48 protein-coding genes (1 of these 48 only partly in view) are annotated in these 57,255 nt (G+C 70.5%); 19 read left to right on the plus strand and 29 right to left on the minus strand.

The features are described 5' to 3' along the window. Positions 1-146: 146 nt before the first annotated feature. Together IEW13_RS10655 and IEW13_RS10660 are read right to left on the minus strand one after the other, a co-directional pair. On the minus strand, positions 147-1,559 hold the full coding sequence (locus IEW13_RS10655) for an NAD(P)H-quinone dehydrogenase (protein ID WP_229745087.1): 1,413 nt from the start codon (positions 1,557-1,559) through the stop codon (positions 147-149). Positions 1,560-1,898: 339 nt separating this feature from the next. Then, positions 1,899-2,477: a gamma carbonic anhydrase family protein gene (locus IEW13_RS10660; protein ID WP_188550905.1), complete on the minus strand. Its 579-nt coding sequence runs from the start codon at positions 2,475-2,477 to the stop codon at positions 1,899-1,901. A gap of 260 nt (positions 2,478-2,737) precedes the next feature. Here IEW13_RS10660 and IEW13_RS10665 point away from each other — a divergent pair, with 260 nt between their 5' ends. Next, positions 2,738-2,986: a WhiB family transcriptional regulator gene (locus IEW13_RS10665; protein WP_188550906.1), complete on the plus strand. Its 249-nt coding sequence runs from the start codon at positions 2,738-2,740 to the stop codon at positions 2,984-2,986. A gap of 242 nt (positions 2,987-3,228) precedes the next feature. Here IEW13_RS10665 and IEW13_RS10670 read toward each other — a convergent pair whose 3' ends face one another. Beyond that, positions 3,229-4,713, minus strand: a complete 1,485-nt coding sequence (locus IEW13_RS10670) for a sensor histidine kinase (RefSeq protein WP_188550907.1) — start codon at positions 4,711-4,713, stop codon at positions 3,229-3,231. Further along, positions 4,710-9,605, minus strand: coding sequence for an NAD-glutamate dehydrogenase (locus IEW13_RS10675; RefSeq protein WP_229745088.1), 4,896 nt, complete (start codon positions 9,603-9,605; stop codon positions 4,710-4,712). The genes IEW13_RS10670 and IEW13_RS10675 overlap by 4 nt, the downstream gene beginning before the upstream one ends. 145 nt (positions 9,606-9,750) lie before the next feature. Between IEW13_RS10675 and IEW13_RS10680 the strand changes: the two genes are divergently transcribed. Further along, the gene (locus IEW13_RS10680) at positions 9,751-10,236 is read left to right on the plus strand and encodes a DUF2505 domain-containing protein (protein WP_188550908.1); all 486 of its coding nucleotides are present in this window, start codon (positions 9,751-9,753) and stop codon (positions 10,234-10,236) included. A 16-nt stretch (positions 10,237-10,252) separates the two neighbouring features. Here IEW13_RS10680 and IEW13_RS10685 read toward each other — a convergent pair whose 3' ends face one another. From IEW13_RS10685 to IEW13_RS10695, 3 genes are all read right to left on the minus strand, one after another. Further along, a complete protein-coding gene (locus tag IEW13_RS10685; protein WP_188550909.1) occupies positions 10,253-10,819 on the minus strand; it encodes a DUF6912 family protein in 567 nt (188 codons plus the stop codon). Positions 10,820-10,920: 101 nt separating this feature from the next. Further along, positions 10,921-12,153, minus strand: coding sequence for a CpaE/TadZ family protein (locus IEW13_RS10690; RefSeq protein ID WP_188550910.1), 1,233 nt, complete (start codon positions 12,151-12,153; stop codon positions 10,921-10,923). 3 nt (positions 12,154-12,156) lie between these two features. Beyond that, positions 12,157-12,849 (minus strand): CpaB family protein, encoded by a 693-nt coding sequence (locus IEW13_RS10695; protein ID WP_188550911.1) that lies wholly within the window; start codon positions 12,847-12,849, stop codon positions 12,157-12,159. Positions 12,850-13,042: 193 nt separating this feature from the next. On the opposite strand from IEW13_RS10695, the gene IEW13_RS10700 reads away from it, so the two are divergent. Beyond that, complete coding sequence (locus IEW13_RS10700; protein WP_188551032.1) at positions 13,043-13,249, plus strand: helix-turn-helix domain-containing protein; 207 nt, start codon at positions 13,043-13,045, stop codon at positions 13,247-13,249. Between the two features lie 16 nt (positions 13,250-13,265). On the opposite strand, the gene IEW13_RS10705 is transcribed toward IEW13_RS10700, so the two are convergent. After that, complete coding sequence (locus IEW13_RS10705; protein WP_188550912.1) at positions 13,266-13,814, minus strand: hypothetical protein; 549 nt, start codon at positions 13,812-13,814, stop codon at positions 13,266-13,268. Positions 13,815-13,972: 158 nt separating this feature from the next. On the opposite strand from IEW13_RS10705, the gene IEW13_RS10710 reads away from it, so the two are divergent. Together IEW13_RS10710 and IEW13_RS17825 are read left to right on the plus strand one after the other, a co-directional pair. Then, positions 13,973-14,845 carry a LysM peptidoglycan-binding domain-containing protein gene (locus tag IEW13_RS10710; RefSeq protein WP_188550913.1) on the plus strand — a complete coding sequence of 291 codons (873 nt, stop codon included), beginning with the start codon at positions 13,973-13,975 and terminating at the stop codon, positions 14,843-14,845. A gap of 296 nt (positions 14,846-15,141) precedes the next feature. Further along, positions 15,142-15,453 (plus strand): Rv3235 family protein, encoded by a 312-nt coding sequence (locus IEW13_RS17825; RefSeq protein ID WP_188550914.1) that lies wholly within the window; start codon positions 15,142-15,144, stop codon positions 15,451-15,453. 34 nt (positions 15,454-15,487) lie between these two features. Here IEW13_RS17825 and secA read toward each other — a convergent pair whose 3' ends face one another. From secA to mtrA, 7 genes are all read right to left on the minus strand, one after another. Then, positions 15,488-18,229: a preprotein translocase subunit SecA gene (secA, locus tag IEW13_RS10720; RefSeq protein ID WP_188550915.1), complete on the minus strand. Its 2,742-nt coding sequence runs from the start codon at positions 18,227-18,229 to the stop codon at positions 15,488-15,490. A 105-nt stretch (positions 18,230-18,334) separates the two neighbouring features. After that, the gene (locus tag IEW13_RS10725) at positions 18,335-19,615 is read right to left on the minus strand and encodes a winged helix-turn-helix domain-containing protein (protein WP_188550916.1); all 1,281 of its coding nucleotides are present in this window, start codon (positions 19,613-19,615) and stop codon (positions 18,335-18,337) included. Positions 19,616-19,713: 98 nt separating this feature from the next. Then, entirely contained in the window at positions 19,714-20,493 is a 780-nt protein-coding gene (gene hpf, locus IEW13_RS10730; protein WP_188550917.1) for a ribosome hibernation-promoting factor, HPF/YfiA family, read from the minus strand. A 219-nt stretch (positions 20,494-20,712) separates the two neighbouring features. Then, positions 20,713-21,510: a ComF family protein gene (locus IEW13_RS10735; protein ID WP_188550918.1), complete on the minus strand. Its 798-nt coding sequence runs from the start codon at positions 21,508-21,510 to the stop codon at positions 20,713-20,715. 99 nt (positions 21,511-21,609) lie between these two features. After that, positions 21,610-23,316, minus strand: a complete 1,707-nt coding sequence (locus tag IEW13_RS10740) for an LpqB family beta-propeller domain-containing protein (RefSeq protein WP_188550919.1) — start codon at positions 23,314-23,316, stop codon at positions 21,610-21,612. Position 23,317: 1 nt separating this feature from the next. Then, positions 23,318-25,237: an MtrAB system histidine kinase MtrB gene (gene mtrB, locus IEW13_RS10745; protein WP_229745089.1), complete on the minus strand. Its 1,920-nt coding sequence runs from the start codon at positions 25,235-25,237 to the stop codon at positions 23,318-23,320. Continuing rightward, positions 25,234-25,914 carry an MtrAB system response regulator MtrA gene (gene mtrA, locus IEW13_RS10750; RefSeq protein WP_188550920.1) on the minus strand — a complete coding sequence of 227 codons (681 nt, stop codon included), beginning with the start codon at positions 25,912-25,914 and terminating at the stop codon, positions 25,234-25,236. Before mtrA ends, mtrB begins: the two co-directional genes overlap by 4 nt. Positions 25,915-26,321: 407 nt before the next feature. Here mtrA and IEW13_RS10755 point away from each other — a divergent pair, with 407 nt between their 5' ends. The 5 genes from IEW13_RS10755 to IEW13_RS10775 all read left to right on the plus strand — a co-directional run bounded on the left by IEW13_RS10755 (position 26,322) and on the right by IEW13_RS10775 (position 31,948). Further along, entirely contained in the window at positions 26,322-27,440 is a 1,119-nt protein-coding gene (locus IEW13_RS10755; protein WP_188550921.1) for a hypothetical protein, read from the plus strand. Continuing rightward, on the plus strand, positions 27,437-28,096 hold the full coding sequence (locus IEW13_RS10760) for a DUF4129 domain-containing protein (RefSeq protein WP_188550922.1): 660 nt from the start codon (positions 27,437-27,439) through the stop codon (positions 28,094-28,096). The genes IEW13_RS10755 and IEW13_RS10760 overlap by 4 nt, the downstream gene beginning before the upstream one ends. Further along, positions 28,093-29,397, plus strand: a complete 1,305-nt coding sequence (locus IEW13_RS10765; protein ID WP_188550923.1) for a DUF4350 domain-containing protein — start codon at positions 28,093-28,095, stop codon at positions 29,395-29,397. Before IEW13_RS10760 ends, IEW13_RS10765 begins: the two co-directional genes overlap by 4 nt. A 200-nt stretch (positions 29,398-29,597) precedes the next feature. Then, the gene (locus IEW13_RS10770) at positions 29,598-30,656 is read left to right on the plus strand and encodes an AAA family ATPase (protein WP_188551034.1); all 1,059 of its coding nucleotides are present in this window, start codon (positions 29,598-29,600) and stop codon (positions 30,654-30,656) included. Then, complete coding sequence (locus IEW13_RS10775; RefSeq protein WP_188550924.1) at positions 30,656-31,948, plus strand: DUF58 domain-containing protein; 1,293 nt, start codon at positions 30,656-30,658, stop codon at positions 31,946-31,948. Before IEW13_RS10770 ends, IEW13_RS10775 begins: the two co-directional genes overlap by 1 nt. Before the next feature lie 137 nt (positions 31,949-32,085). On the opposite strand, the gene IEW13_RS10780 is transcribed toward IEW13_RS10775, so the two are convergent. Further along, positions 32,086-33,084, minus strand: a complete 999-nt coding sequence (locus IEW13_RS10780) for a stage II sporulation protein M (RefSeq protein WP_188550925.1) — start codon at positions 33,082-33,084, stop codon at positions 32,086-32,088. A 526-nt stretch (positions 33,085-33,610) separates the two neighbouring features. On the opposite strand from IEW13_RS10780, the gene IEW13_RS10785 reads away from it, so the two are divergent. Together IEW13_RS10785 and IEW13_RS10790 are read left to right on the plus strand one after the other, a co-directional pair. Continuing rightward, entirely contained in the window at positions 33,611-33,883 is a 273-nt protein-coding gene (locus IEW13_RS10785; protein WP_229745091.1) for a hypothetical protein, read from the plus strand. A 142-nt stretch (positions 33,884-34,025) separates the two neighbouring features. Beyond that, positions 34,026-34,835 carry an RDD family protein gene (locus IEW13_RS10790; protein WP_188550926.1) on the plus strand — a complete coding sequence of 270 codons (810 nt, stop codon included), beginning with the start codon at positions 34,026-34,028 and terminating at the stop codon, positions 34,833-34,835. A gap of 139 nt (positions 34,836-34,974) precedes the next feature. Here the strand turns inward: IEW13_RS10790 and ahcY are convergent, their stop codons facing one another. From ahcY to IEW13_RS10805, 3 genes are all read right to left on the minus strand, one after another. After that, complete coding sequence (gene ahcY / locus IEW13_RS10795) at positions 34,975-36,441, minus strand: adenosylhomocysteinase (protein WP_188550927.1); 1,467 nt, start codon at positions 36,439-36,441, stop codon at positions 34,975-34,977. 143 nt (positions 36,442-36,584) lie between these two features. Continuing rightward, positions 36,585-37,994, minus strand: a complete 1,410-nt coding sequence (locus IEW13_RS10800; protein WP_188550928.1) for a phosphohexomutase domain-containing protein — start codon at positions 37,992-37,994, stop codon at positions 36,585-36,587. Continuing rightward, positions 37,991-38,356 carry a DUF3499 domain-containing protein gene (locus tag IEW13_RS10805; protein WP_188550929.1) on the minus strand — a complete coding sequence of 122 codons (366 nt, stop codon included), beginning with the start codon at positions 38,354-38,356 and terminating at the stop codon, positions 37,991-37,993. Before IEW13_RS10805 ends, IEW13_RS10800 begins: the two co-directional genes overlap by 4 nt. Before the next feature lie 107 nt (positions 38,357-38,463). On the opposite strand from IEW13_RS10805, the gene IEW13_RS10810 reads away from it, so the two are divergent. Further along, on the plus strand, positions 38,464-38,850 hold the full coding sequence (locus IEW13_RS10810) for a metallopeptidase family protein (RefSeq protein WP_188550930.1): 387 nt from the start codon (positions 38,464-38,466) through the stop codon (positions 38,848-38,850). A 41-nt stretch (positions 38,851-38,891) separates the two neighbouring features. Here the strand turns inward: IEW13_RS10810 and IEW13_RS10815 are convergent, their stop codons facing one another. The 7 genes from IEW13_RS10815 to IEW13_RS10845 all read right to left on the minus strand — a co-directional run bounded on the left by IEW13_RS10815 (position 38,892) and on the right by IEW13_RS10845 (position 46,465). Beyond that, positions 38,892-39,659 carry an ATP-binding cassette domain-containing protein gene (locus tag IEW13_RS10815; RefSeq protein WP_229745092.1) on the minus strand — a complete coding sequence of 256 codons (768 nt, stop codon included), beginning with the start codon at positions 39,657-39,659 and terminating at the stop codon, positions 38,892-38,894. Next, complete coding sequence (locus IEW13_RS10820) at positions 39,656-40,678, minus strand: ABC transporter permease (protein ID WP_188550931.1); 1,023 nt, start codon at positions 40,676-40,678, stop codon at positions 39,656-39,658. The genes IEW13_RS10815 and IEW13_RS10820 overlap by 4 nt, the downstream gene beginning before the upstream one ends. An 84-nt stretch (positions 40,679-40,762) precedes the next feature. Continuing rightward, positions 40,763-41,806 carry a substrate-binding domain-containing protein gene (locus IEW13_RS10825; protein WP_188550932.1) on the minus strand — a complete coding sequence of 348 codons (1,044 nt, stop codon included), beginning with the start codon at positions 41,804-41,806 and terminating at the stop codon, positions 40,763-40,765. A gap of 52 nt (positions 41,807-41,858) precedes the next feature. After that, the gene (locus tag IEW13_RS10830; RefSeq protein ID WP_188550933.1) at positions 41,859-42,881 is read right to left on the minus strand and encodes a zinc-dependent alcohol dehydrogenase family protein; all 1,023 of its coding nucleotides are present in this window, start codon (positions 42,879-42,881) and stop codon (positions 41,859-41,861) included. A gap of 25 nt (positions 42,882-42,906) precedes the next feature. Further along, the gene (locus IEW13_RS10835; RefSeq protein ID WP_188550934.1) at positions 42,907-43,917 is read right to left on the minus strand and encodes a Gfo/Idh/MocA family protein; all 1,011 of its coding nucleotides are present in this window, start codon (positions 43,915-43,917) and stop codon (positions 42,907-42,909) included. A 182-nt stretch (positions 43,918-44,099) separates the two neighbouring features. Then, entirely contained in the window at positions 44,100-45,023 is a 924-nt protein-coding gene (locus IEW13_RS10840; RefSeq protein ID WP_188550935.1) for an ROK family protein, read from the minus strand. A gap of 14 nt (positions 45,024-45,037) precedes the next feature. Further along, positions 45,038-46,465 (minus strand): aminotransferase-like domain-containing protein, encoded by a 1,428-nt coding sequence (locus tag IEW13_RS10845; RefSeq protein WP_188550936.1) that lies wholly within the window; start codon positions 46,463-46,465, stop codon positions 45,038-45,040. 84 nt (positions 46,466-46,549) lie between these two features. On the opposite strand from IEW13_RS10845, the gene IEW13_RS10850 reads away from it, so the two are divergent. The 5 genes from IEW13_RS10850 to IEW13_RS10870 are packed head-to-tail and all read left to right on the plus strand — an operon-like array spanning position 46,550 to position 50,645. Continuing rightward, complete coding sequence (locus IEW13_RS10850) at positions 46,550-47,488, plus strand: NADP-dependent phosphogluconate dehydrogenase (RefSeq protein ID WP_268235199.1); 939 nt, start codon at positions 46,550-46,552, stop codon at positions 47,486-47,488. Then, positions 47,485-48,045, plus strand: coding sequence for a 6-phospho-3-hexuloisomerase (gene hxlB / locus IEW13_RS10855; RefSeq protein WP_188550938.1), 561 nt, complete (start codon positions 47,485-47,487; stop codon positions 48,043-48,045). Before IEW13_RS10850 ends, hxlB begins: the two co-directional genes overlap by 4 nt. Then, positions 48,042-48,881: a phosphoenolpyruvate hydrolase family protein gene (locus IEW13_RS10860; protein ID WP_188550939.1), complete on the plus strand. Its 840-nt coding sequence runs from the start codon at positions 48,042-48,044 to the stop codon at positions 48,879-48,881. Before hxlB ends, IEW13_RS10860 begins: the two co-directional genes overlap by 4 nt. Further along, positions 48,865-49,848, plus strand: coding sequence for a hypothetical protein (locus tag IEW13_RS10865; RefSeq protein WP_188550940.1), 984 nt, complete (start codon positions 48,865-48,867; stop codon positions 49,846-49,848). Before IEW13_RS10860 ends, IEW13_RS10865 begins: the two co-directional genes overlap by 17 nt. Next, positions 49,845-50,645 carry an inositol monophosphatase family protein gene (locus IEW13_RS10870; protein ID WP_237143150.1) on the plus strand — a complete coding sequence of 267 codons (801 nt, stop codon included), beginning with the start codon at positions 49,845-49,847 and terminating at the stop codon, positions 50,643-50,645. The genes IEW13_RS10865 and IEW13_RS10870 overlap by 4 nt, the downstream gene beginning before the upstream one ends. Positions 50,646-50,683: 38 nt before the next feature. Here the strand turns inward: IEW13_RS10870 and IEW13_RS10875 are convergent, their stop codons facing one another. The 3 genes from IEW13_RS10875 to IEW13_RS17785 are packed head-to-tail and all read right to left on the minus strand — an operon-like array spanning position 50,684 to position 55,856. Continuing rightward, complete coding sequence (locus tag IEW13_RS10875; RefSeq protein WP_188550942.1) at positions 50,684-52,237, minus strand: DUF5719 family protein; 1,554 nt, start codon at positions 52,235-52,237, stop codon at positions 50,684-50,686. Then, complete coding sequence (locus IEW13_RS10880) at positions 52,234-55,428, minus strand: glycosyltransferase family 2 protein (protein ID WP_188550943.1); 3,195 nt, start codon at positions 55,426-55,428, stop codon at positions 52,234-52,236. Before IEW13_RS10880 ends, IEW13_RS10875 begins: the two co-directional genes overlap by 4 nt. Then, positions 55,425-55,856, minus strand: coding sequence for a WhiB family transcriptional regulator (locus IEW13_RS17785; protein ID WP_308420815.1), 432 nt, complete (start codon positions 55,854-55,856; stop codon positions 55,425-55,427). Before IEW13_RS17785 ends, IEW13_RS10880 begins: the two co-directional genes overlap by 4 nt. Positions 55,857-56,150: 294 nt before the next feature. On the opposite strand from IEW13_RS17785, the gene cofE reads away from it, so the two are divergent. Next, positions 56,151-57,255 carry the 5' portion of a coenzyme F420-0:L-glutamate ligase gene (gene cofE / locus IEW13_RS10890; RefSeq protein WP_188550944.1) on the plus strand. 71 nt of this gene lie beyond the right edge of the window, so the window shows 1,105 of its 1,176 coding nt (coding positions 1-1,105); it begins with the start codon at positions 56,151-56,153; its stop codon lies off the right edge, out of view.

Here is a 57,255-nt window from a genome sequence, read left to right on the forward strand (position 1 = left end):
TACCGATCATCGAGGACCTCGACCCCTACCCACCCTCAGCTACGCCGCGAGTCCCGCTCCCCACCAGAAGTCCGAAGAGCCACGAAAGCGCCACCTCGCTCTACGGCCCGGAACGATGCCGGCCGGACGAGGCCTGCGCAGTGGGCTCAGGCGCGGCGGTGGAGCTTGCGCGCGGCCTCGGAGAGCGAACCGCTGAGCGAGGGGTACACCGCGAAGGTGTTGGCCAGCTGGTCCACCGTCAGCCGGTTCTCCAGCGCCACGGCGATCGGGAAGATGAGCTCGCTCGCCTTCGGCGCCACCACGACCCCGCCCAGCACCGAACCGGAAGCCGGCCGGCAGAACAGCTTGACGAAACCGTCCTCGATGCCCTGCATCTTGGCGCGGGCGTTCGTGCTCAGCGGGACCCGCACGACTTCGGCGTCGATGACGCCGTCGTCGAGGGACTTCTGGGAGACGCCCACGGTGGCGATCTCCGGAGCGGTGAAGACGTTCGAGGCCACGTGGCGCAGTTTCAGCGGCGAGACCGCGTCGCCCAGCGCGTGCCACATGGCGATCCTGCCCGCCATCGCCGCAACGGAGGCCAGCGGCAGCACGGAGGTGCAGTCCCCGGCGGCGTACACGCCCGACACCGAGGTGCGGGAGACCCGGTCCACCACGATGTGACCGGACTCGGATACCTGCACGCCGGCGTTCTCCAGGCCCAGGCCCTCCGTGTTGGGGATGGAGCCGACGGCCATCAGACAGTGGGAACCACGCACCTTGCGGCCATCGGCCAGCGTCACCAGGACGCCGTCCCCCTCGCGCACGACCTCGGCGGCACGAGAACGCGAGAGCACGTTCATGCCGCGAGAGCGGAAGGCGCGTTCGAGCACCTCAGCGGCGTCCTGGTCCTCGCCGGGCAGCACGCGCTCACGGCTGGACACGAGCGTGACCTCCGAGCCGAGCGCGTGATAGGCGGAGGCGAATTCCGCACCGGTGACGCCGGAGCCGACGACGATGAGGTGCTCGGGAAGCTCGGGAAGCTCGTAGAGCTGCGTCCAGGTGAGAATGCGCTCACCGTCGGGCTTGGCCGAGTCGAGTTCGCGCGGGTGCGCGCCCACGCTGATCAGGATCGTCGTCGCGTCCAGCTGGTACTCGTTGCCGCTGTGCTCGACCACGCTGACGGTCCTGTTGTCCACCAGAGTGGCGGTACCGTCGATCAGCTTCACGCCGGAGGACACCAGAGCCAGGCGGATATCGTCCGACTGGGCCGAGGCCAGGCGCTTGATCCGCGCGTTGATCCCGGCCAGCTCCGCACGGGCGGCGGCCGGGGCGCCGTCCTCCGCCCGCACATCGATGCCCAGGGACTCCGCCTCGCGGAACTGGCCCATCAGCTCCGCCGTGGCGATGAGCGTCTTGGACGGGACCACGTCCGTGAGCACCGCGGCACCGCCGACGTGGCCGCGCTCGACGAGCATCACATCGGCACCCAGCTGGGCGGCGACGAGAGCCGCCTCATAGCCGGCCGGCCCGCCGCCGACGACGATCACACGGTTCTGCGAAGGATCAAGTGCATTCACGGAATGCCATTATCCACGACGGCGATGCGCCCTGTCAGGTCCGCGCCCGCCCGCCGTCGCCGGGGCACGGCCGGCTGCGGACTGCCACGCCGCGCCAGCCACGCCGGACCGGCACACGTGCCCCGGCGGGTATGACGGCGGCGAGCTCCGCCCGGACCGGCGTCAGCCGCCCGGACGCTGCCCGGACCGGCGCGGCGAGGCGCCAGGCATACCGACTCAAGACGGCCGGACACGGCCCTGAGCGGCCCCGGGCGCCAGGCGTTCCAGGTGCCCGGCCAGTTCAGATCGTTCAGGTCAGTCCATCGTCGGTCAGCCCGGATCAGTGCCGGCCAGCCCGGCTCAGTGCAGGATCGTGGACGCCCGGTGCAGTTCGGTGATCTCCTCATAGGTCCGTGCGTTCTGCAGCACCCGCTCGCGATCGTCGTCCGTCAGCTCACGGCGCACCTTTCCCGGCACGCCCGCCACCAGCGACCCCTCCGGCACTTCGGTGCCCTCCAGGACCACGGCACCGGCGGCGATCAGGCTACCGGCGCCGATCCGGGCGCCGTTGAGCAGGGTCGAGCTCATCCCGACCAGGACGTCGTCGCCGACGGTGCATCCGTGCACCAGCGCACGGTGCCCCACCGACACCCGCTCCCCGATGCGCAGGGGAAGCCCCGGATCGGCGTGCATGACGGTGTTGTCCTGCACATTGGTGCCGGCCCCGACCTCGATCAGCTCACGGTCCGCGCGCAGCACGCAGCCGTAATAGATGGACGCGCCCGCGCCGATGCGCACCCGTCCGATCAACGTCGCACCCGGAGCCACCCAGGCCTCCGGGTGGATCTCAGGGCGGTGCCCGTCCACCTCCACGATTCGCACTCCTGCCGGCCAGGAGTCCCCGCCGTCGCCGTTGGGCAGCGCTGCTTCATCGGTCATGGCGTCCACGTCCTCACATGCGAAAAGATTGTCACTGACGTCACAAATTCTAGGTCTTGTGCCACCCCGTCGGTGTGTGTGACGCTTGGATGAGTCGTCTTCACGCGCCTGTGTCGTCATCCAAGACCGTAAGGTCACACGCAGGTGCCCTCATGCCGGACCGGGAATGCCCTGAGGGGCTCAGTGCGTTCTTCTCGCACGAGACCGCTCCTGTCTGACATCAAGACGGCTCGACGATACGAAAGGACTGATCGGCCACTATGGACTGGCGCCATCGCGCAGCTTGCCTCGATGAGGATCCGGAACTCTTCTTCCCCATCGGGAACACGGGGCCTGCGCTGCTGCAGATCGAGGAGGCCAAGAGCGTCTGCCGACGCTGCGAGGTCACCGAGACCTGCCTGCAGTGGGCGCTGGAGACCGGCCAGGACGCCGGTGTCTGGGGCGGGATGAGCGAGGACGAGCGCCGCGCGCTCAAGCGCCGCGCTGCCCGCGCCCGCCGAGCCAGCTGACCCCGCGCTCACACGCGCACAAGAGGCCGGATCCCCCGCGGGATCCGGCCTCTTACGCTGTCTGCGGGAAACTGCTCAGGGGAACGCCGAAAGCACCGTCGTGTCTGCCAGAACACGCCCATAGTGCCAGAACCACACCGTAGACGGTGTGGTTCTGGCACTCACGCTGTGTGTTCTTGGACAGGACGGTCATCCCGGTGGGGCTGCGCGCGGCAGGTGCGGGCCCGGCCGGGCCCGCACGCTCACAGCCGGTCGGGACGCAGCGGCACGTCCAGGACCACCTCGGTGCCGCCGCCCTCGCGGGCGTGCCAGTCGATGGTGCCGGCCAGATCCGACGTCACGAGCGTCTTGATGATCTGGGTGCCCAGCCCGGTACCGGGGCCGCTCGCCTCATCGAAGCCGACCCCGTCGTCGGCGACCGTGACCTGCAGACGGTCCCCGCAGCGCTTCGGCCGCACCCAGATCCTGCCCTCGACGTCCCCGCCGTCGCCGCGCTGCGGGAACCCGTGCTCGACCGCGTTCGTGATCAGTTCGGTCAGCGCCAGGGCGAGCGAGGTCGCGTCCACGGCGGAGATCTTCCCGAAGCCACCCTCCCGCACCACGGTGATGTTCACCTGCGGTGAGGCGAGTTCCGGGGTCAGCCGCATGCCCTTGTCCACGATCTCGTCGAAATCGACCTCCGGACCGGTGCCCTGGGACAGCGTGTCGTGCACCACCGCGATGATCGCCACCCGGCGCATCGCCTCGTCCAGCGCCTCCTTGGCCTCCGCTGAGGACATCCGGCGGGACTGCAGCCGCAGCAGCGCCGCCACGGTCTGCAGGTTGTTCTTCACCCGGTGATGCATCTCGCGGATCATCGCGTCCCGGCTGAGCAGATCCCGTTCCCGGCGGCGCAGATCGGAGATGTCCCGGCTGAGGATGAGCGCTCCGGTCCGGTCGCCGCCGTCGATGAGCGGGATCGAGCGCATGGTCACGGAGACCCGCCCCGACTCGACCTCCGTGCGCCAGGGCACCCGCCCGGTGAGCACCAGCGGCAAGGTCTCGTCGACCGGCCGCAGCTGCTCGGTCAGTTCCGTGAAGATCTGCGCCAGATAGGCACCGCGGATGTCCGCCCGGTGGCCCATCCGATGCAGCAGGGAGACGGCGTTGGGGCTGGAGTAGACGACGCGCCCGTCGGCGTCGATGATGAACAGCCCGTCGCCGACCCGCGGCTCACCGCGGCGCGCGTGCGAGGGCGCCGTGACATCCGGGAAGTACCCGGTGGCGATCATCCGCAGCAGAGCCGAGGCACAGCGGACGTACTGCTGCTCCTGCAGGCTGTTGCGGTCATCGGCGCGCCCCGGCTGGCGGTGCACCGAGAGCACGCCCAGCTGCCTGCCGGCGCGCACCACCGGGACCGCCTCGGTCTCCCGCAGCGACTTCGCGGTCAGTCCCGCGATCGCCGCGGAGACCGGAAGCTGACGTTCCGCGACCCGTTCCACCAGGACCCGCTCGCGCTCGTCGGCCAGCCGGCCGATCTGATCGTGCGGGTACACCGTCATGGCGGTCGTGGGCCGGCAGTGCGCCCCCACCGTCCAGGTGCCGTCGGGGCCAGGCAGCCACAGCAGCAGATCGGCGAAGGCCAGATCCGCCAGCAGCTGCCAGTCCCCCACCAGCAGCTGGAGCCACTCGACGTCGTCGGGGTCGCCGATGCCGTGCTCGGCGAGCTGGTCCGTCAGCGAGCTCATGCGCTAGCCCCGGCCGACGGCGCGGCGGCCGCCCTGGCGATGGACCGCAGACGGCGCAGCAGCACCGTGACCGAGGCGATGCCCGCCTCGGCTTCGATCACCTCGTCGAGCGTCTCCAGCGCCTGGGCGACCCCCTCCTGGCTGCCCGCTTCCCAGTCCCGCAGGCGCTCATCGGCGTCCTGGTCGGAATCGGTCGCGGCCAGCGCGGCCTGCACAATGTGCGCCAGCTCCAGGTAGAAGTCCTCCCGGAGCGCGCCGCGGGCCAGGGCCGTCCAGCGGTCGCTGCGCTCTAGCCTGCCGATGAGCCCCAGCACCTCGGCGGCGCGGAACCGGTCGGAGGCCGCATAGTACAGCTGCGCGGTCACCAGCGGGTCCTCGCCGCAGGCCTCCGCCGCCTCCACGATGTCCAGCAGCGGGAACTCGTCCAGCAGCGCCGCCGTGCGCACCGCGAGCGTCTCCGGCACCCCGCGTTCGCGCAGCTCACCGGAACGACGCTGGAGCACCTCCCGCTCCAGGCCCCGCAGCAGCTCCGGGATGCGCGGGGCCAGGCCGTGAACGGCCGGGCCGAAGCGCTCGCTCGCCGCGGCGACGTCGAGGCCACCGGGTGCCTGGGTGACGAACCAGCGGCTCGCACGATCCAGCAGCCGCACGTACTCCAGCTGCATGTCCACCTGCGTCTCGGTGGGCACCGCGTTGTCCAGCGCCTCGATGCTGTGCCGGTAGTCCGCCAGCGTGAAGACCTCCGTCGCGACCGTGAACGCGCGGGCGATGGCCGGCAGGGATGCCGCCGTCTCCTCCTGGAGGCGGTACACATATGTCAGGCCGCCGCTGTCCACCATCCGGTTGACCAGCACCGACACGATGATCTCCCGGCGTAGCGGATGCTCCGTCAGCCGGTGGCCGTAGCGCTGCACCAGGGTGCGAGGGAAGTACTCCTCCAGCAGTGCCTGCGCCCACGGTTCGTCCGGCACGGAGGATGCCAGGAGCTCGTCGGCGGCGTTCATCTTCACGTACGCCATCAGCACCGCCAGTTCCGGCGAGGTGAAGCCCTGCCCGTTGGCGAGGCGGCGCGAGATCTCCCGCCGGTCCGGGAGGAATTCCACGGCGCTGTCCAGGCCCGCGGTGCGCTCGAGCTGACGCTGCATTCGCAGGTACGTGGGCGACATGACGGTGGTCTGGATCCGCGCCTCGCCCAGCAGGACGTTCTGCCGGTAATTGTGCGCCAGGACCTTCTCCGCCACCTCGTCGGTCATCCCCAGCAGCAGCTCGTCCCGGTCCTCGCGATTCAGCTCGCCGGTGACCAGCAGGTGACCCAGGAACAGCTTGATGTTCACCTCGTGGTCCGAGCAGTCGACGCCCGCGGAGTTGTCCACCGCGTCCGTGTTCAGCCGGACCCCGGCCAGCGCCGCCTCGATCCGTCCCAGCTGGGTCAGGCCCAGGTTGCCGCCCTCACCCACGACCTTGGCGCGCAGCTGGGCGCCGTCGATGCGGATGCCGTCGTTGGCCTTGTCCCCCACCTCCGCATGGGATTCCGAGGAGGCCTTCACATAGGTGCCGATCCCGCCGTTGTAGAGCAGGTCCACCGGAGCGGCCAGGAGCTCGGAGATCAGCTGCTGGGGCGTGCGGCGACCCGGCTCCACGCCGAGCACCCGCGCGGCCTGCTCCGAGAGGTCCACGGACTTCGCCTGGCGCGAGTACACCCCGCCGCCAGCGCTGATGAGCGCGCGGTCGTAGTCCTGCCAGCTCGAACGCGGCAGCCGGAACAGCCGTTCCCGCTCGGCGTAGGACACCTCGGGGTCGGGGTCCGGATCGATGAACACATCCCGGTGGTCGAAGGCCGCGACGAGCTTGATGTGCCGGCTGCGGAGCATCCCGTTGCCGAAGACGTCCCCGCTCATATCGCCGATGCCCACGACGGTGAAGTCCTCCGACTGGACGTCCGTGCCCAGCTCCCGGAAGTGCCGCTTGACGGATTCCCAGGCGCCGCGGGAGGTGATGGCCATCGCCTTGTGGTCGTACCCCACCGAGCCGCCGGAGGCGAAGGCGTCACCGAGCCAGAAACCGCGTTCCCCGGCGATGGAGTTCGCCAGATCGGAGAAGGTGGCGGTGCCCTTGTCCGCGGCGACCACGAGATAGGAGTCCTCGTCGTCGTAGCGGACCACATCGCGCGGGTGCCGGGTCTCCTGCACCCCGTCGACATAGACCCGGTTGTCCGTCACGTCCAGGAGGGCGCCGATGAAGGTGCTGTAGCAGGCGCGTCCCTCCGCCAGCCAGGCCTCCCGGTCCGAGGCCGGGGGGAGCTGCTTGCAGTAGAAGCCGCCCTTGGCGCCGGCGGGGACGATGAGGGCGTTCTTCACCGCCTGGGCCTTGACCAGTCCCAGCACCTCGGTGCGGAAGTCCTCCCGGCGGTCCGACCAGCGCAGCCCGCCGCGGGCGACCTTGCCGAACCGCAGGTGGACGCCCTCCACCCGCGGCGAGTACACGAAGATCTCGAACTCGGGGCGGGGTTTGGGCGCGAACGACAAGCGCACCGGCGCCGTCTTCAGCGCGATGTGCGGCGTGGGCCTGCCCTGCTCGTCCCGCTGATAGAAGTTGGTGCGCAGCACCCCGGCGATCAGCTCGATGAGCTGCCGCATGATCCGGTCGGCGTCCAGGCTGCGGACCTCGTCGAGCCGCTCACGCAAGGCGGCGGCGTGCTCCTCGCTGCGAGTGGTACGGGCATCCAGATCCTCCTCCAGCGCCGGATCGAAGCGCAGCCGGAAGTACTCCACGATGCCGCGGGTGAGCTCGGGATGGTCCGCCAGGACATCACCGATGAAGCGATCGGAATAGGACAGGCCGAGCTGGCGCAGGTACCGGACGCAGGCCCGCAGCAGGACGACCTCGCGGGGGGCGAGCCCGGCGGCGATGACCAGGCGGTCCAGCCGGCCGGTCTCGGCCTGGCCGGTCCATAGGTCCCGGAACGCGTTCTCCAGGTGCGCCCGGTCCTGGCGGCCCAGGGGGCGGTCGAACTGCAGGCCGAAGTCGTAGATGTACCGGGTGGTGCCATCGGACAGGGAGAGCTCGAAGGGCTTCTCGTCGACGATCTCCGCGCCCAGATTGCTCAGATAGGGAATCACCTGGGCCAGGGAAAGCGGTTCGGTGCGGTAGAAGCTGAACCGCAGGGCGTGTTTTCCCTCCTCCGGCAGGCCGTGCGCGGCGGCCGGCTCGTGCAGGCGGACCTGCGGCTCATCGGTGGCCGCGGCCTTCTCCAGCCACGCGATGTCGCCGACGGCGTCCCGCGGGGAGTAGAACTGCTGGTAGCCCGGGGGGAAGGCCCTCGCCCAGAGGGAGGCGCGGCGGGCCTCATCGGGCCGGGAGATCCGGTTGCTGGGGTTGAGGAACTCGGCGACGTCCTCGCTCCATGAGCGCAACGCCGCCAGGATGCGCTCCTCGAGCTCCCCGGGGGCCAGTTCCGGCAGCTGCACGCCGCGCTCCACCCGGGCCACGAAGTGCAGCCGGGCCAGGGCGGAATGGGTCAGCAGCACATCGAAGTCCACCCATTCGGCCTGGCAGCTCTCCCGCAGCACGCGCTCCACCCGCAGCCGGGCAGCGGTGTCGTAGAGGTCCCGCGGGACGTAGACGATGACCGAGATGAACCGCTGATAGGGGTCCCGGCGGGTGAACACGCGCGAGCGGCGGCGCTCCTGCAGGTCCACCACCTGCATCGCGACCTCGCCGATCTCCTCGGTGCTGGCCTGGAAGAAGTCGTCGCGCGGGAGCGTCTCCAGGATGGAGATGAGGTTCTGGCCGGAATGCGAGTGCTTGGCGAAGCCGGAACGCTCGATCACCTGCTCGGCCTTGCGGTCCAGCAGCGGGACGTCCATGACGGAGGAGGCGTAGGCACGCGAGGAGAACAGGCCGATGAAGCGGCGCTCCCCGACCACCTCGCCGCGGGCGTTGAACCGCTTCACGCCGATGTAGTCCATGTATGCGTTCCGGTACACCTGGGAGCGCGAGTTCGCCTTCGTCAGCACCAGGACGTGCTTCTCCCTGGCCCTGCGCTCCACCTCGTACGTCAGCGTGCCCGGGAGGGTGCGCTGATCGCGGCGCAGCGACATGATCCCCAGCGAGGTGCCCTCGACCGGCTGCAGATAGTCGCCCTGGTCACCGGCGACCAGGTCGTACTCCTTGAACCCCAGGAACAGGAAGTTCTGCCGCAGCCAGCGCAGCAGCCGCGCCGCCTGCTCGGCTTCCTCGGCGAGTTCCGGCAGCGGCGCGCCGGTCTCCAGCTCCTGGGCGATCTCCCGGGCGCGGTGGCGCATCGCCGACTGATCGCGGTTGGCTGCGGCCACCTGCGCGAGCGTGTCGAGCAGGCTGTGCTGAACCGGCGCGAACTCGTCCTCGCCGATGCGGTCGATCTCGATGTGGATCCAGGACTCCACCTGCGCGCCGCCGAGGTCCGGCAGGATCGGCATGGTCGAGGTGTCCGAACCGCTCTCCAGCGACGACTCGTCCGCGGTGTCCAGGAACCCGGGTTTCTCCCCGCGGCGGTCGACCGCCAGGATCGGGTGGATCACGGTATGGATCGAGAAGCCCAGCTGGGACAGATCCGCCACGATCGAGGACACCAGATAGGGCATGTCCTCGCTGACGATGTGCACGGAGGTGCGCCCCGCGCCATGCCCCTCGGTCCCGGGCTCCGCATTGGAGAGCCGCACGACGGCCTCGTCGCCGGTGCGCATGGCTCCCACCGCGTAATGCTCCCGGGCGATCCTGGCCAGATCCCCGGCGCTGAGCAGCTCGCGGTCCTCCGGGTCCAGGTGGGCGTAATAGGAGCGGAGGAAGTTCTCCGGCGGGCCACTGCCTTCGGGCCCTTCCAGCTCGATCCAGCTCCGCTCGATGGCCTCCACGTCGATTCCACGTGACAGGAATGCCTCAGAAGACACTTCTCACCTCAGTCGTCGATGGGTCCGCTTCCGTGCGCCCGTTTACGCACCACAATATCCCGCTCGCCGTCCCGCTCGTTGGTGGCCTCCGGCATGGGAGGATGGTCCCATGCCGACCTCCTTCACCCTGACCCGCCGCGTCCCTCTCGCTCCCGCCGCGCTGCTCGCCCGGCTTGCCTCCCCGGAGGCGTGGCCGGAGGGCTCTGCGGTGACCCACGCGGGGGATGCCGCCGCTCCATCCGCCCAGGCCCCGCTGAGGATCGAGGCGACCGTGCCGCTGCCCCAGGACCGGATCCCCGGCGCGGTGAGCGGCTTCCTGCCGGCCGAGCCCGTCATCGTGCAGCACTGGGTGTTCGGCTCCGCTGCCGAGGGCACCATGAACGCCCAGATCCCGGGCGCGCCGGCCGGCCTCGACGCGACGCTGACTCTTGCCCCGGTTGCCGAGCAGCCGGATCAGCACGGCCAGCCGGCGACCGAGGTGCAGGCCGCGGTCACCGTCAGCTGCCAGGTGCCGCTGTTCGGCGCCCGGATCGAGGAGGCGATGAAGCCCGTCGTCGCGGATCAGGTGGACGCTCAGCTGGCGCGCCTCGGCTAAGCGGCGGCGGTGCCCTTCAGGGGCGGGACGCCTCTGCCGCCAGGTCCCCGAGCTCGCTGACGTCGTACCAGAGCAGGTCCTCGTCCGCCAGTGCCGCGGCCGCTTCCTCGTCCCCGCCGGCCCCGTCGTCCCCAGCGCGTGCCCGCGCGACCGCTTCGGGTTCGTCGACGTGCCCGCTGACCACATCGGCCAGACGCAGCGGCTCGCGCAGCCGGTGTATTCGGCCTTCCAGCTGCTCCAGCGCACCCCGGGGCGCATCGGCTGCCAGCACGAGACGGCGCGAAGCCGCTCCTCCGGCGGTGGCCAGCCCCGCAGCGAGGGCCGCGGCGCCGGCGAAAGCCTCGTACTCCGCCAGCTCGGCCTCCTCGCCGCCGAGCGCGAGCTGCCCGGGCTCGACCGCGCACACCTGCGCGCCGGCCTCGGCCACGATCAGAGCGTTCGTACCGTGTCCGTGCGTGGCGTGCTGGCCACCGGCTCGATCGCGTCCGTCGCTGGTCTCCGGCGCGGGGCCGTCCGCGGTCCGCAAGCGGGCGGCGAAGGCGTCGAGGGTCAGGGGGACGTAACAGCGCTGACGGGTGCTCATGCGCTCATTCTCCCATTCCGGGACCGCGACCCGGCAGGATTCCGGCTGTCTTTCGGCCGCGGCCCGTCGCCTGCGACGTGCGCGGCGCCCAGAAGTGGCGCTCATGGCGAAAGTTGCATCCGCCGCCCTCGCCCCTGACGTGCGCGGCGCCCCGGCCGTTGCCCCGGGATTCCGTCCTGGCCGCCGATCTCGGCCGCCAGGGAGGCCAGCGCCAGCCGTGCCGGTGAGCGCGGACGGCATTCGGCGAGGGTCTGCCCGGCCAGCAGCGCCGCGTCGTAGGCCTGGCGGTCGTCCGGGACGAGACGGAGTGCGCCGGTGCCGCCGGCATAGCGCTCCAGCGCGTGGACGATGGACCGCTCCGGGTCCCTGCCCGCGGCGGACGCACGCACGCGGGTCACGACGAGGCGGTCCGCGCGCGGCGACTCGTCCGCCGCCAGGGCGAGGATGAGACGCTGCATGCCGAGCACTTCACCGCCGGCGACGTACAACGTCTCATCCGCCGCCTCCAGCACCGCATCGGTCACCGCCTCGCGGGACGGACCCACGGTCTCGGCGGGGCCGGGCCGGCGATGCGCGGTGTCCACCACCACGAACGCCGCCTCGCAGGCCGCGACCGCGAGCACCTCCCCGATGGCCGCCGGGCCGATGTCCGGCCAGCGTTCGGGCCTGGCCAGGCCCGAGACCACGCCCACACCGGAATCCAGGAACGCCAGATGCCCGGCCACGTCACCTGGCGTCAGGCGCTCCCTGCCGGCCAGCCGGCACAGCGCCGCGAGCGCCGAGGCCTCATCGAGCAGGCCCAGCACAGGCGCGACACTCGGCGCGGCCAGATCGGCGTCGATGAGGATCGTCCGGTGACCGCTGAGGGCCAGCTCCTCCGCCACGCCGATCGCCACGCTCGTGCGGCCCGGGGCGCCCGCCGTGCCGCTCACCGCCAGGATGCGCCCGGGGCCCTGGGGCCGCGGCCGGGAGGCGGGCATCGGCGGCAGCACCGGATCCGGCGGGAGGTCGTGCAGTGCCGCCAGCAGGTCGTCGGCTGCGGCATCGACCGGAACGACCGCATCGGCGCCCAGAGCGCGGGCACCGGCCGCCGCGCCCAGGCACAGCACCCGCACTCCGTGCGCGTGCAGCTGCATCACCACATCCCGGGTCATGCCCGGAAAGTAGGGAGTGATCAGGGCGATGGAGCCATGGCCGGCAGCCGCGGCGGAGAGCAGCTCGACCTCATCGGCCGGCCGGCGGCCCACCAGGACCTCTCCCGGCCTGGCGGCCAGCAGTTCCACCACGCGCCGTTCGTGCTCGGCGTCGATCGCGATCAGCAGCGGGACGGGCACGGCTCAGCGCTCCGGAATGGACACGACCGTCAGATGGGCGTCCCTCGCGAGGACCCGCATCACATCGGGAAGGTCCTCGGGGGTGACGAGAAGATCCAGGCGGGTGGTGCGGCTGGCGCCGAATTCGGTGCCGCCGCCATCCACCAGGACGACCGGCGCATCAGCCAGCACGTGGACCGGCTCGGAGTCGTCTCCGCGTTCGGCCGCCCACAGGTCCACCCGGCTGCCCGGTTCGACGCCCGGCGGCAGCGTGCCAGGGATCTGCAGGCTCACGACGCGGCCGGAGAGTTGATCCGGCGCGGCCAGGACGCGCTGCGGGATGAGTTCTCCTTCGCCCAGGGGTTCCAGCAGCACCATTCCCAGCGGCGCCGCCTGCTCGGCGCTGATGTACCGCGCGGCGTTCTGCGGCAACTTGACCTCCACCACGGTCAGGTGGTCTTCCCGCAACGCGGTGCCCGGTGCCAGCGGGGCGCCGGCGGCCCACACCGATACCGTCTGCGCCGCCCGCGCCACGAGCTGCCAGGTGCCGAGCATGCAGACCACCACGAGCGCCAGCCCCACCAGGAGGCGCGGATCACGCCAGCGCGGCGGGCGCAATCGGGCCGCCGGGCGGGCACGGGCACCGCGCTGGACGGCCGGGCCCGTGCCGGGCACCGGACTGTGGTCGAGGTGTTCGCCGGGGAGCGCAGCGGCCACGTCAGGACTCCTTCGTCAGCGGTGCTCTCACCGCACAGGGAGGATCTGGGGATGCGCCCGAGGCTAGCACCGAAGCGCCAGGGTGAGGAAGCCTCCGCCCGCTCCCTGTGGACGAATGGAATCGAACATGACGCTGGTTTACTGTGGTGTGGACGGAGAACACCGACGATCCCGAAGCGAGACGACCGTGGCAGTGCAGGCCAGATTCCTCCCCCTGAGCGATGTCGCCGAGATCCTGAACATCAGCATCAGCCAGGCCAGGGCTCTGGTGCGCTCGGGCGAGCTTCCTGCCATCCGCGTCGGCGGACGCGGGCAGTGGCGGGTGGAGAACACCGAACTGGAGAACTACATCCAGCGCATGTACCGCGAGGTACGCGACGAAGTCTCCCAGCGCGACTGATCCGGCGCGCTGCGGGTCACCGCACGGCCGCCAGGGTGCTGTCCACGGCGACGAGCGCCGTATACGGCACCGTCATCACCTGGCCCGGGCCGTCATCGGGCTCAGTGTCCAGGTGATCGCGGCCGATGCCGGCCAGCCTGACCGGCATCCGCGTCCCGCCGGATAGGCACAGACCCGCCCGCGTCTCCTGCGCCGCTACGGCCCGCAGCGCGTGGCCCAGGCTCAGCCGGCCCAGAACCCCGGGTTCCGGCGGCACGGCTCGCACCCGCAGGCCACGGACGCACTCCAGGGCCGCGAGCCGGAGGAGGACCCCGCGTCCTGTCTCGGCGGCCTCGACTGCCAGCCAGTCCTCCCCCATCCGGGTGATCGTCCCCGTCCAGCTGTGACCCGCCGCCTGCAGCTGGAGCATCGCCGTGCTTCCCGCGTGGGCGCGCAACCGGTCCGCGAGCGTGTTCCTGGCCCAGTCCGCGCGCAGGATCTCGGGCAACTCCTCCAGGTCCTCGCGCCGGGCCGCAGCGTGCCATTGCGTTTCCAGGTCGGCGAACAGCCTCTCCCACCGGCTCACCGCGCTCCTTCCCGGGCACCGGGGACGGCAGTACCCGCTTCCCGTTGATCGTAACCCGCACGTCAAGATTCGAACATTCCTTACGTTAGCTGGCTATTGCCATCTCTTCGTTTCGTTCCTACGATGGTGGGCACCCCCTCGATCCGAAAGGTCCCCCGATGTCGAATCCCCCTCACCAGGCGTCTCCCCGGCCCAGCATGCTCCCGAGCGGGCCGCTCGGGGCACTGCGCCGGACACCGGCCGTCATGGCCCTCCCGGCAACGCTGTGCCTGGGCGGCATCCTGGCGCACGGCGCGCTGCTGCGACTCTTGCAGGTGCCCGCGGCACGCTGGGGCCCCGGCGAGGTTCTTCTGCTGATGGCCGTGGTGACCCTGATCATCCTGCTGGCCAGGCTCGCTGCCGGCACGGCCCTGCTGCTGGGGTCCGTGCTGCTGCGCAGGCGGCGCCATCCGGCGTGGGCGGGCACCCGCCGGATGGGCCTGAACCTCCTTCCGGCCGTGCTGCGCCGTTCGGCGGTCCTGGCACTCGCGGTCAGCAGCACCGCCTGCGCCGTGCCGGCCGCGACAGACCCGCCCGCCCCGGGATGGAGCGTCACCGGCACGGCTCCGGCACCGGGGTGGAGCGCCACCAGCGACGGCGACGTCCCGTCGCCGTCGCCGGTCCCGGAGACCCGCGACCCGGGCGAGAAAGATACCGATGCGGCGGACGATGAAGATGGACAGCAGGACGGACGCGAAAGTGACGGCGGGGCGCGGGACACGGGTGAAACGCGCCCGGGCGACGGACCTTCGGAGACCACCGGGAACGGCGACGACCCCGTGGTGTCGCCCGCAGACGCCTGCGGCGATCAGGTGACGGTGAGCGAGGGCGATACGCTCTGGCAGCTGGCGGCGCGCTGCCTCGGGACAGACTCAGGGGTGCGGGAGACGCATGAGCTGGTGGACCGGCTCGTGCGGGTCAACCGCATCGAGGATCGTGACCTGATCCTCCCCGGTCAGGAACTGCGCATCCCGGCGGGAGAGCACTCATGAGCGCGGAGCGGGCGGAGAGGCCCGCCATCCGCATGGTCAGAGTCTCGGTGCCCCGCAGCAGCCCCGTTGCTCCTGTGGCGGTGATGCCGGCACAGCGGCGGCCCGCGCCGCCAGCGACATCCGTCCGCCCGGCCCGCGCTGCGCAGCACAGTCCCGCACGGGCGGGTTCTGCACAGCACGGCACGGAGCCGGAGCCCGCGGCTCCCGGCAGGACGGCTGCGCCGGGCAGGACCGCGCCGCCTGCCCCGCCGAGATCCGCAGCCCCCGGCGGGGCAGGCGATGATGAGCTCGCCACCGTGAGGTCGCTGGCGGTGTCGGTTGTGGAGGCGCTCTACGGTCTCCGGCCGGCCGCCCAGCTGCGCCGGTGGGTCGAGCCGGAGGTGATGGCGCGCATCGACGCCCATGTCAACCGCCGGATGGAACTGCTGCGCGGACGTCCGGAACGGGTGGCCACGGTGCGGGCCGGTACCGTCGTGCTGCAACGGACCGCACCCGATGTGCTGGACGCCTCCGTGGTGGTGCACAGCACCGTCAGGATCCGTGCCGTGGCGCTGCAGCTGCGCCGCCGGAGGGGCCGCTGGCGCGTCTCGGCGTTCCTCACCGCCTGACCCTCACCGCTTCGCCACGCGGTGAGGAGCTGCCTCAGCGTGAACGGGCCTTCTTCTGCGCGCGCCGCTGCTGCCGGTTGGCCGGGGCCGGACCGGAGTCCTTGCCTGTCTCCTCCGATCCGTCCTCGGACGGACCGGCGTCGCCGTCGGCGCTGGGCGCGGTGAAGGTGAGGTTGCGGTCGCGGGTGGGGGCGAGTTCCTCGGCCTCCACCTGCACGGCCGGTTCCTCCGGTGCCTCGCCGTCAGCGGAGGAATCGGCGACAGAGCTGGCCGCGACCCGGTTGACCTTCACCTCGAGGTTGTAGACCAGGCGGACCACGTCCTCCTTGATGTTCTCCTGCATCGCGTTGAACATCGTGTAGCCCTCGCGCTGGTACTCCACGAGCGGATCGCGCTGGGCCATGGCGCGCAGGCCGATGCCCTCCTTGAGATAGTCCATCTCGTAGAGGTGCTCACGCCAGCGCTTGTCGATCACGGAGAGCAGCACGCGCCGCTCCAGCTCGCGCATGGCGGCCTCGCCCAGTTCCTCCTCGCGCTTGCCGTAGGCGTGCATCGCGTCCGCGAGGACCTCCTCGGTGAGCTGGTCGCGCTTGAGGTTGTCCTTGCCGCCGACGTCCTCGATCACGTCCTCGGCAGTGATGGACGCCGGATACAGCTCGCCGAGGGCTTCGAAGAGCTCTTCGATCCGCCATTCGGACACCGGACCCTGCGTCGCCGTGGCCACGGAGGAGGAGATGACATCGCCGATGAACGCCTCGATCTGGTCCTTCAGATCGTCGCCCTCGAGGATCTTCCGGCGCTCATCGTAGATGACCGTGCGCTGGCGGTTGAGGACGTCGTCGTACTTCAGCACGTTCTTGCGCTGCTCGGCGTTGCGCTGTTCCAGCTGGGTCTGCGCGGACAGGATCGCGCGGGAGACCATCTTCGACTCCAGCGGAACGTCGTCGGGCACATTGGTAGAGGCCATGATCCGCTCGGCCGCGCCGCCGCCGAAGAGCCGCATCAGATCATCGGTCAGCGACAGGTAGAACCGCGACTCGCCCGGATCGCCCTGACGGCCGGAGCGACCGCGCAGCTGGTTGTCGATCCGGCGGGACTCGTGCCGCTCGGTGCCCAGCACGTAGAGGCCGCCGAGTTCGCGGACCTCCTCGGCCTCCTTCTCGACCTCTTCCTCCACGGACGCCAGGATCTCGTCCCAGGCCTCCTCGTACTCCTCCGGGCGCTCCTGGGCATCGTAGCCCTTGGCCGCCATGGTGGAGACCGCGAGGAACTCGGCGTTGCCGCCGAGCATGATGTCGGTACCGCGGCCGGCCATGTTCGTGGCGACCGTGACGGCGCCCTTCTTACCGGCCTCGGCGATGATCGCCGCCTCACGCGCGTGGTTCTTCGCGTTGAGCACCTCGTGCTTGATGCCCTTCTTGGCCAGCAGCTTCGAGAGGTACTCGCTCTTCTCCACGCTCGTGGTGCCGATCAGGACCGGCTGCCCCTCGGCGTGACGCTCCTCGATATCGTCCACGACGGCCTCGAACTTGGCCTGCTCGTGCTTGTAGACCAGATCCGGCTTGTCCATCCGGACCATCGGCTTGTTCGTCGGGATCGGCACGACGCCCAGCTTGTAGGTCGACATGAACTCCGCGGCCTCGGTCTCGGCGGTACCGGTCATACCGGAGAGCTTGTCGTAGAGGCGGAAGTAGTTCTGCAGGGTGATGGTGGCCAGCGTCTGGTTCTCGGCCTTGATCTGCACGCCTTCCTTGGCCTCGATGGCCTGGTGCAGTCCCTCGTTGTAACGGCGTCCCTTGAGGATGCGGCCGGTGTGCTCGTCGACGATGACGACCTCGCCGCCGACGACGACGTAGTCCTTGTCCTTCTTGTAGAGCTCCTTGGCGCGGATGGCGTTGTTGAGGAACCCGATCAGCGGGGTGTTCGCCGCCTCGTAGAGATTGCCGATCCCGAGGTAGTCCTCCACCCGGTCGATGCCGGACTCCAGGATGCCGATGGTGCGCTTCTTCTCGTCCACCTCGTAGTCCCGGCCGGCCTTGAGCCGCTTGACCACGCGGGCGAACTCGGCGTACCAGCGGTTGGAGTCGCCGTCGGCGGGACCGGAGATGATCAGCGGCGTACGCGCCTCGTCGATCAGGATGGAGTCGACCTCGTCGACGATGGCGAAGGAGTGGCCGCGCTGGACCATCTCACTGGCCCGCCAGGCCATGTTGTCGCGCAGGTAGTCGAAGCCGAACTCGTTGTTCGTCCCGTAGGTGATGTCGGCGGCGTACTGCTCGCGGCGCTTGGCCGGGGACATCTGCGAGAGGATGCATCCGGTCTCCATCCCCAGGAAGCGGAACACGCGGCCCATCAGCTCGCTCTGGTAGCCGGCCAGATAGTCGTTCACGGTGACGATGTGCACGCCGTTGCCGGTCAGGGCGTTGAGATATGCCGGCGCCGTCGCCACCAGCGTCTTGCCCTCACCGGTCTTCATCTCCGCGATATTGCCCAGGTGCAGGGCCGCGCCGCCCATCATCTGCACGTCGAAGTGCCGCAGGCCGATGGTGCGCGCAGAGGCCTCCCGCACCGCCGCGAATGCCTCCGGGAGGATCGAGTCGAGGCTCTCGCCGTCGGTGACGCGCTGCTTGAACCGATCCGTCTCCTCCTGGAGCTCGGCATCGGACATGCCGGCGAATTCGTCCCCGAGGTTGTTGATCGCGGTGCTGTAGTTCCGCAGCTTCTTCAGGGTGCGGCCTTCACCGGTGCGGAGGAGCTTCTCGAGTAGGTTCGCCACAGTTCTCCTAGAAGGGCGCCGATGCGTATCCGAAGGCGCCGGGTGTGCCAGTGTCCGCGCCGGCGTTGTCTGATGCCGGCGCACTCGCTCACGATCTTAACGCTCTTAGAGCCCGGTGCGCCGCAGAGCGTCCATGAGATCACCCTGGGTACCTGGTTCGAGTCCGCTCAGTCCCAGCCAGCCGGCCAGGGTCTCCAGCTCGGCGCGCAGCGCCAGCACTCCCTCACCGGTGAGGCCGGGTTCGGCCCAGGCGGACCGGATCAGCAGCCGGCCCCGGGCGCGGTCCGCTTTGAGGTCCACTCTGGCGGCGAGCCGGTCGCCGTGCAGGAACGGCAGGACGTAGTAGCCGTACCGCCGTTTGGCGGCGGGCGTGTAGATCTCGATCCGGTAGCGGAAGCCGAAGATCGCCTCGATGCGGCGACGGTTGAACACCAGCGAGTCGAACGGGGAGAGCAGCGCCGCGGCGTCGATCCGGCGCGGAGCCCTGGCCTCGTGCCACAGCCAGGCGGGTCGTCCCATCGGCGTCTCCACCGGTTCCAGCAGGCCCTCGGCCTCCAGCTGGGCGACTCCCTGTGCGGCCAGCGAGGCGGGCATGCGGAAGTAGTCCGCCAGGCAGTCGAGAGTGGCCACGCCGAGCGCGCCTGCCGCGGCGGCGACGAGCGTGCGCGCGGACTGCTGTGGGTCCTGATCCGGCTCCGCGAGCGCCGGATGCACGACGTCCAGGGGCGCGAAGGTCCGCTCGAACTGGGGGCTGCGACCGGTGGAGCCGATCTGCTGCCCGTAGAACAGCAGCTCGGCGGCACGGCGGACCCGGGTGTGGTTCCAGCCCCAGTGGTCCTTGGGACGCTCCGGGATCTCGTGGCTGAGCAGGTCGTCCAGTTGCCTGGCGGTCATCGGGCCGTGCCGTTCCAGCGCACCGCGGACGTCGTCGAGCAGCGCGGCGAAGGCCTCGTCGTGCCCGGCGGCCTCCCGGCCGAGCCGCTCCGTCCAGCGCTGCGATCGCCAGCCGAACGAGCGGGCGAGATCGGGGCGGAGGAAGGCCGCCTCGTGCGCCCAGTACTCCACCAGCAGGCGCGGCGAGCGCGAGAGCAGGCCGTCCAGGCGTTCACGCGGATAGGCGCCCAGCCGGGAGAACAGCGGAAGGTAGTGGCTGCGGCTGAGCACATTGACCGAGTCGATCTGCAGCAGCGCGATGCGCTCCATCGTCCGGCGGATATGCCCCGCGTCGGGCCGGGCCGGGCGGGGACGATCGAAACCCTGCGCCGCCAGGGCGATCCGGCGAAGGCGATCCGCGCCGATCCGCCTCGGCCGGACGGTGAGCGCCGCGGCATGAGGGACGGGCCGGGGATCGGATGTCCCCGGCCCGTCCGGGACACTGTTCCTCATGGGAGCCAAGTATCCCGCATCGGCGTGCTGAGCCGAAGCCCGAAGTCGCCAGCGCCACTCATGGTCGTTCTCGGCCGGTCAGCGCTGGTCGCAGGCGCTCAGCCGGCCAGTGCCCGGGCGTCCGTCCCGGCCGCGGACGGCTCCCCGTTCGGCGCCGCGGTGCCGGAGGCGCCGTTCTCATGACCGGCGCCAAGCGCCTCGTGCTCGGGCAGATCCGGGTCGAGGGAGATGACGCCGTAGCTGAAGCCGCGGCGCCGGTACACCACGGAGGATTTGCCGGAGTCGGCGTCGATGAAGAGATAGAAGTCATGCCCGACCAGCTCCATCCGTGAGATGGCCTCGTCGATGCTCAGCGGCGTCGCGGGGAAGTTCTTCGCCCGCACCAGGGTGGGCGTCAGCCCCTCGCCGGGCAGGTGCTCGAGCTCATCGGCCTCTGTGCCGGACGGCGCGCCGTTCAGTCGTTCCTGGACGTCCGGCGGGCCGTCCTCGGGCGGCAGCCCGGCGCCGGCGGCCTCTTCGGCGGCCAGGCTCGCGAAGGTCTCCGCCGTCGATGGCGGCCGGTGGCGGCCCTGCCGGGCGACCTTGCGCTTGTCCCTGGCCCGGCGGAGACGTTCGAGCAGTTTGCCGTAGGCCAGGTCGAGCGCGCCGTACTTGTCGCTCGCGCAGGCCTCGGCGCGGATCACGGGACCTTTGCCGACCACGGTGATCTCCACCCGTTCGGCGGTGTCGGGCTGGCGGGCGTGTTCCTCGTGGATGAGGAGCACATCGACGCGCTGGGGCTTGGTCGCGAGCTGCTGGACCTTCTCCAGCTTGTTCTCGATGTGCGCCCGGAAGCGATCGGAAATCGTGACGTGCCGGCCAGTGACGGTGATGTCCATCGTGAGTCCTCCATGAGTCTCGTGTCCTGTCCCTTCCCCTGGCGTGCGGCGGCGCGCCGGACGCGGTCGGATCGGGACGAAGAGCGGATTCATGATGCCGGACTGCTCGCGTTGGGGCAGGCGGCCCGGCACCGTTCTCTGTGTCGACCACCCTCCTCTCATCGCGCGAGGTATCCCACCAGAGTAACCGTCCCGGGCGGGGGCATGGGAACGCTTTGCTCAAAACTCTCCCGGAAAAGTTTCCCCGGCAAGCGCCTGTTGCGCCTCGGAGCCGCGTTCTTGCCGGTAGGCCAGCGTGCAGGCCCCGGCCACCGCGGCGCCGGCCGCCCGGCAGACGCGTCCGGTCTCCGCGAGTGTCGCGCCGGTGGTGACGACATCGTCGATCAGCAGGACGGTGCCGCCGCGCAGCCGGGAAGCCGCCGCACGGCGCAGGCGCATCGTGCCGTGCAGATTGGCTCGCCGCTCTCGTGCGCCGAGGCCGGCCTGGGTGCGCCGTCTGCCCGCTTGCAGGAGCGCCACCGGCTCCAGGCGGAGCTCCGGCAGTTCGGCGGCGGCGCGGATGGCCAGCTCGCGGACCAGGTCGGTGCCGCGTTCGCGCACCGCGCGGCCGCTGCCGGGCACGGGCACGATCAGCACGGTGCGCCCCAGGTCCAGCCCGTGCTGCTCGTGCAGGTCCTCCGCCGCCCGGGCGATCACGCCTGCCAGGACCAGGCTCAGGAGGGCGTGCAGATCGTGGCGCCCGCCGTTCTTGTACGCCAGCACGGCGTGGCGTACCGCCCCGCCGTAGGGCAGCGCCGACCACACCGGCACGCGGGCATAGCGCGGGGCGGGGATGAGGCCGGGAGCGGCGGTGAACGCCGGCAGGCAATCCTCGCACAGGGTGCATGAGGCCGCGCCGCAGCCGCAGCAGTCACGCGGCAGGAAGAGCTCCGTGAGAGCTTCCAGCACGACGGCCGGGCCGAGCGGGCGGTGCTGGCGATGCGGCAGGATCGCGGCGCGGTCACGGGAGGTCTCCATGGCCACGATCCTGGCCGCCGCGGGCTCTCCGCGGCCAGTCCGCTGCGGCGCCTGTGGACGGCGCCGGAGGCAGGCGCAGGCTGTGCCCTGGGAAGATCCTCAGCCCGGGTACGCCGGGGCCCAGACGGTCAGATCCACCAGCCGCTGCCAGGACCCGCTGACATGGGAGACCAGCGTGCCGTCCCCGGTCCCCACCCGGATGGAGCGGTTGTCCTCCGCGGCAGTGACGGTGCGGGCGTCCTCCACGATGCCCAGATCCTCCGGCGGGTCCCCGATGCGGGAGGACCAGATATGCGGCTGGCCGCTGCCCTGGCTGCCCAGCACCACGATCCGACCGAGGCTTCCCCAGCTGGCGTCGACGATGCGCTGGTAGCGCTCCCCGAGTTCCAGCGGCACAGACGAGGCCACCGCGACCGGCATCCCGCTGCTGTTGCGGTTGACGCCGACCACGCTCAGATGATCGCCCTCGTCGTCCGAGGAGACCACCAGCAGCCGGGAGCCGTCGCGGGAGACGCGGATGCGCTGCACCTGGCGGCCCTGCAGGAACGGGACCGAGATGGTGCTGGTGCCGCCCTCGGGCAGCACCACCAGGAGCTCGCCCGGGTTGTCCCTCTCTCCGGTCCAGACGACGTCCATCCGGTCGATGCTCGGCCCGATCAGGTCCTCGCCGGCGGCCAGCTCGGTGTCCTGCACCTCCGGCTCGTGGGAGAAGCGCCGCAGCGACTGGCCGTCGTCGGCCAGATAGGCGTAGAAGCCGTTGTCGAGGGAGACGGCCGGCGCGGCCGCCTGGGCCAGCTCCGGGGAATCCGGGACGGAGGCCAGCCGGGTGCCGTCCAGGCGGGCCAGCCGCTGGCCGGACACGACGACGGGCTGCTGCGGGATCGGCACGGTGCGTTCCACCGTCACCTGCTCGTTCGCGTCGAGCTCCTCCCCCGCCACCTCGATCTCCACGGACGAGACCGTCGCGATCTGCTCCAGGGTCGCCTCCAGCTGTGCCCGCAGCAGTGCCCTGCCGCGGTCGTTGAGCGCGGCGGCGGATTCGTCCAGGGACACGGTGGCCACGCCCTCCTGGATGGTGACGGCGTCGGAGCCCAGCCGCAGCCCCTCCGGGATCGCGGAGACGACCGCGCCGGCCAGCCACTCCGGGGGCCCTTGCAGCAGCCGCTGCACCACATCGGTGGCGATCGACGCCCGGTTCGGGATCCAGCGGTCCTCAGGCACGAAGTAGGAGAAGCTGGGGTCGAAGAAATAGATGGAGTAGCTCTGGAACACGCTCTGGAAGTTCGCCAGGCTCAGCACGATGCCGTTCGGGGCCGCCGAGATCCGCCACTCCCCGTTCTCCTGCCGCAGGCGGAACTCCATCCGCGAGGTGGCCCCCGGCTCCGAGGAACGGTACACGCCCTGCGCGTCCACGGTCCCCTGCACCGGGACATCCAGTCCGAGTTCCTGCTGGTCGCTCGTGACCCGTGCCTCGACATCGGCCAGATCGCTGCCGCTGGGCATCACGGTGACCCCGGCCAGCGGCGCCCACTCCTCCGCCGCGTCACCGGTGAGGAAGCTGCGGGCCACCTCGAAGTTGTTGCCGGCGCCCACCCCCGCCAGCAGGAAGCCGCGGACGATCTCGTCGGGGCCGGCCCCCGGGGAGGGGCCGTCCGGGTCGATCTGGGTGACCGGTTCCCCCAGTTCGTCGGGCACGGGCATGACCCCCACGCTTGAGGACATGGGGATCTCGGCGCACCCGGTCAGTGCCAGCAGAAGCGCGAGCAGCAGCGCGGGCAGGGACCGCCGGGACGTGCGGGCGCTCATCTCACCGGTCTCCTTCCGTCGTCCTGGCCGGATCCGTCATTCTGCCCGGACCCGCTGCTCCGCCGCGATCCTCAGCGCCGGCGGGCGGGCCGGAACCGCCGTCGTCCTCGGGAGCGTCCTCGTCGCCGGTCTGCAGCGGCGGGACGGGGCTGGCGGAATCGGCGGCGATGGCGGGGTCGGAGGCGATGGCGGCCGTGTCCATCGCCTCACGTTCCACGATGAGCGGGATCGACCCGGTGTGCAAGCGCACCGAGCCATCGGAGGAGACCGGTCCGGCGACCAGTTCCGCCTGCCCGCGGCGCAGCACGGCGTCGGCCGGCGGCAGTGGCAGGGGCGAGGAGGTGATCTCGGCGCCGGCCCGGCGCGGCAGGGTGAGCCGGAAGCAGGCGCCCTCGTCCGGGCGCCCCCAGGCCTGCAGCCAGCCGCCGTGCAGATGCGCGTCCTCCAGGGAGATGGCCAGGCCCAGGCCCGAGCCGCCAAGGGTCCGCCGGCGGGCCGGGTCGGCACGCCAGAACCGGTCGAAGACGTGCTCGACCGCCTCCGCGCTCAGGCCGACCCCGTGGTCGCGCACGCTCACTGCGGCGGCGTTGGCATCGGCGGCCACATAGACGTCCACCGGCTTGCCCTCTCCGTGCTCGATGGCGTTCACCACCAGATTGCGCACCACCCGCTGGATCCTCACCGGGTCCAGGTCGGTCATCACCGGTCCCGACGGCGCATGCACCCGGATCCGCGAACCGGTCTGCTCGGCCAGCATCTCGACGGTCTCCACGACGCGCTCGACGAGGTCCTTGAGGTCTTCCGGACGGGTCTCGAGCTGGGCGGCGCCGGCGTCGAACCGGGAGATCTCCAGCAGATCGCTCAGCAGGCGCTCGAACCGGTCCACCTGCGAGTACAGGAGCTCGGCGCTGCGCGCGGCGGCCGGATCGAACTCGTCGCGGCTCTGGTGGATCATCTCGGCCGCCATCTTGATGGTGGCCAGCGGGGTGCGCAGCTCGTGTGAGACGTCCGAGACGAACTGCCGCTGCACCTCGGAGAGCTGCTCCATCCGGGTGATGTGATTCTGCAGGTTCTCGGCCATGTCGTTGAAGGAGCGCCCCAGCGTCGCGATCTCGTCGTGGCCGCGCACCGGCATGCGCTGGTCCAGGTCGCCGGAGGCGATGCGCTGGGAGACCTCCGCGGCGACCCTGACCGGGTTCACCACGAGACGGGCGACGGTCCAGGAGATGGCGCCGACGAGGACCACCAGCACGACCGCGCCGACGATCATCGACCGGTGGACGAAACCGAGGATGCGGGCCTCGTCCCGCAGGTCCGCCAGCACGTACAGCTCGAACTGCCCGGCGCCCGGGATGGAGATCTGCTGGCCGACGGCCAGGCCCGGCAGATCGCGGCCGTCGGGGCCGGGAAGGGTGATCGCCTGGTACGCCTGCGCGCTGCCGCCGGACTCGCGCACCGTATCGGTCAGGGCCTCGGTGAGGACGTCCTGGGCGATCTCGGGCTGGTCGGCGGCCTGCACGCTCACCTGGCGCACGCCCAGGCTCTCCGGCGTGGGCTCCAGCACGATCGCGCGCAGCTGGATGGGCGAGCTGCTGAGCATGGAGCGCAGCTCCCGGCGCAGCTGCTCGGTCAGGTCCGACTGACTGCTCTGGGTGGAGGGCGAGAGCTGCTCCAGGTGCCGGGCGTAGCTGAGGGTCTGCCCGGACAGGCTGCCGAGCTTGTTGTCGTGCAGGTTCCGCGCGATCTGCTGGGCCATATAGGCGCCGACGCCGTAGAGCCCCAGGCAGGTGAGGACGATGGTCGCGGCGATCACGCGCAGCTGCAGGGAACGCCCGAACAGCCGGATGACCCACCGGGCCGCGGCGGCGACCGCCTTCCCGGCCTGCTGCGGCCAGGCGGCGATCACCTCCCGGGAGATCACTGCGGCTGACCCGCCCGGTACCCGACGCCGCGCACGGTCACCACGATGTCCGGCTTCTCAGGGTCCTTCTCGATCTTGGACCGGAGCCGCTGCACGTGGACGTTCACCAGCCGCGTGTCCGCAGCATGCCGGTAGCCCCAGACCTCCTCCAGGAGGGTCTCGCGGCTGAAGACCTGCCAGGGCTTACGGGCAAGCGCCACCAGGAGGTCGAACTCCAGGGGGGTCAGATTCACCGGTTCGCCGTTCTTGGTGACCGAGTGCCCGGCCACGTCGATGGTGACATCGCCGACGGTGAGCAGTTCCGGCGCGTTCTGCTCCAGCATGCGCAGCCTCGCGCGCACCCGGGCGATCAGCTCCTTGGGCTTGAACGGCTTGGGCACGTAGTCGTCGGCGCCGGACTCCAGGCCCAGGACGACGTCCACCGTGTCGGACTTCGCAGTCAGCATGATGATCGGGACCCCGGACTCGGCGCGGATCTCGCGGCACACCTGAAGCCCGTCCTTGCCCGGGAGCATGAGGTCCAGCAGCACCAGATCCGGCTTGACGCTGCGGAACGCCTCCAGGGCCTCATCGCCCGTGGTGCAGAACGACGGCTCGAAGCCCTCGCTCTTGAGCACGATACCGATCATCTCCGCCAGGGCGGTGTCATCGTCTACTACCAGGATCCGACCCTTCATGGCCCCATTCTCTCGCAGATCAACCGTTTACTCGTGCCTCCCAGCATAGAGGCTCGGCAGCGTTCCGCCGGGTCCGTCAACGCTGCGCCGGCGCGCTGAGGAGCCGGTGCCTCGGCCCGCCGGCGCTGGATTCCCGGTGGTGCTTCCTCACATCGGGCCGGTGTCCGGGCCCGGGGCACGACGAAGCACCGCCTTTTCGCACGAGAACCGCACCCGGCCGGCATCGTCCCTCCAGGGGCGCCGGCGCAGAGCGGCCGGCCCGCGCTGCGGACACTCCGGGAGAGACGAGGCGGACAGCCCGGGCCGGGGAACGCTAGGGTTGCAGTGGCACCGCCGGCCATCACGGTGGTGCCCCCAAGGAGACATGCGATGCGACATCGCGAGGCGATGACGGACGAAGGGGGCGGATGAGCACCTGGTCGACCCCCCGCAGCTGGTCGGGGACGGGCGCGGCCGGCCGGCCCGCCGCCGCTGGGGTCCGGGGTCGGCGCTGGTATCCCGTACCCCCGCCGGGCGTGGTCCCCATCCGCCAGCTCGCCTTCTTCGAGCTCCTCGACGGCGGGCTGCGGGTGATCCGGGCGAACCCTCGCTCGGTGCTCGGCCCGCCGGCCCTGGTGAGCGCGGTCGCGGCGGTGGCGGGCTGGGTGATCGGGGCGGTTCTGATCTGGTCTGTGACCGAGCTGGGCATGGGCCTGTCCCTGGACGACGCGGGTTTCGTCGGGCTGCAGCTGGTGGTGCAGGCCGTGGCCTCGGTGGCCGGGCTCCTCTCCTACGCCAGCGTGCTGCTCTTCGCGGGCACCAGCGCCCATGCCGTGCAGCGCGGGCTGTTCGGGGAGAAGCCCCGTCTGCGTGACACCTGGCGCGCTCTGCGCGGGTCCCGTCTGAGGCTGCTCGGCCTGACCGTCGTCTTCGCCCTGGCGCAGCTGCTCGCTCTGCTCGTCCTGTGCCTTCCCGCCGCCGGCGCGGGCATCCTCCTGGGCAGCGGCATCGCTGCGGGCCTGCTGGTCCTGGCGGGACTGGGGCTGTGGCTGCTGTTCTTCGCCTTCTGCTACGTCCGTTTCGCTCCGGCCGGCGCCGCGATGGTGTGGGAGGGCCTCGGACTGCGTGCCGCGCTGAAGCGCTCCTGGACCCTCACCGGGCGGGGTTTCCTCCGGCTGCTGGGCCTGCACCTGACCGGCGGTTTCCTCTCCTCGACCATCATCTCCCTGGTGATCACCCCGGTCACATATGTGCTCATGGTCGTCGCGCTGCTGATCGCCTTCACCCTTGAGGACGACGCTTCGGCCCTCATCGCCCTCCTGATCGGCGTGCTCGCCGTGGTCTCGGGTCTGGGCACCTTCGTCTCGGCGATCCTGTTCGCCTATATGGGTGGCATCGCGGTACTGGCCTATCTGGACCAGCGGATCCGGCTGGAGGGCTACGACATCGTCCTGCTGGCGGAGGCCGAGCAGCTCGCCGCGGAGCGCGAACGCGGCAATGGAGGCGACGGCACCGTGCCGGGACCCCTGCCGGGGGTGATGCCATGAGCGGCTACGGCCGGGATGAGGCCCGGGAGCTGCTCCAGGGCGAGCTGAGCCATCCCCGCTACCGGGAGGGCGAGGAGACCGTATTCTCCCGGCTCGGCCGGCTCGTCCGTGATCTTTTCGACGGGCTGCTGGATGCCGTCTTCAGCTTCAACCATCCCTGGTTGCTGGCGATCCTGGCCGTGCTCGTCGTCGGCCTGCTCGTCTGGATCTTCCGCGTGGCGGGCCGTCCCCGCCGGCCCCAGCTGGACCTGCCCGGCAAAACGGCGTTCGCGGCCGATGACGGCCGGACCGCGGCGCAGCTGCTGGCGGCGGCGCAGCGGGCCGCCGAGACCGGCGACTGGCAGCGGGCCAGCCAGGAGATGTTCCGGGCCGGGGTGCTCACCGCCGTCGAGGCCGGCCGGGTCCGGATCCAGGACGGCGACACCGCCCATGAGGTCGGCACCCGGTTGGCTGCGCTGCTGCGCGCCGCCGGCGACTCCAGTGCACAGGGAGACCCCTCACGAGCGGCGGAGGACTTCGACCGGATCACCTTCGGCGGCGAACAGGCCGATGAGGCCCTCTACCGGCGAATGGCCGCGTTCAGGGAAGCCTGCCTGCGGCTGCGTCCTGCCCGGGACGAAGAGCCCGCCGAGGCCGGCTGGGCGAGGCCGCGATGAGCGCGCAGCTGGACACCGCCACGCGCGGCTGGCGGGCGGGAGACGGCGGCAGCGCCCTGGGAACCGCCCGGCGCCGGATCGGCGCCGGCGTCCTATGGATCGCCGCGGCCGCCCTGGCGCTCGTCGTCTCGACGATCCTGGCGCTCTCCGCACTGCGCCCCGACGCCGGCACGCCGCTGCACCCGGACAACGCCGGGGCCGACGGCACCCGCGCCGTGGCCGAGGTGCTGAGCCGGGAGGGGGTCCAGGTCGAGGCGTCCGACGAGTTCAGCGCCGCGGAGGCGGCCGCGCGGGAGGGAACCACCGTCGTCGTGATCGATCCGAGTCTGAACCTGACCGGGCGGGGCGCCGCGGCGGTCAGCGCCGCCGGCGCCGCATCGGGCGCGCCGCTGGTCCTGGTGGAGCCCGACGACGGGACCCTGCGCGCCGCTGGGCTGCCATTGCGCCAGGCCGGCTACTGGGAGGCGGCGCCCAGCCTGCTGGAGCAGGCCGCGGGAACCCCGGGGGAACCGGTCCAGGCCGGATGCGCGGACCCGTGGGCCCAGCAGGCGGCCGATGTCACCGCCGGCGGGATGGTCTACGCACTTGCGCCCGGCCAGTCCGGCGGCGAGGTGGCCGTGTGCTTCAGCCCGGCTGCTGGTGAGGTTGAGTGGTTCGACGGTGCTTCCGAGAGCGCCGGCAGCTATGTGCGCCTCAGCCACGAGGGCCGGCCCGTGACGGTGCTCGGCTGGCCGGGCCACCTGAGCAACGGACGCATCGCCGAGCACGGGAACGCCTCCCTGGCGCTGAATACCCTCACTGAAGGCGGCAGCCGGGACGCTGTCCTGTTCTACTTCCCCCGCGCCCAGGACCAGCCCGCGACGGAGGACGGCCAGGCTGCCGGCGACGTGCGCTCGGTGATCCCCGGCTGGTCCGGCGCCCTGCTGCTCTGGAGCGCGCTTCTGGTACTGGTGGTGGTGCTCTGGCGGAGCCGCCGCTTCGGCCCGCTGGCCATGGAGACTCTGCCCGTCCTGGTCCGCGGCACGGAGACCGTCGAAGGCCGCGCAGCGGTGTACCGGCGTGCGGGCGCCTACGACACCGCCCTGCAGAGCCTGCGCGCAGCCGCCCTGGTGCGGATCGCCCACACCCTCCGGCTGGACTCGTCCGTCCCCGCCAGCGAGATCGCCCGGGCCGCTGGAGCCGCCGCCAGAGCACCCGACGCGGTCGAGGTCCTGGTGACCGCCCATGCCGCCGATGAAAGCGCATTCACCGCACTCGCCCGACGCATCGCAGAAATCGAAAGCGAGGTCCACGCATCGTGACCCAGTACCCGCAGCAGCCCCAGCAGCCGGGTCCAGGCCCGCACAGCGGCCAGCACTCCCCTGCCGGCCAGCACTCCTCCTCGGGCCGGCACGGCGCGCCACCCGCGGGATCCCAGCCACCGGCCGCCGCCGTGCCCCCGGCACAGCCGTACCCGCCGGCCGACCCTGGAGGCCAGGCTGGGAACACGGCGCAGGCCCCGATGTCACCGTCGGCCAGCCAGCCCGGCCAGCCTGGTCAGCACGCCCAGCCAGGCCAGCCGGGGCCTGAGGGCGGGCCGGCACTGCGCACCCCGGAGGCCGAACACGTGCCCGACCCGTTGCGGCAGGCGCTGCTGGCCGTCCGCACCGAGGTCGGCAAGGCGGTGGTCGGCCAGGACACCGCCGTCACCGGCGTCATCATCGCGCTGCTGTGCCGCGGGCACATCCTGCTCGAGGGCGTACCCGGCGTGGCGAAGACGCTGCTGGCGCGGTCGCTCGCCGCCGCGCTGGAGCTGGACAGCAAGCGGGTGCAGTTCACGCCCGATCTGATGCCCGGCGACATCACCGGCTCGCTCGTCTACGACAACGCCAGCTCCCGGTTCTCCTTCCGCGAGGGACCGGTATTCACGAACCTGCTGCTGGCCGACGAGATCAACCGGACCCCGCCGAAGTCGCAGTCGGCGCTGCTGGAGGCCATGGAGGAGCGGCAGGTGTCCGTGGACGGGCGCGGGCGGAGGCTGCCGGAGCCGTTCATCGTCGCCGCCACCCAGAACCCCGTGGAATACGAGGGCACGTACCCGCTGCCGGAGGCCCAGCTGGACCGGTTCCTGCTCAAGATCGTCCTGGAGCTTCCCGGGCCGGAGGCGGAGTTCGAGATCCTCAGCCGGCACGCCCAGGGCTTCTCCCCCTCCGATCTGGCCGCGGCCGGCATCCGCGCCGTCGCCGATCCCGAGCTGCTGGGACGCGCGCAGGCGGCGGTGCGTCAGGTGCGGGTGGCCCCGGAGGTGCTGCGGTACATCGTGCACCTGGTGCACGCCACGCGCCACGCCCCGTCCTTCTCCCTGGGAGTCTCCCCGCGCGGGGCCACGGCGCTGCTGGCGACCTCGCGTGCCTGGGCCTGGCTGCAGGGGCGCGACTACGTCACGCCCGACGACGTCAAGGCGCTCGCGCTGCCGACGCTGCGGCACCGGGTGCAGCTGCGGCCCGAGGCACAGATGGAGGGCATCGGCGTCGATGACGTCCTCGGCGCCATCCTGCGCACCACGGAGGCCCCCCGCTAGTGGTCCTGACCGGCCGTTTCGTCCTGCTCACGGTGCTCGGCGCCGTGCCGCTCGTGCTGTGGCCCTCCTGGGCCACGGCGGGCTGGGTGCTGCTGGCACTCGCCGTGGCGGGCCTTGCGGATGCCGCCCTGGCGCCGTCTCCACGACAGCTGGAGGTGCAGCGGACCGCGACAACGCCGGTGCGCCTCGAGACGCCCTCGCAGAGCGTGCTGAGCGTGCGGAACCCGGGCCGGCGGACCGTCCGCGCCGTCTTCCGCGACGCCTGGCCGCCCTCGGCGGGAGCCGGGGCCAACCGGCATCGCTGGACGGGAGCCCCCGGTGAGCGCGCGGAGTTCGTCACCGAGCTGCTGCCGACCCGGCGGGGGGACCGGCACGCGGCGCCGGTGACGGTCCGTACCCGCACCGCGCTGGGGCTGGTGGCCCGGCAGGTGAACGTGGAGGTCCCGGCGACGGTACGGGTGATGCCGCCGTTCCGGTCCAGTCGCCATCTGCCCTCCAAGCTGGCCCGGCTGCGGGAACTCGACGGCGCCACCACGGTGATGGTCCGCGGTCAGGGCTCGGAGTTCGACAGCCTGCGGGACTACGTCGTCGGCGACGACGTCCGCTCGATCGACTGGCGTGCCTCGGCCCGCCGGCAGCACGTGGTGGTGCGGACCTGGCGGCCGGAACGGGACCGGCGGGTCATCATCGTGCTGGACTCCTCCCGGCAGGCCGCGGCGAGGGTCGGCGACGAGACGCGGTTCGATGCCGCCATCGAGGCGGCGCTGCTACTGACCGCCCTGGCCAGCCAGTCCGGGGACCGCGTCGACGTGCTGATCGCCGACCGCCGGGTCCGCGCCTCCGTGCAGCAGCGGCCGGGGACGCGCATCCTGTCGAGCCTCTCGGACCAGCTGGCGGGCATCGAGCCGGACTTCATCGAGGCCGATTGGCCGCTCATCGTCTCGGCGGTGGACGATGTCAGCCGGCAGCGCTCGCTCGTCGTGCTGCTGACGGACCTCAACGCCGCGGCGCTGTCGGAGACACTGGTGCCGGTGCTGCCGATGCTCACCCGGCGGCACAGCGTCGTCCTGGCCTCGGTGAGCGATCCGGCACTGGCCGAGTATGCCGCTCGCCGCGACACGGCGGCCGATGCGTTCCTGGCGGCGTCAGCCGAGCGGGCACGGCTGGACCGTGCCGGCGTGGCCAGGATGCTGCGTGCGGCGGGCCTGGAGACGCTGGACGAGACGCCGGAGTCCCTGGCGCCGGCGCTGGCGGACCTCTACATCGCGCTCAAAGCCACTGGACGGCTCTGAGCAGGCTTGCCTTCCAGGCGCGGCAGCCGTTCGCGCCAGAGGTTCCCCGGCCGTGCCCGCGCCGCCGCTCAGTCGGGCCGTCCCCTGCTAAGTCTCGGTCCGGCTGCCCCCTGAGTCGCGCGCTGCACCTGTACCGCTCAGTCAGCCGCGATCTGGGTCTCCCCCGCGTGCTCGCGGCGCAGATCCGCTGACCGGCCGGCGCGAAGCGCGCGGCGGCCCAGCGTCCCGGCGTAGACCCCGACTCCGGCGACGAAGACCGCGCCGATGCCGATCCGCAGCGCATCAGGCATGTCCCGGTTGGGCGTGACATAGGCCTCCACGAGCGCTGAGAGCGCCAGCAGCAGCACGAGCCCCAGCGCCACCAGCAGCAGCGACCTGGCCTCGCGGGCGACGGCGGTGCGCCGGAGCATGGGGCCGGGCCGGACCCAGGACCAGAAGATCCGCAGGCCCGCCGCCGCGGCGATCAGAATGCACATGATCTCGGGCAGGCCGTGCGGCAGGATGTACACCCAGAAGGTGCCCGCCTCGCCGTGCGCGTGCAGCACCCCGGCCGTCGCTCCCAGGTTGAAGGCGTTGATCAGCAGCCCGTAGATCACGTAATAGCCGGTGATGCCCAGGACCACCCACTGAAGTGCGATCCAGGCGTTGTTCGTCCACACGCCCAGGGCGAACACCTCGGCGGGGTTCTCCGAGTAGTAGTTCACGAAGTCGTTCTCCACCAGCGCCTGCTGCGCCGCCGGCGGCATGAGAGTGTTCTGCACCTGGGCGTCGCCGGCCACCCAAGCGCCGATGAGCCAGGCGAAACCGAGGAAACCCGCCGTCACCCCGGCCATGACCCAGCGGAGCCGGTAGAGGCTCAGCGGCAGCGACTCGGCGAAGAACCGCGCCACGCCGGCGAAAGCGCCCTCGGGCTGGCCGGTGAAGGAGACCCTGGCGCGGGCGAGGATCGAGGAGAGGCGCACGGCGATGTCGTTGCCGGGGGCGACGGACTGGATCGCGGAGAGATCCGTGGCGGCCTGCTGGTAGAGGGCGACCATCTCATCGGCCTCGGCTCCGTTGAGCCGGCGGCGCCGGGCAAGCTCGTCCAACCGGTCCCAGGACGGCGACTTCACGGCGATGAGGGCGGCCAGGTCCATTGCTCCATCGTGCCATACGGCGCACCGGGTCCCCGCGTTGGTCTCACCCGGGCGCACGTGAGGATTCAAGCTGCCGCGCGTGACGATCCAAAAGCCGTCGCACTGGCAGGGACCCTGTCAGCACAACGAAGAGCCGCCGCCTCTGCGAGGCGTCGAGAACATCAACCCCTTCCGATGAGCCGATATGCAGCGCGCCGTACCCGAAATGGTAGCCACCACTCATCGACTTTCGTCTACCGGCGGCGATACTTTCGTCGATGCGAGGAGGGTGAAACGTCGGTAGCGTCCACCGTGCCAGATCAGTTCCTGAAAGGATGTGTCCGCAAGCCACCTCGGATGAGGAGTACGGTCGAACTGATTGGACGGCTTATGGCGACAGCAGCGTCAAGCCGAAGTCGGCAGAGTTGAGCGAAGAACTCGTCATCACTTTCGTCCGCGACACAGATTTGGAGTGACGACCGCGATGCAGATCCACGCGACTGTACACGCAGAGAACTCGTCCGAAGAAGATTCCCCGAACTTCCGCGTGAACTTCTGGGAACACGACGCCTACGGTTCCTGGGCGCTGGACGCGTTCGTGCTGACCGACGCCGCGGATATCAACGAGGTCCTGGAGTGGGTAGAGTCCAATCGGGCCGGGCGCCGGGTCGAAGTCTTCGTTGAAGCCGGAGACGAGCCGGTCAAGCCTTTCGGCGAACCACGGACGTCGGACCTCCTGCGGCTGCTCGGTTCCAACCCAAACGCGGAAGAAGAGGAACGACTCACCATCACATTCGTCCGCGACACAGATGTGGGATGACGGCCGCCGACGTTCATGTCCCTCGACGTCGCACGGGCGTGTGCAGGCGGGCCTCACGTTCCGGGCGTTTGGCACCCCAGTCCCCCTCCGGACGACGTAAGGGGGCCTGGCCTCTGGTCCGGCACCGCTTAGGATGAGGGTGATGAGCACGATCATGACCGGCGAGGCCGTCCCCCTGCAGCTGCGCCCGGCGGCGCTCATCGCCCGCGCCGGATCCTGCGCGATCGACTTCGTCGCGATCCAGGGACTGTGGCTGGTGCTGTTCTTCTCCGCGAACTGGCTGCTGGAGCGCAGCGCCGACTGGAACATGATGCTCGCCACGAGCCTCGCCCTCATGCTGCAGGTCTTCTGCGCCGTGCTCATCCCGGCGACCGTCGAGACGCTCACCCGCGGCCGGTCGCTGGGCAAGTTCGTCCTCGGCTTGCGGGTGGTTCGCGACGACGGCGGCGCGATCCGTTTCCGCCACGCCTTCCTGCGGGCGATGCTGTGGGTGTTCGAGGTCCTGGCCATGGGCGGGGCCCTCGCCGCTCTGGTGGGCCTGGTCAGCCCGCAGAGCAAGCGCATCGGCGACTATCTGGCCGGCACCATGGCGGTCGCTGAGCGCACCCCGCGGGCGGCCTCCCGGCACGTGGTCATGCCGCCGCGGCTGGCCGCCTGGGCACGGCTGGCGGACATCTCGGCGATCCCGCCGGGACTGAGCCACCGCGTGCTGCAGTTCCTCACCTCCGCGCCCCGGATGCGTCCCGAGGCGAGGCTGCACATGGCCATCCAGCTGGCGGATGAGGTCACACCGTACACGGCGCCGGCACCCCCGGCCGGCACGCACCCGGAGGAGTTCCTGGCGGCAGTCTCCGCGAGCATCCGCGAACGCGAGATCGAGCGCCGCAGCCGCGCCGAACGCATCGGCGCCGGCTTCCGGGCACGCACCTCCCGGCTCCCCCACGGCCTCTGACACAGCACGGCGCTTGTTTCCGGGGTTGTGCGCTAATTCCGCGTGAGTGCACCCGGTGAATTAGTACACAACCCCGGAAACACCGACCGGTCACACGTGCACTGCGCTGGCAGCCACGCAGGCCGGCTGGGCACCGCTTCTAGTAGCGGTAGTGCTCCTGCTTGTAGGGTCCGGCCACATCCACGCCGATGTACTCCGCCTGCTCCTTCGTCAGCTCGGTCAGCCGCACGCCGAGGGCGTCCAGGTGCAGCCGCGCGACCTTCTCGTCGAGCTGCTTCGGCAGCAGATGCACGCCGATCGGGTAGTCCTTGGTGTACAGCTCGATCTGCGCCATCACCTGATTGGTGAAGGAGGCGGACATCACGAAGGACGGGTGACCGGTGGCGTTGCCCAGGTTCAGCAGGCGTCCCTCCGAGAGCACGATGATGGCCGACTCCCCCGCCTGCTCGACGCCGGCCTCGCGGCGGGCGGCCTCTGGCAGGATCCACTCGTGCACCTGCGGCTTGATCTCGACCTTGCGCACGCCGGGCACCCTCTCCAGACCGGCCAGGTCGATCTCGTCGTCGAAGTGCCCGATGTTGCCGACGATCGCGTTCCGCTTCATCGCCAGCAGATGCTCCACCGTGATCACGCGGGTGTTGCCGGTGGTGGTGATGAAGATGTCGCCCTCTGCGACGACGTCCTCGATCCGCGCCACCTGGTAGCCATCCATGGCGGCCTGCAACGCGCAGATCGGGTCGATCTCGGTCACGATCACCCGTGCGCCCTGGCCGCGCAGCGCCTCAGCGGCGCCCTTGCCCACGTCCCCGTAGCCGATCACGACGGCGATCTTGCCCCCGATCAGCACATCGGTGGCGCGGTTCAGGCCGTCGGGCAGGGAGTGACGGATGCCGTAGCGGTTGTCGAACTTGGACTTGGTCACCGAGTCGTTGACGTTGATCGCCGGGAATCGCAGCTCACCACGCTGATGCGCCTGGTAGAGACGGTTCACGCCGGTGGTCGTCTCCTCGCTGACGCCGATGATCCCCTCGGCGATGCGGCTGAAGCGCCCCGGGTCCTCGGCGAGGGAGGCGCGCAGGCGGGCCAGGAACTCCACGTACTCGGCACTGTCGTCCTCGGCGGGCTCCGGCACGCCGCCGGCCTCCTCGAAGGACGCCCCCTTGGCCACGAGCATGGTCGCGTCGCCGCCGTCGTCCAGGATCAGGTTCGGGCCGCCGGCCGGGAAGCGGAAGATCTGGTCCGCGGCCCACCAGTACTCCTCCAGCGTCTCGCCCTTCCAGGCGAAGACGGGCACGCCGCGGGGATCGTCCGGGGTGCCGCCGCTGTGTTCCGGCCCCACGACGACCGCTGCCGCGGCCTCGTCCTGCGTGGAGAAGATATTGCAGGAGGCCCAGCGGACATCGGCGCCCAGCGCGGTGAGGGTCTCGATCAGCACGGCCGTCTGCACGGTCATGTGCAGGGAACCGGCGATGCGGGCCCCTTTGAGCGGCTGCTCGGCGCCGTACTCCTCGCGCAGCGCCATCAGGCCGGGCATCTCCTGCTCGGCGAGCCTGATCTGGTGGCGGCCGGCTTCAGCCAGGGAGATGTCCGCGATGCGGTAATCCATACGTTCCTCGTCCTTAGGGTTCACGGGTACGGAAGGGGGCCCGCACCTTGGCGGGCCGTCTACAGCCATCATCGCAGATACCGCTTCACCGCACCGGCCGACCTGGCGCGCCGCACGCGCTGGGCGACGCCACTCCGGGCGGCTCAGCTCTCCCGGATGAGCCCGAGGAGACGTTCGCCGAGCGCGGTCGTGCGCTCCCTGCTGGGCGTTTCCACGTTCAGCCGCAGCAGCGGCTCGGTATTGGAGGCGCGCACATTGAACCACCAGCGACCATCGGCGCCGATGACGCTCACGCCGTCCAGCTCCTCGATCCGGGCCGGACCGAACTCCCCAGCCTCCGCCATGGCTCGCAGCTTCGCGATCACCACGGCCTGGTCGGCAACGACGGAGTTGAGCTCGCCGCTGGCGGCATAGCGGTCGAACGGCGCCACGAGCTCGGACAGCGGTCCGTCCTGGCCGGACAGCGCCGCCAGCACGTGCATCGCCGCGAGCATCCCGGAGTCGGCGCAGAAGAAATCACGGAAGTAGTAGTGCGCGGAGTGCTCTCCGCCGAAGACGGCACCGTGCTCCCGCATGGCTGCCTTGATGAGCGAATGCCCGACCCGGCTGACCACCGGGCGGCCGCCGGCCTCACGGATGGCTTCCGGCACGGCCAGCGAGGTGATGGCGTTGTGGATGACGGCGGGCGAGTTCTCCCCTGCGGCGCGCACCCGCGCGATCTCGCGGCTTGCCACCAGGCCGACGATTGCCGAGGGCGTGACCGGCTCGCCCCGTTCGTCGACGACCACGCAGCGGTCGGCGTCCCCGTCGAAGGCCAGGCCGATGTCCGCGCCGTGCTCGATCACGGCGGCACGCAGGTCCTCCAGGTTCACCGGGTCGAGCGGGTTCGCCTCGTGATTCGGGAAGGTGCCGTCGGGCTCCAGGTACAGGCCGATGAGATCCAGGTCCAGGGGCTCGAGTCCGGCATCGCCGCCGAGCACCTGGCCGCTGAGCATGCCGCCCATGCCGTTGCCGGCGTCGATGACGACCTTCAGCCGGCGGCCGAGCCCGCCGGGAGCCCCGAGCCGGCGGACGGTCTCGGCGTAGCGGCCGGCGATCTGCAGCGGCTCCGCGGCCGGTTCCTCGCGCGGCAGAGGCTCGCCGAGGTGCGCCTCGGCGGCCTGGGCGATGGCGCTCAGCCCCGTGTCCCGGGAGATCCCGGCGGCGCCGGGGCCGCAGAGCTTGATGCCGTTGTAGCTGGCCGGGTTGTGACTCGCGGTGAACATGGCGCCGGGGAGGTGGTGGACTCCGGAGGCGAAGTAGAGCTGGTCCGTGGCGCAGCGGCCGACGTCGAGCACCCGCAGGCCGGCCTCCTGGACGCCGAGCGCGAAGGCGCGGCTGAGCGCGGGGCCGGACTCGCGCATGTCCCGCCCGATGACGAGAGCCTGGGCGCCCTGCGAGGAGAAGTGCTCCCCGGCGCCGATGCCGAGGGCGTAGCAGAGATCGGCGGTGAGCTCGCCGTCGACCAGGCCCCGCACATCGTAGGCACCCAGCACGCGGCCGAAAGCGCTCACTCCTCGCCTCCGGTGGGCAGCACGCGCAGATGTCCCCGCCTGGTGCCGGTACCGGGGGACGCCGGTGGCTGTTCCGGCGGAGCGGGGGCCGGACGGGCGGCTTCGCGGACGGCGTCGGCGATGGCGAGCAGATCGTCGCGGCTGCGCTGCGGCGGTGCTTCGCCGGCACCGAGCCGGATGACGTGCCAGCTCAGCGGCGGGGTGAACCGCTCGGCGTGGTCCCGGCACAGATCATGGGCGCCGGGCTCCGCCCGACTCGCCAGGGGGCCGATGACGACGGTCGAATCCGCCTGGACGTAGGTCAGGGTGGCAGCCGCCGGCCGGGGGCAGGCGGTGCGGGAACAACGACGGGTAGCGCTCACAAACACCAAGGCTACCAATGGGCACGTGATCTGGGCCCCGGACGCGCTGAAGCAGGTCTAGGCGCGCCATCGCCGGTGCCACGGCGCGCGGTTCTAGGATGGTCACCATGAATGATGCCCGCCGGCTGCGCCGGGACCGCCGCGGACGCGGCCTGCGCGGTCCGCTGCTGGATTCCGTGCATCCGGCCGCCCGGCGGCGCGAGCTGGTCTTCGAGCGCAACTACGCCGGCCAGCTGCGCGCGTTGCGACGACGGCATCCGGAACTGGAGGCGGTGCGATTCGGCCTGCAGCGCGTGCCCGTGTTCCCGGCCGGGGAGGATCTCCCGCTGGGCAGGGTCCTCCCGGCCAGCGAGGCGTCTCCGGCACACATCGTCCTCTTCCGCCGGCCCATCGAGACCAGGGCACAGGACTCCCGCGAGCTGCCGGAGATCATCGGCGAAGTGCTGCGCCAGCAGGTGGCCCTCCTGCTGGGAATCGACGAGGACGAGGTGTAGCCGAGCCCGCCGGGGGCACGTGGCGGCTACGGTACCGTCTGTCAGACCTGGACGGCGCCCGTCATGATGGCCACCGCGTCGTTGGCGCTGTGAGTCTGCGGCGTCACCACTGTGGCACGGCGGCCCAGGCGCTGGATGTGAATGCGGTCGGCGACCTCGAAGACCTGGGGCATGTTGTGGCTGATCAGCACGACCGCCATGCCCCTGTCCCGGATCTGGCGGATCAGGTCCAGCACCTTCCCCGACTCTTTGACCCCGAGTGCCGCGGTGGGCTCGTCCAGAATCGCCAGTTTGCTGCCGAACGCCGCCGCCCTCGCCACGGCGACTCCCTGCCGCTGACCACCCGAGAGGGTGTCCACCGGCTGCTTCATGTTCTGGACGGTGAGGATCCCGAGTTCGTTGAGCTGACGGGAGGCGTCCTCTCTCATGCCTTTGCTGTCCAGCATCCGGAAGACCGTGCCCAGTATGCCCTTCTTGCGCCGTTCCCGGCCGAGGAAGAGATTGCTCGCGATATCAAGAGACGGCGATACGGCCAACGTCTGATAGACGGTCTCGATCCCGTACTGCCGGGAGCTGTCGGGGCCTGTGAACTGCACGCGTTCGCCATCGACCAGGATCTCACCGGAGTCCGGGGTCTCCGCCCCGGAGAGGCATTTGATCAATGTGGACTTCCCAGCGCCGTTGTCTCCGATGATCGCGACGATCTCGCCGGGCATCACGTCGAAGTCCACACCCTGCAGCGCCCGGACGTGCCCGTAGGACTTGGTGATGTTCCGTGCTTCCAGCACAGGCGTCATCGTACTGCTCATCGGCTTCCCTTTCTGATCCACTGGTCAAGAGCGACGGCGGCGATGATGAGCGCGCCCACGGCGAACTCCTGCCAGAGCACCTGGACGCCAATGAGGGCCAATCCGTTGCGGAAAATGCCCACGATGAGCGCACCCAGCAGTGTTCCGACCACGAGCCCTCGTCCCCCGAACAGGCTCGTGCCGCCGATGACCACGGCGGAGATGCTGTCCAGGTTGAGGGTCGCCGCCGCCTGCGGACTGGCGGCGCCGGCGCGACCGATGAGTGCCCATGCGCCCACGGCGTACAGTAGGCCGGCCACGGCGTAGACGCTCAGAAGGACCCGGCGCGTGCGGATGCCGGAGAGACGTGCGGCGACGATATCGTCGCCGACCGCGTAGACGTGCCGCCCCCAGGCCGTGCGCTGCAGTGCGTAACTGACCAGGACCACCAGCACCACCATGACGACCACGCCGTAGGCCACACGCGTGTTGCCCAGCTGGAACGCCGAGCCGGTCCAAGTAAGGAGATCGGGCATATCGGCGCCTCGGATGGCGGCGCCGCCGGAGATGTAGAGGCTCAGCGCGAGGAAAATGCTCATGGTGCCCAGCGTGACGATGAAGGGCGGGAGCCTGAGCCCCACGACAAGAGCACCGTTGAGTAGGCCACACGCCGTGCCCACCACCAGGGCCAGCAACAGGGCCACGATTCCCGGCGTCCCGGCCGATACCGCGATGTTCGCCATCACGATGGAGACGAACACTGCGATGTACCCGACCGAGAGGTCGATGCCGGCAGTCAGGATGATCAAGGTCTGCCCGATGCCCACGATGCCGATCACCATGACCTGCTGGGTGACCAGGGACAGGTTGTCCGGGGAAAGGAACCGGTCGGAGAGCAGACTGAACACGAGTGTGGCCACCAGCATGACCACCACGGGCCCGATCACCGGATAGGCGTACAGCACGTTACGTACGCGGCTGGCCAGGTTCGTCGTCGGTTCGATCGTCGCGGTGCCCTCGAGTTTGGCGGGAACTTTCATCAGCGGTGTCCTCGTCGCAGGTTTCGTGTCGTGAGCGTGAGCGGAGCGGGCGTCCTCATTGCACGCCCGCTCCGCGTCATCGGCTCAGCCCCAGCAGTTCTCCAGACCCCATTCGGAGTCGTGGGATTCGATCCCATCAATGGGATCATCGGTGATCAGGGCGGAACCAGTGTCGACCTGCGTCTCAGTGAGCTCCTCACCGCCGATGAGAGCGACCATCGCTTCCATGCCCTGGATCGCCATCTCGGAGGGGAACTGCATGGCGGTCGCACCCAGGGTTCCGCCGGCGATCGCCTCCACTCCGGGGCAGCCGCCGTCGACGCTGACCATGGTGATCTCGTCCTCGCGGCCTGCGGCCAGAATTGCCTCGTAGGCGCCTGCAGCGACAACCTCGTTGATGGAGTAGACGATGTCCAGTTCCGGGTTGGCCTGGAGCGCGTTCTCCATCTGGTTCCGGCCCTCGTCCCGCTCGGATTCCGTGGCGTAGTTACCGGCGATACGCGGATCGTCTTCATCCCCGTTGATGCTCGGATCACCGAGGTCGATGCCGAATCCGTCCAGGAAACCCTGATTGCGGGCCACGTCCACCGAAGTGTTGTTGGCGTCCTGGTCCAGGAGCGCGATTCGCACATCGTCGGGGTTGTCTGCCGAGGCATGTGCCCACTCGCCGATCAACTGCCCCGCCCGGAAGTTGTCCGTGGCGAACGTGGCATCCACCGCGTCCTCGGGCTGGGTGGGCGTGTCTAGGGCGAAGACCACGATTCCGGCCTCACGGGCCTGGTCGATGGTGGGGACGATCGCCGCGGAATCGGCCGGTGTGATGAGGATGCCGTCGACACCCTGGGAGATGAGATTCTCCACCGCCATGACCTGGGAGTCGTTGTCGTTGTTCTCCCGGCCGGAGAACGTCTGCAGTTCCACTTCGAGTTCGGCGGCCTTCTCTTCCGCCGCCTCCCGCATGGCCACGTAGAACGGATTCGTCTCCGTCTTGGTCACGAGGCCGATCCGGAGTGATCCGGTCTCACTGTCACCGGCGTCAGCCGAGCCGCCGCATCCACTGAGGCCGAGTGCCAGGACGGCGGCCGTGGCGAGGGCGGGCATTCCCGCGGTTCGCTTGCTGGAAAACATGAAGCACCTGACTTTCTGATCTTCTGGGGGCGTCGTTGCCCTGGAGTGATGATCAACGCTGGGGTTCGACGACGGCCTTCAGGCAGTCTGGCGAGCGCAGTGCAGCGAGCGCCTGGGCGTAAGAGGAGAGCGCAAAACGGTGGGTGATGAGCCCGTCGGCACGGACCTTGCCGTGCTTAAGGAAGTCGATGGCGCGGGCAAATCCATAGGCCTGCGCGAAGGACCCCTTGATGGTGATCTCCCGACGGAATATCTCGTACGGAGAGATCGCGACGGTGGCGTCCTCCGCGGCCATGCCGTAGACAACCAGGGTGCCGCCGGAACGGACCAGCGGCAGAATGTCCTGCAATACGCTGACGGCTCCCGTCGCTTCGATGACGACGTCGAAGCCTCGCGGTGCCAGCTCTCGGAACCGGGCGTGCGACGCCCTGAAATCGTTCCGGTCCAGGAGGACCGTCTCGTCCACGCCATTGGCACGTGCGACGTCGAGTTTGAACTGGGTGGGTGCCGCCATCGTGACCCGGGCAGCGCCACCGCGGACGATCAGCTGCGACATGATCTGCGCGGTGGGGCCCGCGCCTGTGATGAGCACATCGGAGCCCGGTCGCAGATCGATGTTGTCCAGCCCCCGCACGACGCACGCCGTCGGCTCGATGAGAGCGGCGGCGTCAAGATCGAGATCGCCGATGGGGTACGCGCGGTCGGCGGCGGCGATCGCGTGCGTGGCGAAACCACCCGGCGCCTGGACGCCGAGTGCCACCCCGTTCTCGCAGAAGTTCACGTCCCCGCGCTTGCATGCCTCGCAATGACGGCAGTAAATCGTGTTGTCGATCGCGACGTGTTCCCCCGGCTCGACACCGGAAACACCGGGACCGGTCTCCACGACCCGGCCGACGATCTCGTGCCCCGGGGTCAGCGGGTAACGCGGACCGAATTCACCGACATGCAGATGCTGATCGGTTCCGCAGACGCCCACGATGAGGTTCTCCACGCGGATCTCACCTGCGGCAAGGGGGCGGTCTTCGATGTCCCGGACCTCAAAGCTGGCGGGCTGGTCATACACAACGGCGCGCATGCGACTCATTTCCTCACTTCGTGGATCAGGACAGCGGCAGGCTGACTTCGGCGCCTTCGGCGAGCGAGCGCTCGATGGCCACCTGGACTTCAGTGACGGCCAGCGCATGTTCGTAGGTCACCTCGGGCTCGGTCCGGCCGAGGACGTTGTCCGCGAAGGCATGCGCCATCCACGCCGGGAACCCATGGAACCTGCCGTCCGCGGTCGGAAAGTAGGTCCGGGGCCAGGCGTACCCGTCCGGGCCGCTGACGGCAACGCTCTGATTCGTCTGGTCGATGGTGATCGAACCGAGCGTGCCCCGCACTTCGAACCGGAACGGGAACGGGGAGGGAAGATTGTCCGGCAGCGCCCAGGTCGAGTCCAGCACAGCGGTTGTGCCGTCCTCGAAGGTGAGAATCGCCTGCACTGAGTCGTAGGTGTCGATCCCCTTTTCGACCAGGACACGTTTGAATCCCCGCGCGTAGACGCTGGCGACCGGCTTGCCAGAGAACATCATGGCGAGGTCAACCGTATGGGACATGAAGAACCACGTCGGAGAAGTCTTTCCCGCCCACGAGAGCATATCCGTCGGCACCCGGGTAGTACTCGCCAGGAAAGCCGACTGCGAGATCACTTCGCCCAGCTGACCCGCTGCGAGTGCCGTCTTGGCTTCGAGGAAGGCCGGGTTCCACCGGTTCTCGTACGCGGTCACCACCATCGAACCCGAAGCGCGCGCTGCCTCGCCGATCGCCCTCGCTGCCTCCATGGTCGTCGCCAGCGGTTTCTCTATCAGCAGGTGAATGCCACGGTGCGCTGCCGCCACGGCCGGCGCTTCGTGGGCGAAGTCCGGCGTCGCGATGACCACGGCATCAGGACGCTCTGAGTCGTACAGCGATTCGGCGGTCTCGTGAACCGGCGCACCGAACTGCGCTGAGAACGCCTCCGCCACTTTCTTGTTGGGCTCAGCGGCGCCGACGACCTCGACCCCGGGGTAGTGTCCGAACGCATTGGCGAACATGCTGCCGCGCAGCCCAGCGCCGACGATTCCGATTCGCACGTTTCCTCTTCCTTGAGTCAAGCGGCATACCACCGCATCCGTTCGTTCCTGCAGCACTGCCTCGGTCCGCGATACCGGATGCCGGTCTCGCTCGGGTGGCTACGGTGTTACCCGCCGGGCACGTCCTTGGGGCCCGGCGCATCTCCATCATCGACGGAGATTGGTCTTTGCAATAGATCCAATCAGGGTTCATTGGCCTCGGTTTGGCTGGGATGCTCTCGGGCCCTGTCTCCTGCGGCCAGCGCAGCGCCGTGTGCCCCTGCAGCGTCTCCCAGCTGCGAATGGAGCACCCGCGTTCCCGCCCCCCAGCGGAGACCTGACAGGGCCTCCGTGTACTTCTGGGCAATGACACCGCGGCGGGCCATCACGCCCCCGCCGAGCACGAGTGCTTCTGGCGCCAGGATGGCGCATAGGCTGTCCACTCCCGCAGCGAAGGCATCGGCCCGTTCTCCGAGAAGGACCGCTTCCGGGCTGCCGTCCCAACGGGCGGCCTGCTCGAACTCCACGATCGTCTTGCCGCGTTCGGCGGCGAGCTCCGCGAGTGCTCTTCCGCCGGCGATGCGCTCCCAGCAGCCACGGCGTCCGCAGTTGCATTCTGGGCCCGAGGGGTCGACGACCATATGCCCGACTTCCCCTGCCGGCCGGTTTCCTTCAAGCAGGCCGCCTTCCAGCACGACGGCTCCCCCGATTCCGGTGCCTATGGTCAGGACGAGGACCAGCCGGTGGCCCCGACCGGCTCCGATCCTGGCCTCGGCCAGCCCGGCGGCCTGGGCGTCGTTGAGAACTCGTGCGCGTGGAGCGCCGGCTCTTCTGAGTTCATCGTCGTAATCGATGTCGGCGAGCCCGAGATTGGCAGACCATGTGATCCTGCCGTCGTCGACCGTGCCCGCGATGGCGAGACCCGCGGCACAGATCCGCCCCCGGTAGCGTCGCACGATTTCGCCGGGCACCCGCTGACGCGCCTCGGCATGACGGGGAAGCTGCTGCACACCGTGATCGGCGATCGCGCCGCGCCCGTCCAGGAACACCCAACGGATGTTCGTGCCGCCCATGTCCATGCCGAGTCGCCCCTGAGCGCCGGCGGGGTCGGAGATCGCGTGAGTCACGGGGACGAGCCTTCCTACTGCAGGTTGACCGGCGAGGAGCCGCGGGAGTATTCGGCCCACGCGGAAGCCAGGCGCCGCACGCCCTGTTCCAGCACGGCCGGCGAAGCGGTGAGCGAGAGCCGGATGGAAGCGTCAGAGTGCCCGCCCGGCGAAAGCAGCGTTCCTGGCACCACCGCTACGCCGTGCCTGCGCGCGAGTTCAGTGAACGGGCCAGCGGCGCCCCAGGGCATGTGGAGCCACATCGAGACACCGCCGTCGGGGCGGGACCAGGCGAATTCTGGCAGTTCGGCGGAGACGGCGGCTTCGGCGAGGTCGAGATTCGCGTGCAACTCGGCGACACGTTGCGCAGCCACCTCGGGCAGGTGCGGCAGCAGCCAGGCCGAGACCATCTGACTCAGCAGCGGAGTCCCCAGGTCCGCACGAGCTTTGAGCCTGGCCAGCCGGCCGATGACGTTCTCGTCACCCCGGATCCAGCCCACCCGCAGGCCGCCCCAGAAGACCTTGCTCATGGACCCGACGGTCATGACGGTGATCTCCTTCGTCAATGACGCCAGGTAGGGAGACGGTTCCCCGAACACGAGAGGCCGAGAGCTGGAGTCGTCCACGAGCACGCCGGAGAAGCCTCTCAGTCCGCTGATCAGCCTATGCGCTTCCACCGTCGCGGGCTGCCGGCCTTCCGGCCCGAGGGAGCCGTAGATGTACACCAACGAGGGCGCCGATCGCCCGACCGACTCCAGCAAAGGCGTGGCGCCGTACCCGGAGAACGACTGGGCGCTGCGCACCGTCACCGCACGATTGCGCAGCAGGTCCAGGACCCCGGGAGACGTGGGATCTTCTACCACTGCGTAGTCGCCGCCAGGTGCCCGGCCGAGGCTGTACTCCGTGATCAGGGCCAGAGCCTGCTGCCCGCCAGTGGTGATGAGCACCTGTTCCGGGGCCGTCGGCAACCCGTCCAGTGACAACCGGTCCGCCACGGCCCGGCGGAGTTCGAGGAGGCCCAGCGAGGAGTACCCCACGCGCGTCAGCAGTCGCTCCAGCAGTTCGCCGTTCATCTCCGCAATGGCGTCCCTGAGCAGAGGCGCCGCGGGCATCGAGGCGGTGGCGAGGTCGAGGACCGTCGTCTCGGAGTCCAGCGCGGCCCCGCGCAGTGACTCGCGCGGCGGTGCCTTCGAACTGCCGCGTTCTGCCCCGGACACCCATGTACCGCTCCCCCGCCGGCTGACGATCAAGCCGTCGGCGCGCAGCAAGTCATATGCCGCCACGACGGTGCTGCGGCCTACGGAAAGCTGCCGACTGAGTTCACGCTCCGGCGGCAGAACAGTCCCCGGCGGCAGGTCGTCGCGGGCGATCGCCGCTTGGATCGCGGTGGCGAGCCGCCGGTAGAGCGGGCCGGAGTGCGCCGTCCAGCTGCCGATGGCGTCCAGGACATTGAACGACGACATGGGCCTCCTCTTCGAGTCCAAAGCAAGCTAATTGGCTCTATCTACCAGCCAATACTCTTCCTATGATCACTACTGCACGTCACTATTGCAACGTGGACCAGCTGGTCCCGCACATTCAACATGGAAGTTGAGAGTGAGACGATGAAACTGGGCCTGATCGGTCTTGGGAAAATGGGCGGGGGCATGGCCTGGCGACTCACCCGCGCCGGCCTCGAGGTCGTCGGCACTGATCTGAATCCCGCATCCCGGCAGCGCGCGGCTGACGAGGGCACCACCGTCGTCACCGGAACCCCTGAACTGATCGGGCGCCTGGACACGCCCCGGGTCATCTGGGTCATGCTCCCGGCAGGTTCCGCGACCCGGACCGTCATCGGCGAGCTGGCCGACCTGCTCGATCCCGCCGATCTCGTGGTCGATGGCGGCAACAGCGACTTCCGTGATGCAGTGAGACATGCCGAGACGTTGAATGCCCGGGGCATCGGGTTTGCCGATGTCGGCGTCAGTGGCGGGCAATGGGGCAGGGAGAACGGCTATGGCCTGATGGTCGGGTCCTCTCCGGAACAGTACGACGTGCTTCGTCCCGTGCTCGATGCGCTGTCCAACGGCCGTCAGCACAGCCGAGTAGGCGGAACGGGTTCGGGCCATCTGGTCAAAGCGGTCCACAACGGCGTGCAGTACGCCGTGATGGAGAGCTATGCCGAAGGCTATGCCCTCTTAAGCGCGCATCCCGAGGTCGATGTGCTTGCGGCAATGCAAGCCTGGCAAGGTGGCAGTTCCATCCGCTCGTGGCTGCTTGAGCAGACCGTCGCGGCACTCGAGGAGAACCCCTCGCTGGACGAGGTATCCGATCGCGTCCCCGATTCCGGCATGGGACGCTGGACAGCCGAACAGGCCATCAAGCTCGGCGTTCCCACCCCGTTGCTGACCGCGGCTCTGCACGCCCGCTTCGAGAGCCAGTCCGACCACCGCGCCGCGCGGTTGCTCAATGCCACGCGCAGCCGTGTCGGAGGACAGCCGTCATGACCGCTGAGGCAGACAGGGACGAGACCGTGCGAGGTTTCGCCCTGCACGCGGTGGACGAGATCGCGCGGCTAGTCACGGCCATTGACGCCGAGGCGCTCGAGGCCGCGGCCGCATTGCTGTGCCGTGTCCCGCGAGTGCACCTGAGCGGCAACGGGCGGTCCGGGCTGATGGCCAAAGCCATCGCGATGCGCCTGATGCACATCGGCCTGCAGAGCTTCGTGGTCGGCGAGATCGCCGCGCCGGGCATCCAGAAGGACGACCTCCTCACGATCGTCAGCGCGTCCGGACGCGGGACATTGCTGGAGCAGGCGCGCACAGCACGCGACTTCGGGGCGCGGGTCCTGGCCATCACGGCAGACCCTGACAATCCGTTGGCCCAGGAGGCGCAGGCCCGGATCATCGTCCCGGCGCGCACCGAGGTGGCGACCAGGCAGCATGCCGGTTCGCTGTTCGAGCAGGGCGTCCTGATCACCGGGGATGCACTGTGCCATTCCGTCCAGGCTCGGCTCAAAGTGCCGACATCCGAACTGAACCGCCGACACGCGAATCTCCTGTGAACGGCACGGGACTCCCGGAAACACCGGTCCTCGCCGCAACCGCAAGCCAGGCCGGAGCTGCCTCGCTGAGCCACGCGGGCGTCGACCGCGTGGTCGCTTATCACTCCAGCGTGTACCGGCAGCGCGGGATGCCCTCCGTGGCCGGTCTGCTGCCGTGGGCGAGCGCGAACGAACAGGTCAGCAGCATGATCCGGGACGTGGTATCAGGAAGCGAAAGCACACCGGTGGTCGCCACCGTCTGCGGCAACGACCGGATGACCGGTGTCGACCGCATGCTGGATCTCCTCACTGAGGAGGGCGCCGTCGGCGTTCTCAACGCTCCCACGGTCGGTCTGCTGGAAGGCACTGTCCGCGCCGTCCTGGAAGCGGAAGGACTGGGCCGGTCCAGCGAGATGGAGCTGTTACGGAGCGCGCGTGAGCGGGGTCTGGAAGCCTGGGCTTACGTGTTCGATGCCTCCTGGGCGCGTGTAGCGGTGGAGGCTGGCGCCACGGCACTGGTGATCCACCTCGGCATCACAGGCTACGGCACCGGTGACCTGCGGCAGCAGGCGCGCCGCGCCTGCGAGATCGCCGCGGAGGCACCCTCCGGCATGCCGGTCCTGCTGCATGGCGGAGACCTCACGTCCCCCGAGCGGTTCACCGCGCTGTACTCAGAACTGCGGCCCCTGGTACCGGGGCCTCTCCCTTGCGGGTTCTTCGGCGCCTCGGCCTTCGAAGCGGCGGCCGACCCGTCAGCCGCGGTGCGCAGCTGGCGGCGTGCCACGGCGATGACGACCACGCACACGCGCATAGCCAGCATGGAAATGGGAGGATGCACAGGTGATCAGCACCGATAATCCTTTGCTCACTATTGATGAAGTGGCGTCCTGGAGTGGGGATCCGCTCTACCTTTTCGTCGGCGTGTCCACCGCCGGATCGAGCATTCACCGGGCATTCCCCGTCTGGGCACCGGTGCTGGCTCCTGGGAGCACGCTGCGCGGGATCGACGTACCGGAATCCGCCCCGGCGGAAACGTTCCGCCGGTTGCTCACCGCCATGCGGGGTAATCCCCGCGTTCACGGTGCCGTGATCACAAGTCATAAGCTGCGTCTCTACCGGGCCGCTGCCGAGCTGTTCGACCATATCGATCCGCTGGCGCAGATCACCCACGAGGTGAACTGCGTGGACAGCCGCCACGGGCTACGTGGTTTCGCGCGCGATCCTCAGTCACTGGATCTCGTGCTCGACGAGATGTTCGGTTCTGCAGTAGCCGAAAGGGAATTCGTGTGCTTGGGAGCAGGAGGCTCGGCCACGGCGCTGTTGCTGGCCATGCGGGTGGATCTGCCCGCTTCCCTGCAAGCAGGCCGCGCGATTCCGCGCGCGGGTCGTGGCCCGGTGCTGCGGATCGTGGGACGCAGGCAGTCGTCCCTGGACGAGATCGACGGGGTGCGGGAGCGGGCAGGCCTGCCCGCCGGCAGCGTCGAACTGGTGCTGGCGGAGGATACCCCTGCGGTGGATCGTGTCGTCGCAGGCAGCGCTGAGAACGCCGTGGTCATGAACGCCACCGGACTCGGGAAGACCTCCCCCGGGTCTCCGCTCAGCGATCCGTCGGCGTTCCCCGCCGGCGCCCTCGCCTGGGACTTCAACTATCGCGGCCCTCTGACGTTCCTGGAACAGGCCCGCAGTGCCGGGACAGCGGTCGAGGACGGCTGGGACTACTTCCTGGCCGGATGGTCAGCCGCCCTGTGCACGATCAGGACTGCCGAACTCACCGATGAAACGTTCGGCAAGGTGAAGCGAGCCTCGCGGGAACTTCGTCCGTGACCAACGCCGGAACGACCGCGGACCTCCACCTGGCCGAGGACCTCGCTGACGCGGCCGACGCGATCACGATGAGCCACTTCGGCGGTGACATCCCGGCCAAGCGAAAAGCGGACCGCACCCTGGTCACGCAGGTCGACCTCGCCGTCGACCAGACGGTGCGCACACTACTGCGTGAACGCGCCGGCGGGGATCTGATCCTCTCGGAGGAGGGGCCGCCCCTCCCGTGGCCGGCGGCTGGGCGGGTATGGGTCATCGATCCGCTCGACCAGACCGTGAACTACAGCCGGGGAATCGAAGAGTTCGCCACACTGATCACGCTCTGCATGGACGCGATCCCGCAGGTAGCCGTCGTGAGCGCTCCTGCTCGGGGTGAACGCTGGTATGCCCAGAAGGATCACGGCGCATACCGCAATGGACACCGCCTGCAGGCCAGCGTGACACATCGCATTGAGGACGCGCTGCTGACGATCGCCGCACCGCATCAGTTCGTGCCGTCTTCTCGCACGGGTGTGCGAGAAGACATGCGCGAGCGCGTTGACGATGTCGCTAGGCGAGCGCACGCCACCACCGGCCACGGCGGGTTCCTCGGCCAGATGCGCGTGGCCGCCGGGGCCGTCGACGCCGCCATCGACCCGTGGGGTCAGCCGTGGGACCTGGCCGCGAGTTCGCTGATCGTCACGGAAGCCGGCGGCCGCTTCACCGACCTCAGCGGACACAGCGGCTTCAGCACTCAGAGTGCCCTGGCGAGCAATGGCGTTCTCCACCCAGCCTTGCTGGACATGCTGCTACCCGGCTGACGCGAGCCGCGCGGCGTGCCGAGCTGCCGGATGCGAGATCAGCCCAGCACGCGGACGCCCCGGGAGCCGGCGCCGGCGGGTGCCGCGGGAACGCTCAGAGACGAGACGAGTTCCCCTTCTTCGGCGTCCCCGGCGGTGAGCACCACCCCGGCATGCACCGCCTGTTCCTGGGGGGCATCGATGACGATCCCGGCCGGCTGTTCGCCGAACAGTTCACCGAGGTCCAGGGCGGTGATGCCCTCACCGCTGAGTTCCACGTCCTCCGCGACGCCGGGATGCCCGTCCTCACCGACCGCGCTGACCCGGACGGTAGCCGGCTGGCTTCCCTCCCGGCCGAGGACCAGGCGGGCCTGGGCGCCTTCGGGCAGCGGCAGCAGGTGCTGGCCGGACAGAGCGGGCCGGCCAGCCGACCAGGCGAACTCCGTCGCCGGCCGGCTGCCGGTCTCACCGCTCACCTCGTTCTCCACCGCGACCTCTCCCTCCCGGGTGAACTTGGCGCCGGCGACGACCGGCCCGGTGGCGGCGAGTTCCAGCTGATAGTCGCCGGCGGGAAGCCCGTCGAGCGGCACCGTCGTCACCCCGTTTCCGGGAACGCTCGTACGCTCCGTCGCCCAGTCCGCCGGGCCGTCCGTTCCCCGCGCCAGGAGCTCCACATCGACGGGCTCGGCGGAGGTGTTCGCGATGCGCAGTTCCGGCTGGGCGTCCTCCGCTTCGGTCTCCGCGAGTGACACGGCGGGAACGACGAGGGACTCGGCGGGTTCGGCCGGGGTCACGATGTCCACGCCGGCCGGTTCCAGCCCCCGTAGCGCGGATTCCACAATGGCCGCGGTGACGAGACCGCCGGAGGATGTGACGGACACCGCCGGTTCGGCCAGTTCCGAGGCCAGTCCGCCCAGCAGCACCGTGCGGGCCGAACGCGGCTCGACCAGCACCGCCTCGGAGCCGGGCAGTTCGACCTCACCGTCGGGCGAGAAGATCCTGATCTCCACCTCTGCCGGCGCCGAGCTGGGGTTCTGCAGGACCAGCTGGCTGGTGGAGCCAATGCGGGTGGAACCGCCGACGAGCCACTGCTGGGTGGCCGGCGGCGTGCAGCCGGCAGCGGCGAGGCCGCGCAGATCGCCGTCCCTGCTCAAGGACAGCTGAGTGCCCTGCACCTGTGCCGGCGTGGAGCCCAGCACGGTGCCGGTGAGCATCACCGGGCGGGACAGATCGTCTTCGAAGCGAGACCCTTCGGCGTCTTCCTGCTGCGCGATGTCCTCCTCGTCGCCGTCCTCGCTCGCCAGCGCGCGAATGTCCAGCGGCGCCGCCGCAGCGACCTCGTCAGCGGGCACCGAGAGCGCTGCCAGCCGCTCGGTCTGTGCCTCGCCGGTGGCGTACTCATCGTCTGTGCCGGCGGCTTCTTCCGGCAGCTGCAGCGGCCCCGGGCACGCGGCCAGGGTGTCCGAGGCCGGAATGGACACCGAGGCTGGCGCGCGGTCCGAGCCCGCATACGGCACCGGCAGCACGGTGGTCGCGGCCAGCACGGCCCCGCCCGTAGCCAGGAGACCCACGGCGGTCGCCAGGCTGCGCGCGGTGGCGGCGGAGATCTTCATTCCCGTCCTCCCTCCGGCTGCGCGCCGTCCCGCGTGGCTCCTGGGCGCACCACGGTACGGCCGCCTGGCAGCGGCACCGACAGCAGCAGGACGAGGACGAGCAGCGCGCCTCGCACCACCGTCCAGGCCGCATCGGCCGTCTCGCGATGCTGCACCTCCAGGGTGCCGCCCGAGGGCGGGACGTCGAACGCCAGCCGCCAGTCGCCGGCGGCCGGCTCGATGCGGGTCTCGGCAATCGTCGCCGTGAAGCCCTCATCGGCACGCTGAGCGAGGATGACGCGCCGGGAGCCGGAGCCCTCGGGCACGGCGATGCTGCCGTCCGCGCTGACCTCCAGCGGCTGCCGGGTGCCGTCTTCGCCTTCGAGCACAGCCCAGGAGGGCTCCTCCGCGGCGTCGACGGACCACATCCGCCCGGCTGCGGACTCGCCGAGCCGGCTCAGGCCCTGGGAATTGTCCAGCGCGGAGGACACTGCGTCCAGCCGGGCGGAGTCTTCCTCCTCGGCGAGCACGGACCCGGCGGGGGCCATGGCGCCGGCGGCAGGCGGATCGAGTTCCAGGATCACGGTACCGACCCCGATCTGGGACAGCAGCGGCGTGGCGTCCGTGCCGGCTCCGGCGGTCAGCGCCGCCACGGCCGAACCGATGGCGTGCTCGGCTTCGTCCAGTCCCCGCGCTTGCCGCCAGCCGAAGGAGCCGTTCACGCGCGAACCCGACACCGCCTGGTTGACCGCCAGGATGGTCCCGCCTTCCGGGCCGCGGATCTCACCGAGGATCTGCCCGTCGACCTGCCGGAGGACGAGCGCCCGCTGGCGGTGCGGACCGGCGTAGCGGTCGCGTGCCAAGGCTGAGAGGCTCGGTGTCTCGCTCACCCCCACCGCCGAGGTCGCCCGCTGCTGCAGCGCGCCCTCGGCGGACCACACTCCGAGCTGTCCGAGGCTGCCGGCGGCCAGGAGCGCGGCGAGCACTGCGGCTGTCCAGGACATCGGCGAGCGTCGGCCCTGCCAGCGCACGGCGTGCACGGCCGCGGCCAGGAACCCGAGGCCGAGAAGGCTCAGGCCCGGCCCAGGGCTGCCGGCCGCCACCACGAGCGGGTCCGCTCCGACGGCCACCGTCAGCGGCGCCACCGCCGCCGCGAGTCCCAGAAGCACTAGGCCCGCGGACCAGGCCAGCACTCCGGTGGGCACATGCGGGCGCAGCATGCCCAGCACGTACAGCGCCAGGAGCGGGCTGAGCAGGAGCAGAAGGTAGTGCGGGTCCAGGCCGGAGAGCCAGTCATGGCCGGCTGCCGCCGATGGCTGCAGCAGGAGCAGCTGCCAGACCGGTACCGGATCTTCGCTGAGCAGGCGGCCGTGCTGGGAGAACAGGAGTTCTGGCTGCCGGACCGCGCGGATCAGCCAGGGCAGGCACAGTGCCGCCGTGCCCAGCGGGAAGACCAGCAGCGGTGCGCGGCGGCCGCGGCCGGCGGCCAGGGCGGCGATGAGCACGGCCGGGACGGCGGCAAGCATCAGGACGGGGGCCCCCGCGGCGACGGCGCCGAAGGCGAGGCCCCCCGCCGCGGCTGCGGTCCAGGAGGGGACGCCGGCGCTTCCGGGACGGCCCCAGTGCACCCGCCGGCCGGGCCGGGCGGCGCCGGTGGCGCGGATCAGCCCCAGCGCGGCCAGCGGAAGCAGCACATGAGCCACCACGGTCCCGATGCGGCCCTCGTCGAGTGCCAGCAGCAGCGTGGGCATCGCCGCCCAGACCAGGCCGGCACCGGCCCGGGCCCATGCCGAACGGGTGAGCGCCCCCGCGGCGGTATAGGCGCTCAGGGCGGCGAGGGGCAGGGCGAGGAACCACAGGACGGTCACGGACAGCGCCACCTGTCCCAGGAAGGGCAGGGACCACAGCGCCAGCACGCCCAGCATGGGATCCGGCGGCGCGGTGTGGCCCAGACCGGTCTGCTGCCAGGTGCCGGTCGCAGCGGCGAACAGCTCGGGCCAGGAGACATCGGTGGCCGCCAGCGCGCCCCCGGTCAGGTGGCCCGGCGCGGCGAGGCGGAACTGGCCGGCCACGGCGCAGGCCAGCGCCAGCGCGGTCAGCAGCACCGCCGGATGCGTGGCGATCCGCATGCGCGGGGCGCCCAGCGCGTCGATGGGCGAGAATCCCGCGACCACGTTCTCGGTATTGATCGGCGCGGTACGCAAGTCCTCCGGACCGGCTTCACCGGCGGACGCGCCGGCCGCCGCGGAGGCGGCAGGCTCATCCGGACTGGTCTCGATCCGCGCGGCCGCACGCGTCGACCGCCAGTCCAGCCGCAGGGAGTCCAGCGCGGAACGGGGCAGTCGCGCGGCCTTCGCCGTACGACGGCGAAGGCCGAGGATCGCACCGAAGCGGCCGAGCTGGGCGACGGAGGCCCGGAGTTCGGCCAGCGCGTGGCGGGGCTGTTTGGCGGCCAGCCGGTACAGGGCGCGCAGCACGCCGAGCAGCTGAAGCCACAGCAGCAGGAAGAACGGCACGCCGGGGCGGCACGCCAGCAGCCAGGTGCTCCAGCGTGCTTCGAGCGCACGTGCCGGCTGCGCATCCGGGTGCCACGTCCGGGCCGCCTCGGCCCGGTGCCGCAGCCGGGCACCGGGCACGAGGCACACCCGCGAACCGGCCAGGCGGGCCCGGCGGCAGAAGTCGAGCGCCCCGTAGGCGGTCCCGAGCAGGTGGTGGAATCCCCCGGCACGGCGATAGGCGGCGATGCTCACCAGCATCCCGTGCATGCTGGTGGCCAGCACGTCCGAACGGTCCGCGTACTGGCCCTGGTCGATCTCCTCCGGGGCGAGGCCCGTGGTCAGACGCCAGCCGGACCCGGCGGTCATCCCCGCTTCCAGGATCCGGCCGTTCTCGGTCAGGTGCAGCGGACCGAGGACTTCGATGGTGGCGGACTGCTGCGCGGTCTCCCACAGGGCGTCCAGCGCCTCGTCTTCAGGAACGGCACCCGCCGGCAGTAGCCACACCCATTCGGCGCCCTCGGCCTCCGCGGCTTCGATCCCTGCCGTGTAGCCGCGGGAGAACGGCGTGCCGGAGGGGAGGGTGATGCGGCAGGCATCGGCGCCGATGCCCACGGTGATGATGCGCTGGGCCCGCCCCTGCACCGCCTGCACGGTGCGGGACAGGCCCGCGGGGTTCTCAGCGGCGACGACGACCGCCGTCACGGCTGGACTCACACAGCCCGTTTCTTCAGCTTGCGCCGTTCGCGCTCGGACAGACCGCCCCAGATGCCGAAGCGCTCGTCATTGGCGAGCGCGTACTCCAGGCACTGAGCCTTGACCTCGCAGCTGTTGCACACCTGCTTGGCCTCCCGGGTGGAGCCGCCCTTCTCCGGGAAGAACGCCTCCGGATCGGTCTGCGCGCACAGTGCCTCGTCCTGCCAGTCCAGCGTGCCGTCCGACTCGCCGAACAGCATGGCCAGCGGAGCGACCTTGCGCTCTACCTCCAGCCGCGGCTCCAGGCCCACTGGGTCGATGCCGAGCGGGTCGGGCGTATACTCCGGTGCGGGCGCGGTCGGATCGACGAACCAATCCGCTGCCGTCCTCGCCGTGACACCCTGGCGCGGCTCACGGAACTCCTCCCGGAGGCGCTTTGCTTCCTCCACGATCGACTCCCCTCTGTCGCGCTCTCCCACTCGCGGCCCGGTGCCCGAGGCGACGAGCGCCGGGCGGATCGGGGAACCGCTTTACCACCTAATTACACGCGTGTCGTTCTCAGCAGTCAAGCGGCCTTCTGCTATAAAGCACCCGGCAACCGCGGCAATCGAACACCAGTACCCACCAGGAAAGTCGCCTTGACGCACATGTTGTGTCCCGGAGCCCGGACCGCGGGTACATCTTGTGTTTCGGGGGTTCCCAGAGCATGCCCAGGATTTCCCGGCCGATGACAGAATGAGGGCATGCACGCTGCATCCCGTGACCCCTCCGCCGCCCGCGCCGGGCGGCTCCTGACCGCATACGCCGTGCCCGGCCTGCCGGAGATCCAGGCCGGGGACGATCTGGCGCTGCTCTGCGCCCGCGCGCTCACCGCCGCGGGAGTCGAGCTCCGCGACGGCGATGTGCTCGCCTTGGCCTCGAAGGCCGTGGCGAAGGCCGAGGGGCGGGTGGTGCCGGTGGCCAGCCGCGCAGATCACGAGGGCCTGGTGCTGGACCAGAGCACGCAGCTGGTGGCCGAGCGGCGGTTCCCGGGCGGGACGGTCCAGGTGGTCCGCTCGCTGGTCGGACCTGTCCTGGCCGGCGCGGGCATCGACGCCTCGAATCTGCCGGACGGGCAGCGGCTGCTGCTCCCCGCCGCGCCCGACCGTGCCGCGGAGGCGCTGCGCGCGGCTCTGAGCGAACGGTTCGGCGTCCGCCTCGCGGTGGTGATCACCGACACCGCGGGCCGGCCGTGGCGCCGGGGCCAGGCGGACTACGCCCTCGGCGCGGCTGGCCTGGAATGCCTCCGCGATCACCGGGGCGAGGAGGACAGCCACGGCAACCGGCTGGCCGCCACCCAACGGGCGATCGGCGACGAGGCCGCCGCTGCGGCGGATCTGGTGCGGGGCAAGAGCGCCGGATTGCCGCTGGCCGTGATCCGCGGGCTGGAGGAGCATGTGCGCGAAGACGCGCCCGGCGCCGCCGGCCTGGTGCAGCCCCCGGAGACCGACTGGTTCCGCTACGGCCATCTGGAGGCCGTCCGCCGCGCCTTGCGGGTGCCCGGCGGCACGGTCGCTCCGCCGCCGGCGGATCCGGACGCGGAGGACTTCCCCGAACGGGTGGAACGCGCCCTGCACACCGCGATGGCGAGCCGGCTGCCCTCGCCCGGCACCGCCGCCTGGACGGGACGGGTGCTCGCGGGCGGCGCCGTCATCCGGTTCTCGCCCTCTGGACTTCCGGGCTCCCCCGCCGGGGAGGGGAACCCGGGCGGCAGCGGCGATCAGGGCGGGCACCCGGTGATGCTGGCCACGCTGGGCCTGTCCGCGCTCGTGCAGCGCGCGCTGACCGCCCTGGCGGCGGAGGAGCTGG

Source organism: Sediminivirga luteola (assembly GCF_014639315.1).
Classification (GTDB): domain Bacteria; phylum Actinomycetota; class Actinomycetes; order Actinomycetales; family Brevibacteriaceae; genus Sediminivirga; species Sediminivirga luteola.

What these genes read in the sequence shown, in the direction of transcription:
- IEW13_RS10660 (WP_188550905.1), bottom strand. Translation starts at nt 2,477, where the DNA reads ATGACCGATGAAGCAGCGCTGCCCAACGGCGACGGCGGGGACTCCTGG.
- IEW13_RS10665 (WP_188550906.1), top strand. Translation starts at nt 2,738, where the DNA reads ATGGACTGGCGCCATCGCGCAGCTTGCCTCGATGAGGATCCGGAACTC.
- IEW13_RS10670 (WP_188550907.1), bottom strand. Translation starts at nt 4,713, where the DNA reads ATGAGCTCGCTGACGGACCAGCTCGCCGAGCACGGCATCGGCGACCCC.
- IEW13_RS10680 (WP_188550908.1), top strand. Translation starts at nt 9,751, where the DNA reads ATGCCGACCTCCTTCACCCTGACCCGCCGCGTCCCTCTCGCTCCCGCC.
- IEW13_RS10685 (WP_188550909.1), bottom strand. Translation starts at nt 10,819, where the DNA reads ATGAGCACCCGTCAGCGCTGTTACGTCCCCCTGACCCTCGACGCCTTC.
- IEW13_RS10710 (WP_188550913.1), top strand. Translation starts at nt 13,973, where the DNA reads ATGTCGAATCCCCCTCACCAGGCGTCTCCCCGGCCCAGCATGCTCCCG.
- IEW13_RS10725 (WP_188550916.1), bottom strand. Translation starts at nt 19,615, where the DNA reads ATGAGGAACAGTGTCCCGGACGGGCCGGGGACATCCGATCCCCGGCCC.
- hpf (WP_188550917.1), bottom strand. Translation starts at nt 20,493, where the DNA reads ATGGACATCACCGTCACTGGCCGGCACGTCACGATTTCCGATCGCTTC.
- IEW13_RS10735 (WP_188550918.1), bottom strand. Translation starts at nt 21,510, where the DNA reads ATGGAGACCTCCCGTGACCGCGCCGCGATCCTGCCGCATCGCCAGCAC.
- IEW13_RS10740 (WP_188550919.1), bottom strand. Translation starts at nt 23,316, where the DNA reads ATGAGCGCCCGCACGTCCCGGCGGTCCCTGCCCGCGCTGCTGCTCGCG.
- mtrA (WP_188550920.1), bottom strand. Translation starts at nt 25,914, where the DNA reads ATGAAGGGTCGGATCCTGGTAGTAGACGATGACACCGCCCTGGCGGAG.
- IEW13_RS10755 (WP_188550921.1), top strand. Translation starts at nt 26,322, where the DNA reads ATGAGCACCTGGTCGACCCCCCGCAGCTGGTCGGGGACGGGCGCGGCC.
- IEW13_RS10760 (WP_188550922.1), top strand. Translation starts at nt 27,437, where the DNA reads ATGAGCGGCTACGGCCGGGATGAGGCCCGGGAGCTGCTCCAGGGCGAG.
- IEW13_RS10765 (WP_188550923.1), top strand. Translation starts at nt 28,093, where the DNA reads ATGAGCGCGCAGCTGGACACCGCCACGCGCGGCTGGCGGGCGGGAGAC.
- IEW13_RS10770 (WP_188551034.1), top strand. Translation starts at nt 29,598, where the DNA reads ATGTCACCGTCGGCCAGCCAGCCCGGCCAGCCTGGTCAGCACGCCCAG.
- IEW13_RS10780 (WP_188550925.1), bottom strand. Translation starts at nt 33,084, where the DNA reads ATGGACCTGGCCGCCCTCATCGCCGTGAAGTCGCCGTCCTGGGACCGG.
- IEW13_RS10790 (WP_188550926.1), top strand. Translation starts at nt 34,026, where the DNA reads ATGAGCACGATCATGACCGGCGAGGCCGTCCCCCTGCAGCTGCGCCCG.
- ahcY (WP_188550927.1), bottom strand. Translation starts at nt 36,441, where the DNA reads ATGGATTACCGCATCGCGGACATCTCCCTGGCTGAAGCCGGCCGCCAC.
- IEW13_RS10810 (WP_188550930.1), top strand. Translation starts at nt 38,464, where the DNA reads ATGAATGATGCCCGCCGGCTGCGCCGGGACCGCCGCGGACGCGGCCTG.
- IEW13_RS10815 (WP_229745092.1), bottom strand. Translation starts at nt 39,659, where the DNA reads ATGAGCAGTACGATGACGCCTGTGCTGGAAGCACGGAACATCACCAAG.
- IEW13_RS10820 (WP_188550931.1), bottom strand. Translation starts at nt 40,678, where the DNA reads ATGAAAGTTCCCGCCAAACTCGAGGGCACCGCGACGATCGAACCGACG.
- IEW13_RS10825 (WP_188550932.1), bottom strand. Translation starts at nt 41,806, where the DNA reads ATGTTTTCCAGCAAGCGAACCGCGGGAATGCCCGCCCTCGCCACGGCC.
- IEW13_RS10830 (WP_188550933.1), bottom strand. Translation starts at nt 42,881, where the DNA reads ATGCGCGCCGTTGTGTATGACCAGCCCGCCAGCTTTGAGGTCCGGGAC.
- IEW13_RS10845 (WP_188550936.1), bottom strand. Translation starts at nt 46,465, where the DNA reads ATGTCGTCGTTCAATGTCCTGGACGCCATCGGCAGCTGGACGGCGCAC.
- hxlB (WP_188550938.1), top strand. Translation starts at nt 47,485, where the DNA reads ATGACCGCTGAGGCAGACAGGGACGAGACCGTGCGAGGTTTCGCCCTG.
- IEW13_RS10875 (WP_188550942.1), bottom strand. Translation starts at nt 52,237, where the DNA reads ATGAAGATCTCCGCCGCCACCGCGCGCAGCCTGGCGACCGCCGTGGGT.